This is a genomic window from Scytonema hofmannii PCC 7110, assembly GCF_000346485.2.
In the GTDB taxonomy this organism is placed as follows: domain Bacteria; phylum Cyanobacteriota; class Cyanobacteriia; order Cyanobacteriales; family Nostocaceae; genus Scytonema; species Scytonema hofmannii.
Genome location: NZ_KQ976354.1, coordinates 4,386,150 through 4,443,820 on the forward strand (window position 1 = coordinate 4,386,150; position 57,671 = coordinate 4,443,820).

General features: G+C 40.6%; 56 protein-coding genes (2 of these 56 cut by a window edge). 32 read left to right on the top strand and 24 right to left on the bottom strand.

The window, feature by feature from the left end:
- A protein-coding gene (locus WA1_RS17995; RefSeq protein WP_017746331.1) for a serine/threonine-protein kinase crosses the window boundary here: on the bottom strand, positions 1 to 531 show its start. 960 nt of this gene lie to the left of the window's left edge; only the first 531 of its 1,491 coding nucleotides appear in the window; it begins with the start codon at positions 529 to 531; the stop codon falls past the left edge of the window.
- 18 nt (positions 532 to 549) lie between these two features.
- Complete coding sequence (locus WA1_RS18000; protein ID WP_017746332.1) at positions 550 to 2,082, bottom strand: VanZ family protein; 1,533 nt, start codon at positions 2,080 to 2,082, stop codon at positions 550 to 552.
- A gap of 347 nt (positions 2,083 to 2,429) precedes the next feature.
- On the opposite strand from WA1_RS18000, the gene WA1_RS18005 reads away from it, so the two are divergent.
- From WA1_RS18005 to WA1_RS18015, 3 genes are all read left to right on the top strand, one after another.
- A complete protein-coding gene (locus WA1_RS18005) occupies positions 2,430 to 4,049 on the top strand; it encodes an adenylate/guanylate cyclase domain-containing protein (protein ID WP_017746333.1) in 1,620 nt (539 codons plus the stop codon).
- 183 nt (positions 4,050 to 4,232) lie between these two features.
- The gene (locus WA1_RS18010) at positions 4,233 to 5,600 is read left to right on the top strand and encodes an NAD-dependent succinate-semialdehyde dehydrogenase (protein ID WP_017746334.1); all 1,368 of its coding nucleotides are present in this window, start codon (positions 4,233 to 4,235) and stop codon (positions 5,598 to 5,600) included.
- Positions 5,601 to 5,785: 185 nt separating this feature from the next.
- A complete protein-coding gene (locus tag WA1_RS18015; protein WP_017746335.1) occupies positions 5,786 to 7,429 on the top strand; it encodes an acetolactate synthase large subunit in 1,644 nt (547 codons plus the stop codon).
- A 48-nt stretch (positions 7,430 to 7,477) separates the two neighbouring features.
- On the opposite strand, the gene WA1_RS18020 is transcribed toward WA1_RS18015, so the two are convergent.
- The gene (locus WA1_RS18020; protein WP_017746336.1) at positions 7,478 to 8,470 is read right to left on the bottom strand and encodes a M48 family metalloprotease; all 993 of its coding nucleotides are present in this window, start codon (positions 8,468 to 8,470) and stop codon (positions 7,478 to 7,480) included.
- Between the two features lie 589 nt (positions 8,471 to 9,059).
- Between WA1_RS18020 and WA1_RS18025 the strand changes: the two genes are divergently transcribed.
- Positions 9,060 to 9,380, top strand: coding sequence for a hypothetical protein (locus WA1_RS18025; protein WP_017746337.1), 321 nt, complete (start codon positions 9,060 to 9,062; stop codon positions 9,378 to 9,380).
- A 61-nt stretch (positions 9,381 to 9,441) separates the two neighbouring features.
- On the opposite strand, the gene WA1_RS18030 is transcribed toward WA1_RS18025, so the two are convergent.
- Positions 9,442 to 9,735: a DUF2103 domain-containing protein gene (locus tag WA1_RS18030; protein ID WP_017746338.1), complete on the bottom strand. Its 294-nt coding sequence runs from the start codon at positions 9,733 to 9,735 to the stop codon at positions 9,442 to 9,444.
- 10 nt (positions 9,736 to 9,745) lie between these two features.
- Positions 9,746 to 10,060 carry an ATP-dependent Clp protease adapter ClpS gene (gene clpS, locus WA1_RS18035; protein WP_017746339.1) on the bottom strand — a complete coding sequence of 105 codons (315 nt, stop codon included), beginning with the start codon at positions 10,058 to 10,060 and terminating at the stop codon, positions 9,746 to 9,748.
- A 266-nt stretch (positions 10,061 to 10,326) separates the two neighbouring features.
- Here clpS and WA1_RS18040 point away from each other — a divergent pair, with 266 nt between their 5' ends.
- A complete protein-coding gene (locus WA1_RS18040) occupies positions 10,327 to 11,070 on the top strand; it encodes a hypothetical protein (protein WP_017746340.1) in 744 nt (247 codons plus the stop codon).
- Between the two features lie 259 nt (positions 11,071 to 11,329).
- Here the strand turns inward: WA1_RS18040 and WA1_RS61715 are convergent, their stop codons facing one another.
- Together WA1_RS61715 and WA1_RS18045 are read right to left on the bottom strand one after the other, a co-directional pair.
- Positions 11,330 to 11,494, bottom strand: coding sequence for a glutathione S-transferase N-terminal domain-containing protein (locus tag WA1_RS61715; RefSeq protein ID WP_419183590.1), 165 nt, complete (start codon positions 11,492 to 11,494; stop codon positions 11,330 to 11,332).
- 67 nt (positions 11,495 to 11,561) lie between these two features.
- Entirely contained in the window at positions 11,562 to 16,082 is a 4,521-nt protein-coding gene (locus tag WA1_RS18045) for an AAA domain-containing protein (protein WP_017746341.1), read from the bottom strand.
- A gap of 220 nt (positions 16,083 to 16,302) precedes the next feature.
- Here WA1_RS18045 and WA1_RS18050 point away from each other — a divergent pair, with 220 nt between their 5' ends.
- Entirely contained in the window at positions 16,303 to 17,031 is a 729-nt protein-coding gene (locus WA1_RS18050; protein ID WP_026134988.1) for an HAD family hydrolase, read from the top strand.
- A 153-nt stretch (positions 17,032 to 17,184) separates the two neighbouring features.
- Here WA1_RS18050 and WA1_RS18055 read toward each other — a convergent pair whose 3' ends face one another.
- Positions 17,185 to 17,622: a DUF6918 family protein gene (locus tag WA1_RS18055; protein WP_017746343.1), complete on the bottom strand. Its 438-nt coding sequence runs from the start codon at positions 17,620 to 17,622 to the stop codon at positions 17,185 to 17,187.
- Between the two features lie 511 nt (positions 17,623 to 18,133).
- Between WA1_RS18055 and WA1_RS18060 the strand changes: the two genes are divergently transcribed.
- The 7 genes from WA1_RS18060 (at position 18,134) to WA1_RS18090 (ending at position 22,563) form a co-directional block, all read left to right on the top strand.
- Positions 18,134 to 18,925, top strand: coding sequence for a YdcF family protein (locus tag WA1_RS18060; protein ID WP_017746344.1), 792 nt, complete (start codon positions 18,134 to 18,136; stop codon positions 18,923 to 18,925).
- 328 nt (positions 18,926 to 19,253) lie between these two features.
- Positions 19,254 to 19,586 carry a hypothetical protein gene (locus WA1_RS18065; RefSeq protein ID WP_017746345.1) on the top strand — a complete coding sequence of 111 codons (333 nt, stop codon included), beginning with the start codon at positions 19,254 to 19,256 and terminating at the stop codon, positions 19,584 to 19,586.
- Positions 19,587 to 19,677: 91 nt separating this feature from the next.
- Entirely contained in the window at positions 19,678 to 19,995 is a 318-nt protein-coding gene (locus tag WA1_RS18070) for a hypothetical protein (RefSeq protein WP_017746346.1), read from the top strand.
- Positions 19,992 to 20,357 carry a hypothetical protein gene (locus tag WA1_RS18075; RefSeq protein WP_017746347.1) on the top strand — a complete coding sequence of 122 codons (366 nt, stop codon included), beginning with the start codon at positions 19,992 to 19,994 and terminating at the stop codon, positions 20,355 to 20,357. Before WA1_RS18070 ends, WA1_RS18075 begins: the two co-directional genes overlap by 4 nt.
- A 121-nt stretch (positions 20,358 to 20,478) precedes the next feature.
- On the top strand, positions 20,479 to 20,796 hold the full coding sequence (locus WA1_RS18080) for a hypothetical protein (RefSeq protein WP_017746348.1): 318 nt from the start codon (positions 20,479 to 20,481) through the stop codon (positions 20,794 to 20,796).
- Complete coding sequence (locus tag WA1_RS18085) at positions 20,793 to 21,161, top strand: hypothetical protein (protein ID WP_017746349.1); 369 nt, start codon at positions 20,793 to 20,795, stop codon at positions 21,159 to 21,161. The genes WA1_RS18080 and WA1_RS18085 overlap by 4 nt, the downstream gene beginning before the upstream one ends.
- Before the next feature lie 175 nt (positions 21,162 to 21,336).
- Positions 21,337 to 22,563, top strand: a complete 1,227-nt coding sequence (locus WA1_RS18090; protein WP_017746350.1) for an EAL domain-containing protein — start codon at positions 21,337 to 21,339, stop codon at positions 22,561 to 22,563.
- A 138-nt stretch (positions 22,564 to 22,701) separates the two neighbouring features.
- Here the strand turns inward: WA1_RS18090 and WA1_RS18095 are convergent, their stop codons facing one another.
- Entirely contained in the window at positions 22,702 to 23,043 is a 342-nt protein-coding gene (locus WA1_RS18095) for a hypothetical protein (protein ID WP_017746351.1), read from the bottom strand.
- 181 nt (positions 23,044 to 23,224) lie between these two features.
- On the opposite strand from WA1_RS18095, the gene WA1_RS18100 reads away from it, so the two are divergent.
- Positions 23,225 to 24,880, top strand: coding sequence for a GUN4 domain-containing protein (locus WA1_RS18100; protein WP_017746352.1), 1,656 nt, complete (start codon positions 23,225 to 23,227; stop codon positions 24,878 to 24,880).
- A gap of 197 nt (positions 24,881 to 25,077) precedes the next feature.
- On the opposite strand, the gene WA1_RS57010 is transcribed toward WA1_RS18100, so the two are convergent.
- Together WA1_RS57010 and WA1_RS18105 are read right to left on the bottom strand one after the other, a co-directional pair.
- Positions 25,078 to 25,254 (bottom strand): type II toxin-antitoxin system RelE/ParE family toxin, encoded by a 177-nt coding sequence (locus tag WA1_RS57010; protein WP_017746353.1) that lies wholly within the window; start codon positions 25,252 to 25,254, stop codon positions 25,078 to 25,080.
- Positions 25,251 to 25,496: a type II toxin-antitoxin system Phd/YefM family antitoxin gene (locus WA1_RS18105; RefSeq protein WP_272819167.1), complete on the bottom strand. Its 246-nt coding sequence runs from the start codon at positions 25,494 to 25,496 to the stop codon at positions 25,251 to 25,253. The genes WA1_RS57010 and WA1_RS18105 overlap by 4 nt, the downstream gene beginning before the upstream one ends.
- 203 nt (positions 25,497 to 25,699) lie before the next feature.
- On the opposite strand from WA1_RS18105, the gene WA1_RS18110 reads away from it, so the two are divergent.
- The 3 genes from WA1_RS18110 to WA1_RS18120 all read left to right on the top strand — a co-directional run bounded on the left by WA1_RS18110 (position 25,700) and on the right by WA1_RS18120 (position 27,540).
- On the top strand, positions 25,700 to 26,500 hold the full coding sequence (locus WA1_RS18110) for an isopentenyl phosphate kinase (protein WP_017746355.1): 801 nt from the start codon (positions 25,700 to 25,702) through the stop codon (positions 26,498 to 26,500).
- Between the two features lie 216 nt (positions 26,501 to 26,716).
- Positions 26,717 to 27,106 carry a hypothetical protein gene (locus tag WA1_RS18115; protein WP_017746356.1) on the top strand — a complete coding sequence of 130 codons (390 nt, stop codon included), beginning with the start codon at positions 26,717 to 26,719 and terminating at the stop codon, positions 27,104 to 27,106.
- On the top strand, positions 27,103 to 27,540 hold the full coding sequence (locus WA1_RS18120) for an HNH endonuclease (RefSeq protein ID WP_017746357.1): 438 nt from the start codon (positions 27,103 to 27,105) through the stop codon (positions 27,538 to 27,540). Before WA1_RS18115 ends, WA1_RS18120 begins: the two co-directional genes overlap by 4 nt.
- Here the strand turns inward: WA1_RS18120 and WA1_RS18125 are convergent.
- A complete protein-coding gene (locus WA1_RS18125) occupies positions 27,532 to 29,016 on the bottom strand; it encodes an SWIM zinc finger domain-containing protein (RefSeq protein WP_017746358.1) in 1,485 nt (494 codons plus the stop codon). The two genes, WA1_RS18120 and WA1_RS18125, sit on opposite strands and share 9 nt — an antisense overlap.
- Positions 29,017 to 29,225: 209 nt before the next feature.
- Here WA1_RS18125 and WA1_RS18130 point away from each other — a divergent pair, with 209 nt between their 5' ends.
- The 5 genes from WA1_RS18130 to WA1_RS18145 all read left to right on the top strand — a co-directional run bounded on the left by WA1_RS18130 (position 29,226) and on the right by WA1_RS18145 (position 32,939).
- The gene (locus WA1_RS18130; protein WP_017746359.1) at positions 29,226 to 29,855 is read left to right on the top strand and encodes a type I restriction enzyme HsdR N-terminal domain-containing protein; all 630 of its coding nucleotides are present in this window, start codon (positions 29,226 to 29,228) and stop codon (positions 29,853 to 29,855) included.
- A gap of 8 nt (positions 29,856 to 29,863) precedes the next feature.
- Entirely contained in the window at positions 29,864 to 30,016 is a 153-nt protein-coding gene (locus WA1_RS57015) for a hypothetical protein (RefSeq protein ID WP_158516648.1), read from the top strand.
- Positions 30,017 to 30,083: 67 nt separating this feature from the next.
- Positions 30,084 to 31,511 carry a dihydrolipoyl dehydrogenase gene (gene lpdA / locus WA1_RS18135; RefSeq protein WP_017746360.1) on the top strand — a complete coding sequence of 476 codons (1,428 nt, stop codon included), beginning with the start codon at positions 30,084 to 30,086 and terminating at the stop codon, positions 31,509 to 31,511.
- Positions 31,512 to 31,605: 94 nt separating this feature from the next.
- The gene (trpC, locus tag WA1_RS18140; RefSeq protein WP_017746361.1) at positions 31,606 to 32,517 is read left to right on the top strand and encodes an indole-3-glycerol phosphate synthase TrpC; all 912 of its coding nucleotides are present in this window, start codon (positions 31,606 to 31,608) and stop codon (positions 32,515 to 32,517) included.
- A 170-nt stretch (positions 32,518 to 32,687) separates the two neighbouring features.
- Entirely contained in the window at positions 32,688 to 32,939 is a 252-nt protein-coding gene (locus WA1_RS18145; RefSeq protein WP_017746362.1) for a DUF5340 domain-containing protein, read from the top strand.
- A gap of 633 nt (positions 32,940 to 33,572) precedes the next feature.
- Here the strand turns inward: WA1_RS18145 and WA1_RS18150 are convergent.
- From WA1_RS18150 to petM, 6 genes are all read right to left on the bottom strand, one after another.
- The gene (locus tag WA1_RS18150) at positions 33,573 to 33,764 is read right to left on the bottom strand and encodes a DUF2949 domain-containing protein (RefSeq protein ID WP_051077087.1); all 192 of its coding nucleotides are present in this window, start codon (positions 33,762 to 33,764) and stop codon (positions 33,573 to 33,575) included.
- A gap of 749 nt (positions 33,765 to 34,513) precedes the next feature.
- Complete coding sequence (locus WA1_RS18155) at positions 34,514 to 35,071, bottom strand: DUF192 domain-containing protein (RefSeq protein WP_026134991.1); 558 nt, start codon at positions 35,069 to 35,071, stop codon at positions 34,514 to 34,516.
- A gap of 55 nt (positions 35,072 to 35,126) precedes the next feature.
- Complete coding sequence (gene nblR, locus WA1_RS18160; RefSeq protein ID WP_017746365.1) at positions 35,127 to 35,813, bottom strand: response regulator transcription factor NblR; 687 nt, start codon at positions 35,811 to 35,813, stop codon at positions 35,127 to 35,129.
- A gap of 187 nt (positions 35,814 to 36,000) precedes the next feature.
- Positions 36,001 to 36,918 (bottom strand): NAD(+) kinase, encoded by a 918-nt coding sequence (locus WA1_RS18165; protein WP_017746366.1) that lies wholly within the window; start codon positions 36,916 to 36,918, stop codon positions 36,001 to 36,003.
- A 125-nt stretch (positions 36,919 to 37,043) separates the two neighbouring features.
- Positions 37,044 to 38,033, bottom strand: coding sequence for an SDR family oxidoreductase (locus WA1_RS18170; RefSeq protein WP_017746367.1), 990 nt, complete (start codon positions 38,031 to 38,033; stop codon positions 37,044 to 37,046).
- Positions 38,034 to 38,181: 148 nt separating this feature from the next.
- Complete coding sequence (gene petM, locus WA1_RS18175) at positions 38,182 to 38,289, bottom strand: cytochrome b6-f complex subunit PetM (protein ID WP_009459657.1); 108 nt, start codon at positions 38,287 to 38,289, stop codon at positions 38,182 to 38,184.
- Positions 38,290 to 38,473: 184 nt separating this feature from the next.
- Between petM and pdxA the strand changes: the two genes are divergently transcribed.
- From pdxA to WA1_RS18195, 4 genes are all read left to right on the top strand, one after another.
- Positions 38,474 to 39,514: a 4-hydroxythreonine-4-phosphate dehydrogenase PdxA gene (gene pdxA, locus WA1_RS18180; RefSeq protein WP_017746368.1), complete on the top strand. Its 1,041-nt coding sequence runs from the start codon at positions 38,474 to 38,476 to the stop codon at positions 39,512 to 39,514.
- Positions 39,515 to 39,687: 173 nt separating this feature from the next.
- Positions 39,688 to 40,218, top strand: a complete 531-nt coding sequence (locus WA1_RS18185; RefSeq protein ID WP_017746369.1) for a hypothetical protein — start codon at positions 39,688 to 39,690, stop codon at positions 40,216 to 40,218.
- A gap of 140 nt (positions 40,219 to 40,358) precedes the next feature.
- Positions 40,359 to 40,697, top strand: coding sequence for a type II toxin-antitoxin system RelE/ParE family toxin (locus WA1_RS18190; RefSeq protein ID WP_017746370.1), 339 nt, complete (start codon positions 40,359 to 40,361; stop codon positions 40,695 to 40,697).
- Positions 40,690 to 40,986 (top strand): helix-turn-helix domain-containing transcriptional regulator, encoded by a 297-nt coding sequence (locus WA1_RS18195; protein WP_017746371.1) that lies wholly within the window; start codon positions 40,690 to 40,692, stop codon positions 40,984 to 40,986. The genes WA1_RS18190 and WA1_RS18195 overlap by 8 nt, the downstream gene beginning before the upstream one ends.
- 5 nt (positions 40,987 to 40,991) lie before the next feature.
- On the opposite strand, the gene WA1_RS18200 is transcribed toward WA1_RS18195, so the two are convergent.
- Positions 40,992 to 43,268: a hypothetical protein gene (locus tag WA1_RS18200; protein WP_017746372.1), complete on the bottom strand. Its 2,277-nt coding sequence runs from the start codon at positions 43,266 to 43,268 to the stop codon at positions 40,992 to 40,994.
- A gap of 244 nt (positions 43,269 to 43,512) precedes the next feature.
- On the opposite strand from WA1_RS18200, the gene WA1_RS18205 reads away from it, so the two are divergent.
- Positions 43,513 to 43,962 (top strand): rhodanese-like domain-containing protein, encoded by a 450-nt coding sequence (locus tag WA1_RS18205; RefSeq protein WP_017746373.1) that lies wholly within the window; start codon positions 43,513 to 43,515, stop codon positions 43,960 to 43,962.
- Positions 43,963 to 44,211: 249 nt separating this feature from the next.
- On the opposite strand, the gene WA1_RS18210 is transcribed toward WA1_RS18205, so the two are convergent.
- The 3 genes from WA1_RS18210 to trpB form a co-directional block, all read right to left on the bottom strand.
- Positions 44,212 to 44,835, bottom strand: a complete 624-nt coding sequence (locus tag WA1_RS18210) for a ribonuclease H-like domain-containing protein (protein WP_017746374.1) — start codon at positions 44,833 to 44,835, stop codon at positions 44,212 to 44,214.
- A 95-nt stretch (positions 44,836 to 44,930) separates the two neighbouring features.
- Positions 44,931 to 45,473: a CAP domain-containing protein gene (locus WA1_RS18215; protein ID WP_017746375.1), complete on the bottom strand. Its 543-nt coding sequence runs from the start codon at positions 45,471 to 45,473 to the stop codon at positions 44,931 to 44,933.
- Positions 45,474 to 46,136: 663 nt separating this feature from the next.
- Positions 46,137 to 47,375 carry a tryptophan synthase subunit beta gene (trpB, locus tag WA1_RS18220; RefSeq protein WP_017746376.1) on the bottom strand — a complete coding sequence of 413 codons (1,239 nt, stop codon included), beginning with the start codon at positions 47,373 to 47,375 and terminating at the stop codon, positions 46,137 to 46,139.
- Between the two features lie 449 nt (positions 47,376 to 47,824).
- Between trpB and WA1_RS18225 the strand changes: the two genes are divergently transcribed.
- Complete coding sequence (locus WA1_RS18225; RefSeq protein WP_017746377.1) at positions 47,825 to 48,172, top strand: translation initiation factor; 348 nt, start codon at positions 47,825 to 47,827, stop codon at positions 48,170 to 48,172.
- A 169-nt stretch (positions 48,173 to 48,341) separates the two neighbouring features.
- Positions 48,342 to 48,506, top strand: a complete 165-nt coding sequence (locus tag WA1_RS18230; RefSeq protein ID WP_017746378.1) for a YqaE/Pmp3 family membrane protein — start codon at positions 48,342 to 48,344, stop codon at positions 48,504 to 48,506.
- A 277-nt stretch (positions 48,507 to 48,783) separates the two neighbouring features.
- On the opposite strand, the gene WA1_RS57020 is transcribed toward WA1_RS18230, so the two are convergent.
- Positions 48,784 to 48,945, bottom strand: a complete 162-nt coding sequence (locus tag WA1_RS57020) for a hypothetical protein (RefSeq protein WP_158516649.1) — start codon at positions 48,943 to 48,945, stop codon at positions 48,784 to 48,786.
- A 1,703-nt stretch (positions 48,946 to 50,648) separates the two neighbouring features.
- Between WA1_RS57020 and WA1_RS18240 the strand changes: the two genes are divergently transcribed.
- Positions 50,649 to 50,870: a helix-turn-helix domain-containing protein gene (locus tag WA1_RS18240; protein WP_017746379.1), complete on the top strand. Its 222-nt coding sequence runs from the start codon at positions 50,649 to 50,651 to the stop codon at positions 50,868 to 50,870.
- A gap of 35 nt (positions 50,871 to 50,905) precedes the next feature.
- Here WA1_RS18240 and nifJ read toward each other — a convergent pair whose 3' ends face one another.
- On the bottom strand, positions 50,906 to 54,553 hold the full coding sequence (nifJ, locus tag WA1_RS18245; RefSeq protein WP_017746380.1) for a pyruvate:ferredoxin (flavodoxin) oxidoreductase: 3,648 nt from the start codon (positions 54,551 to 54,553) through the stop codon (positions 50,906 to 50,908).
- Positions 54,554 to 55,565: 1,012 nt separating this feature from the next.
- Between nifJ and WA1_RS18250 the strand changes: the two genes are divergently transcribed.
- Both WA1_RS18250 and WA1_RS18255 read left to right on the top strand, forming a co-directional pair.
- On the top strand, positions 55,566 to 57,305 hold the full coding sequence (locus WA1_RS18250) for a hybrid sensor histidine kinase/response regulator (protein ID WP_017746381.1): 1,740 nt from the start codon (positions 55,566 to 55,568) through the stop codon (positions 57,303 to 57,305).
- Between the two features lie 113 nt (positions 57,306 to 57,418).
- Positions 57,419 to 57,671, top strand: partial view of an S-layer homology domain-containing protein gene (locus WA1_RS18255; RefSeq protein ID WP_017746382.1) — the 5' portion only. The gene runs 749 nt beyond the window's last position; the window shows 253 of its 1,002 coding nt (coding positions 1–253); the start codon lies at positions 57,419 to 57,421; the stop codon falls past the right edge of the window.

The window sequence follows — 57,671 nt, forward strand, 5'->3', positions numbered from 1 at the left end:
GTTGAGTTGATTTGGATTCATTAAGGAATACATCTGGATTTGCTTAACAGCACCAAAATCAACTAGCACCAGTTTATTGTCGGAGTGACGACGAATGAGATTCTGAGGTTTTATATCGCGATGGATGACTTCGTTATTATGAAGAAATTCTAGAATTGGCAGAACATCTTGCAGCAAATGAATGGTTTGACTTTCATCCCAACGCTGTCCCAATGGTAATTCCATTGCCAGCTGATGTCCCGCAATATACTCCTGTACGAGAAAAAATTCTTGCTGTTCTTCAAAGTAAGCCAACAGTCGCGGAATTTGGTCATGGTTGCCCAATTTTTCCAGAGTTTCGGCTTCTCTACGAAACAAGCGTCTTGCGATTTGCAAAAACTCAAGGTCATCAGTAGCAGGTTTGAGATGTTTAACGACGCATACAGGATTTCCAGGACGGCGAGTATCTTGTGCTGTGTACGTGTGACCAAATCCACCCATACCCAATAGCTCAACTACCAGGTAACGCTGGTCTAGTAATCTGCCAATCATCTAAAACCTTCCGGGAGTCTATACGGCTGTTTTTTTCAATACCATCAAAGCACGTAATCTTAATACTAGCATAGTACCCGTAGTAAAGAATATACCCAGTAACAAATTTCTGAGGCTGATACTCTTGCCATTTTCACTAACCAAAATACTTTCCAGTATCAAAGAAGGTAATAGTATTCCACTGAACAGCAAAAACCTATAAAGAAATATTTTTCTTTTGGCTAGAATAGTAATAATCGTCAAACAAATACCCAAAGGAATAAAAGTGATAGCGTAGTAAAAAAGTTGCTGATCTTTGGGCATTAACTCCAATAAATGGAAAGAAGAGAAATGACTTAATGTGTCAATGTAGACCTGAAGCATACCTTTAGAGTAAGTGAATACTATATGATGAGGATTAGTGTCTGTAAAAACATTGGAAACTCTCATCTTTAATTCTGACCCATTTTCTCCAGTAATAGAGGTTCTGAGTCGCAAGTCCAAAGCGGTTCCCTCCTGTCCCAAGGTGAAATTACGACGAAGAGTTCCGTTGGAAACTGAGATAATACGAGCTGGTCCAGTTTGACCTATGTTAGAACTGGTAACAGTTGTGCTGATAGTGAACTCAGAGGTTTCTCGAATTCTTTGATTTAAAGAAGTAACAGGAGTTTCTGTTTCCAACCAATGACCGGAACTTAAAAATACTCCTTGACCTTGCTGATTCTCTGATAACTGTTCCCACAAAAGTTTTTTCTCTAGTAACTTGGGACTTTTTGCAGTTTCTTCTAGCTGACAGCATCGATCGGTAAATTTGTAAGCAGCAAGTAAAGAATCTCCCAAGGTATTAAAATAGTTCTCATCAAAAAATACTTTTTCTACTTCGTTCTTTGAAATAGCTTTATCGGCAATATAAACTTTAGAAATATATCCTTGCCAAGGTCTAGTTCCTGTTTTTTCATTACCAAAGATTAACGGATAATTTAGATTCCACCCACTTAAACTTGTTGTCCCCAGCCAAAGAAACGAGATAGCAAATGTCAAGATTATATATCCGCAAAAAAACAAGGTTATTTTTTGTGTAGATCGTCCCAAAGTACTATTTTCTATGTTAGCGAAGACACTATTTAACTTTTGAGAATTACATAAATAAAAACATAGTAAACCGACTAATCCACTCATACTATTATTAAGTATATCGGCAGGAGTGGGTTCTCTAGACGGTAAAAATATCTGCCAAAGTTCAACTGTCAGAGATAAACCCAGACTCCCTAATAAAACTAGTAAAATATTTCCTATTAATGGTATTCTTATTTTTTGTAGATAACTGCTGAGACTGAACCCCAAAGGAATAAATAATAGAATGTTATTGACTTGGTCTATAAAATTGCTTGTACTTTCAAATTGACTAGAGATTTTTTGGATTGAAAAATTATTGGGTGAAGAAAAATTGAAGGGATAAAGTGTAGCTACTAGTATCACGAATATGCTACCAAAAATCATCAAAATATCTTTTGCAAAAATGCGTTTATCAAAAAGAGTACATTTTTGAAAATCTTTTTTGCCTTGTTTCATACGTTATCCTAATTTAATGTAGCGGGATCGCGAACTATCACCGAACATTTACTATTTCTTCAATTCTCTGCCTTCTCATTACGGAAATTAACTGACGTATTTTTACCTAGCTTGAAAAAGGGAGGGGGGAGTAGGGAGGGGCTGAGAATCATCAGTTTTAGGAGAATGCGCTAGCTATCTTGCTTTTACAGTTGTCGGATTGCCACAGACAGTGGCATAAAGATAAGAGTGAGGGGTTAAGCCCTCGCTCAGTCAGCCATGAAACAGCGATCGCGCTATAACTGGTAGTTGAGTAACTATTAAACAATTATATTAATCTCCGCACACCGGATGGATTTATAGAAGTCATGACAGAACTGAAACTGCGCCTGCAAGAAGGAACTTCTGAAAAAATGATAACGGTGCATCAAGATACATTTACAATAGGTCGATTACCCCAATGTGACCTTTGTATAGCGTCAGGAGGAGTTTCCCGTTTCCATGCACGATTGACGAAAACTCCTTCCGGTAAGTGGACTGTTGAAGATTTAGGCAGTAAAAATGGCACCCAATTAAACGAAAACCTTGTGAAATCTCCCGAACAGGTGCGTAGTGGCGATATTATTTGGTTGGGAGATGTAAGTCTAGTTGTTCTACTCACTCCGGTAGAACAGACAACGTTCAAGCCGGAAGTAGGAGCAACCGCTCAAGGAAGAACTATTCTTCGTAATGTTAAACAATTGCAAGAGCAATGGCTGCTAACGGATATCGACGACAGCGACATTGCCAATAAAGACAAAACCATTGCCCGCTTAAAAGACCTAGTAGACATAGCAAAGAATCTTTCTGCAGCAGCTTCCATACAAGAGATTTTCTCCCAAGTTCAGGAAGTTGTTTTTCGTTACCTTAATAGTATAGACCGTTTGGCACTCTTAATTGATGTCGGCGGGTGCGGTAAGCTAGAATTAATGAATGCGGCAACAAGAGATTTTTCCCAACCTGAGTATTTATTAACTGATGGTGATTGGATTAGTCGCAGTATCTGCCAAAAGGTGTTTGAGGAAAAAGTTGCTCTTCAAACTGCTGATGCTCAAAATGATGAACGATTTGCTGGAGAAAACAGTATTTTAGTGAAAGGTATTCGTAGCGCCATGGCAGTGCCTTTATGGGATGAGAATAAGGTTGTTGGCGTTCTCTACGCTGATGCCCATCTTTCATCACACCATTGGACACAAGAAGGTGAGGAAGAACTCAGGTTTTTTTCAGCTTTAGCAAATCTTGTTGCTTCTAGCGTACAGCGATGGTTGTTAGCTGAGAAACTTAAAAGCGAAGAGATGATTCGTCAAAAATTGGAACGGTATCATTCTCCATCTGTTGTCCAGCATCTGATATCTGTAGGAGTTCTACCTGGTGGTCGATTACCACCACAAGACAGTGAAATTAGTATTTTATTTGCGGATTTAGTAGGATTTACTGCGCTTTCAGAACGGTTATCGCCAACTAAGATTGCCGAATTACTGAATTATTTATTTGAAGAAATGCTACAAGAAGTGTTTGCCTTTGGCGGCACTTTGGATAAGTATATTGGTGATTGTATTATGGCATTTTTTGGTGCGCCCGAACCACAGCCAGATCATGCCAACCGCTCTGTGGCTGCTGCCATGGGAATGCTGACTCGTCTGGAAAATCTCAATACTCGAAATTTTTGGGAAGAACCACTTCAATTGCGGATAGCGATCAATAGTGGAAAAGCAGTAGTGGGGGATGTCGGTAGTTCTCAGAGAGTTGAATACACCGCATTAGGAGCAACTATTAATTTAGCAGCCCGAATGGAAGGAGTTTGCCCTCCTGGTGAATGTGTTCTCAGTGAAGCTACTTATAGTTTACTTTCAGACCCTTCTGATTTTCATGAAATGGGAGATTATCGCTTCAAAGGCATTAATCGATTGGTTAAAGTTTATCAGACCAAAATGCAGGCAAGGATGTGAATTCACTATATAAGCATAAATACATATTATTTATGTATGATTTGTTTCAAGTTTAATTGCAAAATTTTAATATAAGTAAAATGAGCATTCATTAAAAGACTAAAATTATTAAGTGAGACCGCAATTAAAATATTGTGACAATGCGGTGTTACCTCAAGTAACTTTTTAACGGGAGGTCAGGTTATGGCGATCGCCACCATTAATCCCGCAACAGGGGAATTGCTCAAAACTTTTGAGCCGTTAAACGATACCGAAATCGCTATAAAACTCGATTTGGCACAACAGGCTTTTGAGCAGTATCGAAAGACTGGTTTTCCAGAGCGAGCATCTTGGATGCAGAAAGCTGCTGATATTCTAGAGCAAGAAAAAGCAGAATATGCCAAGCTGATGACACTGGAGATGGGCAAGCCTTTGAAAGCAGCGATCGCAGAAGTAGAAAAATGTGCTGTTGTCTGTCGCTACTATGCCGAACACGCTTCCCAATTTCTTGGGGATGTGAGTGTTAAAACAGATGCCAGCCATAGTTTTGTCCGCTACCAACCATTAGGCATTATTCTTGCCGTCATGCCTTGGAATTTTCCCTTCTGGCAGGTCTTTCGATTCGCCGCACCTGCTTTGATGGCGGGAAATGTAGGATTGCTTAAACACGCTTCTAATGTTCCCCAGTGTGCGTTAGCTATAGAAGAAATTATACGACGAGCAGGTTTTCCCGAAGAAGTATTTCAAACCCTGTTGATCGGTGCTAGTAAGGTGTCTTCCTTAATGGCAGACGATCGCATCAAAGCCGCCACACTGACAGGAAGCGAACCCGCAGGAGCAAGTTTAGCAGCTGCATCAGGAACACAAATTAAAAAAACTGTTCTGGAATTAGGAGGTAGCGACCCTTTTATTGTTTTAGACAGTGCAGATCTAGAAGCAGCAGCAACCACAGCAACCACCGCACGAATGCTAAATAACGGGCAATCTTGTATTGCCGCCAAACGCTTTATAGTGGTTGAAACTGTCGCCGATAAGTTTGAAAAGTTGCTGCTAGAAAAATTCCAAGGCTTGAAAGTTGGCGACCCCATGGACCCAGAAACAGACTTGGGACCGCTAGCCACCCCCGATATTCTTAAGGATTTAGACCAGCAAGTGCATGCTTGTGTTAAGAATGGTGCAAAACTTCTCATAGGAGGGCATCCTGTATCAGATAGACCCGGTAATTACTATCCTGCAACGATTCTTACGGAGATTTCTCCAGAAAATCCAATGGCAAAGGAAGAATTTTTCGGTCCTGTAGCAATGCTATTTCGTGTTGCGGATATTGATGCCGCAATCAAACTAGCAAATTCCACACCCTTTGGCTTAGGAGCCAGTGCATGGACGACTAACGCCAAAGAACGCGATCGTCTTGCAGAGGAAATCGAAGCAGGTTCGGTATTTATCAACGGAATGGTAAAATCTGACCCTCGATTACCCTTTGGTGGAATTAAGCGTTCCGGATATGGCAGAGAACTGAGTATCCAAGGCATTCATGAGTTCGTCAATGTTAAAACTGTATGGGTTAAGTGATTTTGGATTTTGGATTTTGGATTTTGGATTTTGAATTGGGAAAAGTTAGTTGTTAGTTGTTAGTTGTTAGTTGTTAATCCACCAACCACTAACTACTAACCATCAACCACTAACCACCAACCACTAACCACTAACCACCAACCACTAACCACTAACCACTAACCACTAACTACTGAGGAAATTAAATGAACACGGCTGAACTACTGGTACAGTGCTTAGAAAATGAAGGTGTAGAATATGTTTTTGGACTTCCTGGAGAAGAAAACCTGCACGTTCTAGAAGCCTTGAAACACTCTTCAATTAAATTCATTACCACTCGTCACGAACAGGGTGCAGCTTTCATGGCAGATGTTTACGGACGTTTGACAGGAAAAGCTGGAGTGTGTCTTTCTACCCTCGGCCCTGGGGCAACAAATTTAATGACAGGAGTGGCAGATGCTAACCTTGATGGCGCACCATTGGTTGCTATCACCGGGCAAGTGGGAACAGATAGAATGCATATCGAATCCCATCAATACCTTGACTTGGTAGCAATGTTTGCCCCTGTTACAAAGTGGAACAAACAGATTGTCAGACCAAGCATCACGCCAGAACTTGTGCGAAAAGCCTTTAAGCGATCGCAAAGTGAAAAACCGGGCGCAGTACACATTGACTTGCCGGAAAATATAGCTGCCATGCCTGCAGACGGGAAACCATTGCAAAAAGATAAAATAGAAAAAACCTTTGCATCTTTTGCCAGTATTAGGGCAGCCGCAGCAGTAATTTCCCAAGCAGAGAATCCCATAATTTTAGTAGGAAATGGGGCTATTCGCGCTCAAGCTAGTGATGCCGTCACGCAGTTCGCCACCCAATTGAATATTCCCGTTGCCAATACATTCATGGGTAAAGGTATTATTCCTTACACCCATCCTCTAGCACTTTGGGCAGTAGGATTGCAACAGCGAGATTTCATCACCTGTGGTTTCTCCAATACTGACTTGGTAATTGCCATTGGCTACGATTTAATTGAATTCTCTCCGAAAAAATGGAACCCTGAAGGCAAGATTCCCATTGTTCATATTGCAACAACTCCTGCAGAAATTGATAGCAGTTATATTCCTAAAGTAGAAGTTGTAGGGGATGTTTCAGATTCACTTTTAGAGATATTAAAAGTTGCAGATAGGCAAGGCAAACCCAACCCCTATGCCATCAGCTTGCGAACAAATATTCGTGCTGATTACGAACAGTATGCCAATGATGATGCATTCCCCATCAAGCCACAAAAGCTCATTTACGATTTACGGCAAGTTATGGGACCAGAAGACATCGTCATTTCTGATGTAGGCGCACACAAAATGTGGATTGCCCGCCATTACCACTGCTACAGCCCCAATACCTGTATTATTTCCAATGGCTTTGCCGCAATGGGAATTGCCATTCCCGGTGCATTAGCAGCAAAACTCATCTATCCAGATCGCAAAGTTGTTGCAGCAACAGGAGATGGTGGTTTTATGATGAACTGCCAGGAATTAGAAACTGCTTTACGTGTCGGGACACCTTTTGTCACCCTAGTCTTTAACGATGGTGGCTATGGATTAATCGAGTGGAAGCAAGAAAACCACTTTGGTAAAGGACGTTCATCCTTTGTACATTTTGGCAATCCCGACTTTGTCAAATTTGCAGAAAGCATGGGACTAAAAGGCTACCGAGTTGAAACCGCTACAGATTTGGTTCCCATGCTCAAAGACGCCCTTAACCAAGACGTACCTGCTGTCATAGATTGTCGTGTAGACTATCGAGAAAACAGCCTCTTTTCCCAAAAAGCTGGTGAATTGAGTTGTTCTTTGTAAGGGTTAGTGGTTAACCAGTGACCAGTGACCAGTGACAACTAACCACTATCATTTCCCAAACTTTGCATCAATATCATCTGCAACTGAAGCACCGTGACGGGAGTTAATTTTGAGTGACTCCCCGTTTTTAGACAAGTCGTAGGTTAAAGGTTGTGTTGCAGAAATTCTTGCTTCTCCCTCCTGTGCTAGCGTCTGAGGAGGGTTTTTTGTGATGAAATCTTTCAAGGACTCTATTCTTATAGATGTGGGTGGAATAGTAGTCTCAAATCCCGGAGTTTTAGCAAGAATATTCAATGCTCGCAAACATCCTTCTGGCTCAAAACCCGCACGGATAGAGGTTAAATAGCCCATTCGATCCCCTTCTAATTCTTGCTCTTTGCTCTGTAATGCAAGGCGTTGGTCTAAATCTTCTGTCTTTTGAGCAACAATATCCTTTATGCGTTTCTCGGCTTGTTGTGCTCGATTTGTATTTCTTCTTTCTAGAACACCGTTCACTAAGTTACCAAGAAATCCGGGTAAGACATGGTTAGCGAGCGCACCTCCAACATAGTTCACTGTTGACTCTGTGGATGAAGTTTTTTTTATCCCCAAAACTTCCTGTTCGGTTTCCTCTTTAATTTTGACAAGCAATTCAGCCTTTTGAGTCTCACCAACAACTGTATGGCGTTTTACATGATGACCCATTTCGTGACCTACGAGACAAGCCAGGGCTGAGGAATCACTTACCAATTGGTTAAGAACACCGCTATGAACTGTTATTAGGTTCTCTTCGCTGGCAAAGCTATGGGTGTCATATTTTCGGACAATCTTGACTTGCCAAGGATGACTATCGATTTCATTAGCACGGGCAATGCGATCGACAATACGGTAAATAGCATACCAGTCAGAGGGCAGTTTTTCTCTTGCTTGTTGATAGACACCAGAAGCAGTGGAAGTTGGGGTATTTTCTACAGTTGCTTGTGCTAAAACAAGCAGGTTTGTGGGAAAAAAGAGCGAACAGAAAGAACAGATAGTTAAAAGTTTTGTTTTCCAAGCAAGCATAACAATCAACCTTAATGTCTTAGCGACATTTTTTTATAATAATTCTATGAGAACGTCATTGCGTAAATAATATTACAAACTTTTTTAGTTCTCCACCGAATTATTTCGTAAAATTCCCCAGGATGGTAAAAATATTTTGATTTTTAATAACTTTATCTAATTACGTATATTTGCTGAATTCCGTAAAATAATTTAACTACAATACTTTTCCAGTAAATACACAAAAGCATTTTCTTGTGGTACGGGCGTCCTCGCCCGTTCTAAATCAGGAGAGCGAGCATCTCCCCTGTTCCATAGGACGGGCTGCACCATCCTACAAGAAAAAGTTGGATATTTTTTAATTTGGAAGTCCTTAAGTAAGCGAGGCTTCGCCTAAAGTGAAGGCATTCCCAGACGGAGCCATCGGATCGAGAGTCAAGGCGTAAATAGAGATTGTTTTTCGTTTCTAAATTGGCAATTTTTATTTATTTATCTTTTTATTTGTTTACAAAAAGACCAGTAATCTATTTCAGTTTGTTACTATTTGCATATCCTAAAAGCCTATTCCTTTAGACTTATCTCCAATAGAAACTTTACGGGATATATACAAATGCAATCATTAAGTTTCATCTGTCACGATTCTGTAGTTGCCGTTTCCTTTGTAGCTTGTATTGTCGGGCTGCTATTACTGTGGGAACGCAAGCAAAATAACGATGAAGCAGAAGAAACAGAGAAAGTTTTGTTTAGAATGAGCTTTTCTTACTGGCTGGTTTACTGCGTTGCTTTTGCGATCGAGAAAGTCGTTTTACCTGATTGGGAAGCTGTACTGATGACTTTGAGAATCACAACAGCACTGTCATATTTCTTAACATTTTCTTGCGTTGTCTGTTTACCACTCCACAAACTGGCAATGCGTCATGTTCAGGAATAGTTATTGGTTAGTTGTGAGTTGTTAGTGGGACAACAAATAACCACTAACAACTAACGCATAATTATTTTCTCATTGCAACCGAAATCGCCTCTTCGAGTTGTTCTTTATCTAAGTTCGTTAGAATAAACACTTCTTGCACGGTTTTACCGTGACGTGTGATGACCTTAAAGCCACCTCTAATTGGTACAGATACCCGCAACTGTAAATGAGGGCAGTGACCTTTGACTCGCCCAATCTCCCCAGGTGTTACAGTTTGAATGCCATTCTGTTTGATCAGACGCTCTAGAATTGGGATGAGACCGCTGATATGGGTTGAGTGATTCCAGACAAGCCTGCCCTCAGTAGATTTAGTCATTGTTTTATTTTTACGCTGCTTCAAGAGGAGCCATTGTTAATCCAGCTCGACGCAGCTGTTGGTGATAAAGTTCAGCAGGTTCTTGCGGACCAACCCAAACAATGGCTTGACCTTCGTGATGCACTTGGTTAGTCAGTTCCCATGCGCGATCGCTAGTCATACCCGGAATATACTTCACCAAACAGTCGTGAACGTGCTGAAATGTATTAAAGTCATCATTCAAGACTATCACTTTATAATTTGGATATGGCTTGTAAGTGACTTGACTAGACCGTTCAGGAGCGATGGTTGGTACTGTTGCCGCTATTGAAAGTCTGGTAACCATAATTACCTTGTCCAAAAGCTTAACAAAACTACATTACGATTTACTAGTGTAATTCATTAAGCGAGCAGTATCTGTTTCTTAAAGGCAAAAAAATTGGTGGAGGATGAGGCAAGGCAGCTAATTTTCAATCACTTCATTAATTAATGCTCGCCTTTTGCGTAAATTTCTCAGGCTGCTCCGATAAATGATCGAGTCCAAATTATACTTGGATACTTGGAAGCACTTACACTTAGAGTGCGATCGTTGCCAATCACCCCCAATTAAAAATGAAACGAATCACAACAATCCTTGGAGCTACCCTAGCGATTTTTCTGTGCTTGAGCGAAGTTGCACAGGCGCGTACTATTACCAGCATCAGCCCACCCACCGGGCTTGGTCTTGGTGATGTCCTGTGTCCGCAGGTTCAAACTACTGTGGCGACTCCATACCCAAATAATGACAACAGCATAGCCCCAAGCCCGAATCAAATCGTCAAGTTTCCTGGGTTGTCTTGTACTCCCATAACCTTTAAAACGACAGACTCAGTTGATACTCCAGTATTCGTTGTACCGTCAGGAGGGACAACAGAGTATTTCTTCACTGAAACAGTTGTCAATAATACAAGCTCTTCTTGGGATAGTTTTACCTTTCAGATTGGATTTGGAGTGAATGATAATTTCGGATCGCCTGAGTTAATTCTTGTTCCACCTGGATTTGCAATTCCTAATTTCGACTTTAGCGTTTCGGGTGCTGACGAAAAGCCTACCTCTTCCAAATTTACGGAACTTAATCAGGATGGCTCTTTCAGTCTCAAGTGGTCTGGAGGTTCTGTGGCTCCGGGTGAATCTGTTGATTTCACGTTTTCAGTTGATATTCCCGACGATTTGGATGGCAAGAATTTATATCAGTCTTTTACGATTCGTCAAGTTCCGATTGCTCGGTCGGTTCCGGAACCCACTCCGACATCGGCTTTTTTAGGTTTACTGGTTGTTATGGGTGCGGGTTTTGCTTTCAAGCATAAACTTCTGTGAAAAATTACCATTAATTCCGCTTTTTTAAAGGTAGGATGGGCAACCTTTTAAAGGTAAGACGGGCAAGATGCCCATCCCACAAGGAATTTTCACGACTCTCTTCCCGCTTAAAGATTTATATTTAATGAACCGCAAAGACGCAAAGTGCGCGAAGAAAGAAGAGAAGAAGAGCGGTTCAATAATATGAGTAATTTTGTACCGGGAAGGGAGTTATTTATCGACTTTTGCTGATTGAACCTTTAACGCACTACGTCTGAAACTAAGATCTCGGTAGTCCTTTTTCCATCAGGGTAATCCAGACACGACGAGAATTTGGTGAAATTGGGTTATGATAAAGCTTCATTTCAATCCTATTTTTGACAAAGTCAGATCCACACATCAATATATTCCACATTACGAGCAATTGAAAGAGATACAAATTCATCTGCGTACATCAGCGTTCATCTGCGGTTCCTAAACTCTTAAACGTAATTTGACTTACGTACAAAAAACTACTCCTTCAAAGACAGAATATCTGAAACATCAACAAACCCTCCATAACGACGCACCACTTTAGAAACTTCCTGATACATATTTCCCACCTGACCGACTTTCTGAGTAAATAAATCGTGACACCCAACAATAACAAGCAATTCTTGTGCGCGAGAAAAAGCAACGTTAACCCGTTCGGGTTCTTTCGCAAATCCGATATCTTTCCTGCTATTATTACAAACTGTACTAACAATAATGACAGGTCGCTCCATACCTTGAAAGATATCAACAGTCCCAGTACGGATATTTAAAGACGGAAATTTATCTGTTTCAATTCTGTCTTTAATTGCTCTCAACTGAGCGCTATAGAAAGTAATAATTCCTACTTCTTTTTGAGGTTGACCATCAGCAATCTTTGAAAACCATGCTTTCTCCATTTGTTCGCACAGCTTTTCAATAATATCAACTTCTCGTGCATTAAACCGAGAAGTCCCCTCTCTTTGTTCTGCAAAACCTTGTTCTACTGGTGTTTTTACCCACAGAATATGATGGTTTTCTTGAATAATTGGACTTCCTAAATAATGGGCGCGTTTTGTCTCTGGTTCTGGAATACCGCAAGTTAATCGATGCTGGTAAAACTGATTGATAGCTCCCATAATTTGCGGATGCATACGATACTGAACTGTTAACATTTGCTTGATACTTGAATGGGCGGCTTCAAATTGCATTTTGAACAGGGATTCTTTCACAAAACTGAGTTCATCTTTTGTCATCTTCAGTTCTTCTGCTATATCTTCTATCGTCTCTTCATGGAGCAAAGGTGGTAACTGACGATGATCGCCTACCAAAACTATTTTTTCGCCTTTTAAAGCCGGAATTAATAATTCTGGAGGCGTGCATTTACTAACCTCATCAACAATGACAACATCAAAACTGGGAAATTCTTTAGAAAAATCTCCTCTTGCTGCTTGAACGCAAGTGATACCAATCACATTGGCGTTATTTATATAAATCTGCTTTAATTCATTGCGATCTTGAGGAGAGGGATGGCGGAGTTTACCTATCCAATCTTGCACAAAGTTTTGATAGCGTTTGAGGTAATTTTCTTCTTTGTCTAGTTCTCTTTGCCATGAATCAAACTGTGCTTTGACTTGATGTAAAAATTCTAAGCTAAACAAACTTGTAGATGTTAGAGCAGGTTTGTACTGCTGGGGTAAACTTTGCCATGCTTTCTCCCACCACTGGCGATCGCGAATCACGTCTTCTGGAATTTGCGATTGGGCTTTCTGCTCTAACTCATTCAGTTGTCTTTGCAGTTCTTCTATCTGGAGTCTTGCTGTTTCATATTCTGTTTCTGACTTAGCTTGATGTTCATCCAAACAAGTTTTGATAATTTGGAGGACAGCAAAAGGATCTAATGCAGCAATCAATGGTTTTAGCTCTTTTGTAGAAGGTTCCCAAGATTCTACTTGTGTTAAAAATTGTTTCGGATTTTCCCAAATAGATGATTGATTGACGAGATAATGCTCTGCAAGAATACGTAGATTTTCTGGTAGATTTTGATGATGGGTTAGTTTTTGTAAAAGATTTGTGACTTGGTTAAGTTTTAAATCTCCCTCTTGTTGAGCTATTTCTAACTGATATTGAGCGGCGGATATTTGTTGCTTTTGGGCTGCTGTGCTTTTCTGAATTTCCTTTAACTGTTGTTGCCAATATTGAAATTGTTTTTCCGTTTCTATTTTAATTGATAACACGCATTGACGGGCATTAACAAGGATATTTTCTAAGATTTCCTTCACAAGATAGTTGAGAGTTGCATCGATATTTTTAGATTCCCATGACGCTCCATACATCTGTTGCATTTCATTGAGAAAATGCCGTGTATTTTCAATCAAAGGAGGACGCCATTTTGAGGCGATATAACCATAATTTTTATATTTCTTAGCAAGTTCTTGCCACTCTTGATAATAACTTGCTGACAGCACCATGGGAATTTGACTTAAGGTTTGGTAAAAGAATTCGCTAAATCGATGTTGCTTACCGCGTCGGTCAACAAAACCTCCTTCTACCTCATAAGACAAGGCGTTTTTTAACTGCACCCAATTGGGAAGATAGTCGATTTTATTAACCTTATAATTTGGAGTAACAAGTGGTAAATTTAAGGTTCGAGCAATCATCCACAATCCTGCTGGTAGTTCAATCAGTTCATCCGTCAACAACGAACCTGTCTGACGACAATTTTTTAGGAGTCGATACAATCTAGTATTTGCCGTAGATTTCCATTCTTTTACTGCATTGACGACAAATTCTAATTCACTTTTTCGGCTTTCTAAAGTTTTAATTTTTGTTTCTATATTTTGCTGTTTGGTCAAACTTTGCTGGTAATCTCTTTGTAACTGTTGGAAATCCTCCGAATTTTTTTTAAAAACTTGCACTGACTCAGATACTGCTAACATACATTGTGCTGCATTTCGAGCATCACTAGAAACTTCCTCAAATTCCGAGATCGCAGTTGCGACTGTTTCTTGCAACCAAACTGCCAATCCAAAAGCACCACGGGTTGGACGAGTAAAACCTAGTTCAGTAACTTTAGTCAGGGCTGTGCGTACATTAGCAACGAAGTTTTCAACAGCTTGGTTTCCATTTGTATAAGGTTTCAAAAGTGGCAAAAAGTTGACAACTTCTGGGCTATCCCAATCGACATTAGGTGCAGTTTGGAGGAGATTGTCTAACTTTGTTTTGAAAGATTGAACCTCAGTTATGGTATCTGAGCTTTGTTTGTAAATCGTTTCAGATTTTTGATAATTCCCCTCTAAAGCTGTCTTTTCTGCTTGGAATTGTTTTTGTGTTTCCTGAAATTCCTCTTCGACTTTAAGATATGTTGCAAATCTTGACGCTGATTTTAACAGTTTCTGAAAAATCTGTACGTTTTCTTGACGTTTTGAGAGATTGTTTTCACAGTCATCAGCTGTATTTTGCAGCCAAGTTCCAATCACGTTATCTTCTAAAAATGGCTGTCCTTCTTCCTGCACTTTTTCGGCTTTTCCTTTCCGCAAAGCCCGGATAACAGGGCTATGAACTAAGCGACTGAGAGCATTATCGACTGCTAAATTAGCTTGGGAGGTGATAAGTGTCTTTCCACCCCGCAAAGCAACTTGATAGCAAATTTCGGCAATAACTGTAGTTTTACCCGTACCGGGGGGTCCCTGAATCAAAACCATATCCGGTGCGGAAAGTACCGCTTCAACTGCAGCAATTTGATCGGGATTGGCGTCTCGCTTTAATAAGTCTTGAGGTTGTAGTTTAATAATTTTTGATGGACGTTTGGCTTTGTCAGCATTGAATAAGAATTGCCCTAACAAAGAATTTTGCGATCGCCCTTGTCGTAAGTTGTCTAAAGCTTTTTTCTTTTGATTGATTTGGTGTATGTCACCTGCAGCTTCAAAATATAAAAATCCTTTATGAGAGAGTTTATAGCGTCCTCGATTCAAGCGTTCAATAAAATCGGAATCTAACCTAATACGGATTTTACTTTCTTCAAAGTCAACATCCGCGATTGTTCCCAACTTTTCTCCGTCACGTTTGTTGCTATATTGGGGAGAGGAGTCAAACAACATCACATCTTCATTGCGTGCTTTTTTGGCGCGTTGCCAAAAGTCATTTTCATCCAACTTATTGGCAGAAGAACCATCAAGAGTTGCTGCTACCGCATCAATTTCAAAAGTCACTCTTCTGGTATCTCCACCATAGTTATGATTTTGAAAAGGCACGCAAAATTGGCGGGATTGGGCTATGCGTTCTTCTATCTCTAAAAATGTGTGCCAAACTTGTAGCTGTTTTTTTGTTGGTATGACTCGTTCCCGAACAGCATCTTCTGAGTTGTTACTTCGTGTATATATAGGTTGTACATTTGTTGGCTGATTTGCTCTAATGAAAGCAGAAATTTGAACAACCCGATTGCCATCTGCTGCTTCAATAGACATATAACCTGAGAGCATTGTCCCAGTAGGAATATCTTGTGAATCCAGTATTAAGTACAAATCCTGCACTCCCGGAGATAAGTGAGTATCTTGCACTCTCAACCAACTAACATCAGATGAAATTTTACACGGTGTCCCTACTTGTACTATCCAAGAACGTTCAATTTGGCGATCGCTTTCTACCTCTCCAAAATCCAAAACGTCGGGAATATCCCAATTAGCATTTTCCCATGTTACATTCGGTGCTATCCCTGTTAATATCACCGATTGACAAATAGGAGCAGTTTCTTTTGTCGCAGACAGGGCTATCTCTCCCTTGTCACCGCCAACAGTGCGGGCGATCGCTAAATTCTCCAGTCGCACCCCAGGAACTTTGACAACCAATGCTGGCTCATCAACTGCAAAAATAACCGTCTCCGCACCTGTACCGCAAAGGGTTAGCGATTTTTCAATAGTAAAGGGTCCTTTATATTCCCCAGATTTCAAGCTGATTTCCGCACCATCACGGACAATTTGCAGCAATTCAAGAAAATTTTCTGGTTCAGCTTGAAATGATGGCATTATTACCTCGGAGAGTTGGGGATTGGAAATGGAGTTTCGTAAGGTACAGAATGATAAATTAACCGCAGCCTGTAGCAGATGGACGCTGATGAATTTGTATTTAGTAAGTTAGGTATGTATTATAGTTACCGAAATTTTGATATATTAGCAGACTGAGAAGTCCTGTTCTCACGATAGCAAGAAGAAAAATTTTAGTTGTGCGATCGCTTGGGGGTTTACTTTGGTAACAATACAATGTAAGAACGTCACGTTTTCCAATATCCAGGCGATTCTATTTGACAAAAACGGGACTCTAGAAGATTCAGATGCTTATTTACGCGTCCTTGCACAAAAAGGAGCAAGGATGATAGACGCACAAGTTCCCGGTATTGGAGAACCACTGTTAATGGCATTTGGTGTTAATGGCGATACTTTAGATCCAGCAGGTTTAATGGCGGTAGCCAGTCGTCGCGAAACAGAAACTGCTGCTGCGGCTTACATTGCAGAAACTGGGCGGGGATGGTTTGAGTCGTTAGCAATAGCCCGTAAAGCTCTGGATGAAGCGGAAAAGTACGCACGCCAAACACATTCTCCTCTGTTTGCAGGTACTTTGGAAGTGCTTCAGTCTTTATCGCAAGCAGGGTTGAAACTTGGTATTCTTTCAGCAGCTACAACTCATGAGGTGCGTAGTTTTGTACAACATCATCAATTAAGTGATCGCATTCAAGTGGAAATGGGAGTTGATGCGGGACCAAGTAAACCAGATCCCATTTTATTTTTACAAGCATGTCAAGTTTTGGGAGTTGAACCCAGTGCCACACTGATGGTAGGAGATTCTGTAGGTGATATGCAAATGGCACGTAATGCCAAAGCAGCAGGGTGCATTGGCATTACGTGGATTGGGAAGTCGGATAATGTCCGAGGTGCAGATGTGGTGATCGATCGACTCGATCGAATTCTAGTTGTATGACGGGCAAGATGCCCGTACCACAAGAAATTTTGGAATAATGAAAAGTATAGGACTCCTATTTGATTTTTGAACAATTACTGAGCCTTAGAAACCCGGTATTTGGGAGATATCGAGTTTCTTTATTTCAAGATTCAAGTAGGATTGCTATAGTACTTAGTTCTTAGTGTAGTTATCAATTACCTTAGCTAAGCCCGGTACTGCTTCCTCAACATGTTTCTTAGCTGAGTTGCGGAGTTTGCTATATACGCCCCGCACAGTTGTGTTGTCGCTTTTTTCGATCCTTCCGTCTGTAACGCTGAGCAACGCTTCTGCGGTACGAGAGCGATTTTGAACGAGGTGTCCGACTGGATCTCCTGTTTGTACGCCCTCATTCCAAATGGGATCGAGTGCTGTGAAGGATTGTGGTAGAAGCCTTTCAATGGCTTCTGTACAATAACTGGGTGCAATTCCTTTAACAGCAGCATAGCCAGCTTTCAAAGCCAGTCCAGAGAGTCCTCCCATTGAAGCGACTTGTTCGTCTAGCAACTTTGTGCAGTCAGCTACAACCATATCCTTTTTGTTTGGGTTTGAAAGACCATCAGAAAGTCCCATTTTGATTCTCCTTAAAATACTAAAGTACTTAATGTTTATTCAATTTCTACTTATTAGATCGGGAAGAAATGACAGATTCAAATTAGAAAGTTAGAGACTTTGTCTTAACTTTCTCATATGACTTGAATGGAAAAATGTCAGTAAAAGCAACTTGGAATAAATTTCCTTAACTGTTATAACTATAATTGCTTTTTCTGTCAACTAAGAACCAAAAAAACATAAAACCAAGAATATTAATACTTTATAAAGTAGGTTCATCAACTCTTTAATAATTAGCGAGCGGCGTCAGAATTTAGGTCGGTAGTGACAATTCAATTTTTTTTTGAGTAAAAATATTTTTATTTTTAGCTGAACCCAAAAGAACCCCGATTTCTTGAAGAAACCGGGGTTCTGACGCCTCAACGCTCGTATCCCTTGCAGTATTGGCTTGTGACTAACACATCACAGCGTAAAGTTTTCGCTAACATAACAAAAAGTAAAGAGTGTATTGACAATCTAATGGGTTAACTGCATGTTCAATTTAGCTATGTGCGATCGCTCTGTAGATCGGTGGATTGGTCTGAAGGTTACACTTTCTCAATGGCTGACAACGCCTGTTGTTATCGTATTGCCACTCTTGTTTCTCGTGTTATTACCTTGGATCTTTCCCCGACTGCGTTGGAAACGTATTTTTCGTACTTTAGGAGTGTTGTTACTGATTATATACTTTAGCGCTACTTTTCCACTGACCATTGCAGTTGCAAAAAAAGGATTAGTTGCTTTTATTCCCCCTGACTCTGGTACCACTGCAGATGCGATTGTTGTACTAGGGCGGGGGAAACCTTTTAGAAAGTCGCGAGTAGAAGTTGCGGCTGAGCTTTGGAGAGATCGTCGCGCACCTTTGATTTTTGCAAGCGGTGCTGGCGATGGTTCTGAAATCGTCCAACAACTCAAAGAAGAAGGTATTCCCGATTCCGCATTAAGCGAAGAGCATTGTTCTGAAACGACTAAAGAAAACGCACTCCTCACCGCATCAGAATTACAACCACGGGGAGTCAAGAGAATTCTGTTAGTAACCGATCCCCCTCATATGTTGCGATCGCTACTCACTTTTCAGAGTATGGGGTTTGAAGTGACTCCACACACTAGCCCTGTACCCAGTGGGTTATCTTCGAGTAAAACAGCAGTACTTTTGTTTTATGAGTATATGGGCTTAGTTAGCTATGGTTTGCAGGGGCGGTTTTTACCTCAAAATGGAGCTGCTCAAGAAATCACTCCACCAGTTGCAAAGGTGAAAAACTTACAAACTTTGGGGAATTTGTAATCAGTAAAAGTTGGAAATTGACTCGTTTCATCTCTTAGGGTGGGCAGAGATGCTCGCCCTATAATTAAAAGAGTTTAATAGAAAGCGATCGCACTTTTAAATTGCATAATATGGGCGGGCAGGATGCCCACCCCACAAGAGCTACATCTTAATGCAATATGCAAGTTAAATGTTTGACAACTTACTATGAAAAGTCAACAGACGTAGCATTACATAGATATACAATAAAATGAGGGTTTTTAATAAAAAGATAAACACAGTATGATTTAGCTATCTAGTAACCGCATTATGATTTCAGGCGAGTTTAACACTCAAAGATAAACACAGTATGACTCAGCTATCTAATAACCGTACTCCACGGCGGGGGAGAGTATTTCCAGAACGTCGATTATCTCCAGAAGAGATAGCAAGACGTAAAGTTGAAGGTAAAGCATTTGTTAAGCGGTGTCGTCTAGTTTTTGATAGGATTCAACCAGAACTAATCAAAAACAACTACGACTGGTTTATTATCATAGAGCCAAAAAATGGGGACTATATTATCGCTCCAAATGAAACAGTTGCAAGACAAAAAGCTCGCGAGCAATTTGGTTCTAAAATGAGGATCATGATGCGAATAAATCTTGTAGCAGATTTTCCAGCAGGAGTTTTGACACTTGGGTAAGTGCGATCGCTTCGGCGCAAGCTGTACCTGGCTTATCGCACAAAAATGCTAATCTAAAATTATAGTCTGTTCATAAAAAGATAAACACAGTATGACTCAGCTATCTAATAACCACACTCCACGTCGCGGAAGGGTATTTCCAGAACGTCGATTATCTCCTGAAGAAATAGCAAGACGTAAAGTAGAAGATGAAGCATTTTTTAAGCAGTGTCGTCTAGTTTTTGATAGAGTTCAACCTGAGTTAATGAAAGATCATTACGATTGGTTTATCATCATAGAGCCAGAAAATGGCGACTATATCATCGCTTCAGATGAAACAGTTGCAAGACAAAAAGCCCGCGAGCAATTTGGTTCAAAAATTAGGCTCATGATGCGAATAAATGAGACTGGAGCCTGCGGCACAATATGATTTCAGGCGAGTTTAATAGTAAAAGAGAGTTAATTTTTGAAATTGGATTAATTGCTGCTGATAGTGATATAGTTCCAGTCAAGGCAATTTTAGATACAGGTTTTACAGGTTGGTTAGCAATTGACAATCAAGATGCTGACAGTCTTGGTTGGTTGCTTGAGTCTCAAAAAGAACAGATGCGGACAGCAAGAGGAGAAGCACGATTTAATCTATATCAAGGAACCATACTGTTAGATGGCCAGGAGTATATAATTCCAGTTTTGGGTGGAGATGAACTTCCAGATATTCTGTTGGGTGTGAATTGGTTGCAACTAAAGCGACTTGTAGCAGATTTTCCAGCAGGAGTTTTGACACTTGGGTAAGTGCGATCGCTTCGGCGCAAGCCGTACTCGGCTTATCGCTCTTAGCGCAAGCCGTACCTGGCTTATCGCACAAAAATGCTAATCTAAAGTTATGGTTTTTTAAGAAAAAGATAAACACGGCATGACTCAGCTATCTAGTAACCGCATTCCACGTCGCGGAAGGGTATTTCCAGAACGTCAATTATCTCCAGAAGAAAAAGCAAGACATCAGGCAGAAGATGAAGTTTTTGCTCAACGCTGTCGGCAGATTTACGATCGAGTTGCCAGCAAAGTTATGAAAGAACACTATGATTGGTTCGTAGTTATAGAACCTGATAGTGGCGATTATTTCATCGATCCGGATGAAACTGTTGCTAGAAAAAAAGCTTGTGAAAAACATCCTAACAAACTGCGCTTGATTATGCGTCTTAATGAGACGGGAACCTGCGGCAGAATATGATTTTAGGAGAATTTAGTAGTAGAGGAGAGTTAATTTTTGAAATTGGTTTGATTGCTGCTGACGGTGATATTATTCCAGTCAATGCAATTTTAGATACAGGATTTACTGGTTGGCTAGCAATTGATAACCAAGATGCTTTAAGTCTTGGGTGGAACCTGAATATTAATGAAAGACGAGATATGCAAACAGCATGGGGAGAAGCTCGCTTTAATCTTTATCAAGGGATTGTGCTTCTTGATGAACAGCAGTTCACAATTGAAGTGTTAGGTGGCTCTCAACTTCCGGATATTCTGTTGGGTGTGAATTGGTTGCAACTAAAGCGACTTGTAGCAGATGTTCAAGTAGGGGTGTTGACACTTGGGTAAATGCGATCGCTTTGGCGCAAGCCGAAAGAGTGCTTATCGCGCACAAATCTATTCTTCTGTGTGAGCAGCATCACATATATAATGATACATTGGAAATCGTATCCTTGAAATAGTTCGACAAACATCCAAAGCAGAATTTGTCTTTATACTTCATAACAACAGTCAGGATAGTTGGTTGGTTAAATTACAAAGTTATTTTCCGGAAAATGTAGAAAAAAATACTTATATTGAAATCATCAAGTCAAGCATATTACCAAATATCTCGACAAATATAGTTTTCAATCGCGCTCATCATGGTATTTATCAAATTCACGAAGTTAGAAAGGGGGAAGCCCATGCATTCGTTGTCATACCGTTGATACCGCCACCAGAAGCCGAATTCATGATTATTTGTAGGCGACAGCAAGATTCCAATCTTTTAGGCGATGTGTACGGCAGGATTGTATCTAGCTTTTATAAGGCTAGTGAAAAAATGATATTACAACCAGAACTGGTTGAAGCATCGATTCTTGATGATTTGAAGAAAGATTTTGGCTTTGTTTCTCTATCTCTTTACGAAAGAAGGTTTGAATTATTCTGCGAACGCCTTAAAAGAATGGTTGTTCACTTTGAGCCAATTCTTCACTTATATCCAGAAGAGCTATATATCAGTGGATGGGAAGCCCTTGCTAGAAACCCAGATAACTGGAAAGCGCCTTCAGATTTATTTCAATCTGCAGAATTATGGGTTTCCCGGTTTATTATTGAACTAGATCAACATTTTTTGATAGTTGCTGCTCGAAGTTATAGTGAGGCGTGTAGAACCGCAAAGCAAAGTAGACAGTATGAAGTTCTACCATTATCAGTAAATGTCTACCCAGAGTCTTTGATGCGAAGAGCTTACTTCCAATCAATGCGTCAGCTTTTGCAAGAAAGGCTTATTTCACCAAGAAAATTAATATTAGAAATTTCTGAAAAAACTGAATTACCAAAATTTGATGGAGATATTCTTTTAGATTCTCCTTTAGATGTCTTCAAAGAAAAATTATTACAATATGTACGCGATCTTAAAATTAGATTTGCAATAGATGATTTTGGAGTTGGTTACGCGTCAGTTTCTCGATTAGCCGGTCTGAATCCACCTTATGTCAAAATTGATCGTGAGATTCTTTATCAAGAATCAACAGAAGTGATTATTCAATTTGTTCACAAACTTGTTCAAGCAGATAATTTAAGAAGCACAACAGATGTGATTTTAGAAGGTATTGATGAAAATACTCCTATTAGTTTACACAGACTTAAACAGATAGGTGTGAGCTACATTCAAGGACATATTGTTGGCAAAGCAGGAGCGGAAATTTATCGTTTGACTCCAGAAAAAAGTGAGTTTTTGAGAAAAAAGCTTTTAGAACCGACAGATTGAAATGCCACCAGCTGACAGAGGAATAATATGCTCAAATTCAAACGTAGTGACAGTTAGAGATTCCGCAGTACGGCAGTAAGCAACAATTTACAAAGCGATCGCGAATGCGTCTTTGTAACTCAACAGGAATGTAAACGCTCACGCCACCCTCAATTTTTTTTCAAGATAGTTTAATGTGTATCTAGCTCTAGTTTTAAGAATGTTTAGCTGGTCAACTTGTGATAACAAACTGTCTAGAGTAGCAAGTTCATCACGTGATAGTTGATTTTCCCTATTCCGAGCTAGTAAATCATTTAATTGGTCTTGGGCTTTTAGAGACAACATTCCGTTTGCCAAGGCTTGCAGTTCATCATGACTTAAGCCATTTAAAATTTCACTATCTGCTAATAGGTTGGTCAATTGATGATACGTTTCCAAATTTAGGAGTACGCCAACTCGCTCTCCTTGTTCATTAGTGATGTACCGAACTGATTCAGACATAAGAGACTTTAGGAATATGCTTGAATTTATCGTAACCTATCCAAAGACTACATCGCATTCCGCTGAGCGCATACCCGATTTTTGAGATGATTATACTGATACTCTGCAAAATCCGGAATCCTTAAGCTTGAGATTGAGTATTAGAATAAGAGTAGAAAAATATAGCAAAGAGAAATGCAAAATGGGGAAATTTGCATTGCTGATTGGTGTGAGTCAGTATGAGTCCAGTTTATTCAACCCTTTACCTGGGGTTGTCAGAGATATTGAGGCAATGCAACGTGTTTTGAAGCATCCAGAGATGGGCGACTTTGATAATGTCGAACAGTTGATTGACGGTGATGCATTGGTCATAAACCAGAAAATAGAGCAATTATTTATTGAAAATCGTCAGCGAAACGACCTGACGCTGCTCTATTTATCAGGACATGGCTTTTTAGATAAAAACGGGTATCTATATTATGTCAGCCGTAACACCCACGTCACTTCTCAAAACAAAATATATACTAGCAATGCTGTAGCTGCTCGGTTTATCCAAGAGCAGTGTATGAACCTCAGCCAATCAAAGCGACAGGTGTTGATTCTTGACTGTTGCTTTAGCGGAGCATTTGTTGAGGGTATGGGAGCAAAACAAGCAATTCCGATTATTGACGATAAAATTCTGGCTCAATTAGGTGGTGAAGGCAGAGTTGTGTTAACCTCTTCTACTGCTACACAACTCTCTTATGAAGATCGCGAAGGAGGATTTTATACCCGTTATTTAATCGAGGGAATTGAAAAGGGCGCTGCTGATGCTGATAACGATGGTGTGATTTCAGTAGCGGAACTGCATGACTATGCCAAGCGCAAAGTGCAAGAAGCACAACCAGCAATGAAGCCGGAAATCTTTGCATTTTGGGAAGGTTACACAATCCATTTAGCCAAAGCTCCCTTAGGGGACTCTAGATTAGAGTATCGCAAAACGGTTGAGCAATGTGTCAAGGATAGCGGCTTCTTGGTACAAAAGAATTGTTTTAAAAAAGTTGCTCGCCGGATTCTCACTAACAAGCAAAAGCAATTGAGGATAGAAACTGAAATCGCTACAGCTATAGAAGAAGAAGTTCTTCAACCATTTCGTGATTATCAAGAAAGCTTACGAGAATATGAAGAAGCTTTAGCTGAGGCATTAGAAGAGGAGAATATTCTCAGTGATGTGAGTTGGCAGTTGTTGAAACAATTACAGCAGATGCTCAAACTTCAAGATGAGGACGTAACACCCATACATGAACGCTTGATACCATCGCAACAACCAATTTCATCCACACCCCAACCAACCTTACCTCCTACAAAAGCTATTACAACGGCGGAGGAAGATGACCTTAAATCTGAAAAAGGAGTAGACTATACAAAACTGCAAAACCTGCTGATGGCAGGAAAGTGGAAAGAAGCTGACCAAGAGACTTATTTGGTGATGCTTCAAGCTGTAGGTCGTCAAGAAGGTGATTGGATTAGAGAAGAAGAACTTTTGAACTTTCCCTGTACAGACCTCCGCACCATAGACCAACTATGGGTAAAATATAGCAATGGACGCTTTGGTTTCAGCGTTCAGAAGCGCATTTATCTTGATATTGGTGGAATACTCAATGGAAGGTATTATGATGAAAGATCTTGGAATAAGTATTGCAATCTCGTAGGATGGAAAGTGAAGGGAAAATGGATCGCTGAGTCTGAAGTGATTTATAATACCTCAGCCCCTGATGGACACCTCCCTCTTTGGTTTTTTTGGGTGTTATTCGTTGATGATTGGGATGTTATATTGGTTTCTTTTCTTGCGTTGAGACTTGTAAAGTGCAAAATTTAAGTGTCTCAGTATTTTGTAAATCTTTGTTTCAACTCCTCTTCTTACGATGCAATCAGAACATCAAGAGTAAGTAGCGCTCACTTAAATAGTTGGTGGATGTTCTCCCATCTTCACCCACATTTTACGAACACGAGTGACTTGAAAACGATTCATTTTCAAAGCAGAAATCGTTGCTCGACTAACAGGTGTAAGTCCAATTATTTCCGCACCATCAGCGCTCCAAACAAAATGGTCTTTTCATAAGGCGGAGGATTTTGAAAAGGATTTTCTTCAAGGGCTGCGAGTAATTCCTCCGCTTTCTCCTTCAAATTACTAGACGCTAACTTCTTCGCGTCTTTTTGCGCTTGTTTTGTATAAACCAACTTCAAACTCACCAATCCAACTCCCTATCGCATTCTTCTATAGGAGTTGCTAATCCTTCTTTTATAGATTCTCGCATTCCAGGGACAGATAATAAGTAAAGAGTTTCCTGAATAGCAGACCAGTCTTTTTCGGCAAGCAGAATTGCATTACCACGCTCACCCTGAATAATAACGGGTTTACCCTGCTCTGAAACTTGGTCAATTAGCTTTTGTAAATTATTTTGAGCATCGTTGACGGGAAGCAAAGACATCATGCTTTTTTTAACTCACGGTAACTTTACTCTAGCAGATCTATGAACTACAGATTTTTGTCAAGTTCATTATTGACAAATTTTAATGCGTTTGCCCTAGGTGTTCGCTGAAGGAATATTAAGCGCAAGTTTACAGAGAAGGATTTGGATTATTTTTATGGTAGGCTCTATCAAGCTGATTATTTCGCTTTTACCAAAATTTCATTATGGAGCTAGCATTAATAAAGCTAGGAGGGTCTCTCATTACAGATAAGGATAAACCTTACACTGCTCGACCCGAAGTGATGCAACGATTGGCTAGAGAAATAAATTATATACGGAATCAAAATCCTAATCTCAAATTAATTATTGGCAATGGAGCAGGTTCTTTTGGTCATCAGTCAGCAAAGAAGTACAACACTATCGAGGGTTTTATCTCTCCTTATGAAAAGTTAGGATTTTGCCTGGTACATCAAGATGTTTTAGACCTCAATCTGCTACTAGCTAAGATTTTATTGCAAACAGGTTTACCAGTGGTTAGCCTACCTCCTTTAACAATGGCGATCGCTAAGAATAAGAAGCTATTGGAAAGCAACTTTTCATCTGTAGAGAATAGTCTAGCTGCAGATTTGATTCCTTTAGTTTTTGGTGATGTTGTTTTGGATAAGGCAATTGGCGGTACTATCCTCTCTACAGATACTTTGTTAGCAGAATTGGCTAAATATTTCTTATTCCAAAATAAATACAAAATTATTTTAATTAATGCTGGAGATTATCCAGGAGTACGCGATCGCAATGGAAAAGTCATTTCTCTTATTACCAAAAGTAACTATTCTGAAGTCGAAGCAGCTTTAGGTTTAAGCCATTCAGTAGATGTCACTGGTGGAATGAAAAAGAAAGTAGAGGAGTTTTTAGCTATTTCTAGTCTAGGAATTGATTGCTGGATTATTGATGGAAATATTTCAGACAATCTAGTTCAGGCTGTTTTAGGAAAACCAACTTCAGGAACACTCATTCGAGAATTTTAGTGATTGAAAGAATATATCTGCTTCTTCCTTGGTTTTCTTTGCATTTGGTAGTGTTCACAAAAAGAAGTTAATGGAGTAGCTACAGTAGCGACCGCACGAACAACATCACGCCTTATAATTCTTTACAAAATTAATATAAAGTGATTTGCTATTAAGCAAATAAATGTAATTTATTCTAATTTATGATAGAATATAAAAAATCAATGAAAGTAAAAAATGAGCAATCAAATAACTATTACTTTGCCAGATGAAGTTTACAAACGAGCCGAACATTTTGCACGACTTGCCAACCGGGATATAGCTAGTATCATAGCTGATACTATCCAATTTGGAATTCCATCAATTAGTATGATAGCAGCAGCTTTTGAACCTATATCCGCACTCTCTAATGAGCAGGTTATGGCTTTGACGGAATTGCAGATGGAATCTGAACAAGATGCTCGTTTAAGTGAGTTGCTAGATCGACAGCAGGCAGGTATCATGACTGAGGTAGAATATTCAGAATTGCAAGCCTTAATGCAAATTTATCAAGAATTACTACTACGAAAAGCGACTGCATTAAGCGAAGCCGTGAAACGTGGGTTGATGGAACCTTTAAACTCATGAGTTCTAGCAAAATAGCTAAAGAAGTTCGAGAAAGAGTACGAGCACAGGCTAATAATCAATGTGGTTATTGCCGAAGTCTACAAAAATCTGTGTTGGGAATTCTGGAAATTGAACACATAATTCCAAAGGCTTTAGGTGGTAGCGATGATGAAGAAAACCTATGGCTTTCCTGTAGATTATGCAATGGATTTAAAGGTACTCAAATTTATGCACAAGACCCTGTAACAAACTGTAAGGTTAGGCTGTTTAATCCACGGTATCAAAAATGGTCTGAACATTTTAGTTGGACAAACAACGGTACACATATCATGGGTCTGACTCCAGGCGGTCGTGCAACTATTTTAGCATTACAACTTAACAATACTTATGCATTAAGTGTTAGGCAAGCATGGGTTTCTGCAGGTTGGCATCCACCCCAAGATGATTTAGACTAATTGCTGAAATAACCCCATCAATTTACGTTTGCGAGCGTGAATTTCCATGAGATGAGCTTTATAAGCCAACCACTCTACTTGCCTTCCAGACTCTAAATAAGCAATACGTGCTTTTTTAAGCCATGCTACTGCAGCATCGTAATGTTCAGCCTTACCTGCATCCATAATTGATTCAGCGTAACGACACGCATTTGTAATTACCCATTGAGGATTGTGAGTTGTAGCAGCTTGCATAACTCTATGAACTAACTCTAAATCGTACATATTACGTTCAGAGACAGTAGCGATCGCATCATCAATCAATCCTTCATACAAAAATATATCAACTTTTGCCTTTTCTAATCCCCAACGTTTATGAGTATCAAGTATTTGTAACAACTCCGTTTTTACACCTTCCCATTTTTCTCCAGCCAAGTCCTCCATTATCCTGTAATCAGCAAAAGTAGGTATAGCTTGAAAAGCACTCTTTCTGGCAAATAAAGCAACTTGCTTATCTCTCAACCCCTCAGCTAAATCGCTTGTCCAGATTCCCAAGTCATACTGACAATTCCCCGGTAATTTCAATCCCTCTTGAGCAATATGTAATGCTTGTTGCAGTGATTCCTGTTCCTTCAGGGTTTTCGCTAAGGCAAAAGCTTCTTCCATTGAAGACATTTGAGTTTGGGCTGCATCCATTGCTTCTTCAATTCGACCTAATCGACCAAGCATTGTTAAATAACGTTCGGTTTGTCCTTCTGCTTGTGCCAAATACAAGTACTCTTCGTAACGTTCCTCACGCTCAAGAATTTTCAACCGAATCAATGCCAAATCATCAGCACAATCTGGTGGTTCTCCTTCCCAAACCCCATTTGCAGTAATCTTACCCTGAAGAACCTCTATCAGAAGCGGGTCATTCCAACCTTGACGCAAAGCCTCTAAAGCAAGTTCAAAATCAGCATCCCACTCATTCTGCCAAGTTTCTAAATTGACCTGGATATCCACTTTTTCCTCTGGTATCAGTTCAGTAGTGAGAATTGCTTCACACCACGCATCATTCAATACTGATACTATTTCTTCATTTTCAGCGCCATATTCTTCTACGTCAATCCAGTTATCCACACAAGTCGAAGTAATTGCTTCTAGAATAACAAGAGCATTGTTACTATCTCCCCGTTCGCACAAATCCACAGCAGATTGTACTACACTATACAACTCTTCACTAATGGGGTCTTCTTCATAACCATCTTCCATATAGCGTGCTGCATCCCGAAGAATTTGGCGCACTTGTTGTCGATAAGGTTTCGGATCGACAGTGGTAATGTGACGTTTCAGTTCTGAAGGTGTTTTATTGACAACAGGATGAGTCATCAAACTAACATGATGCTTAATTTCTGCCATCAATTCGGGATGCTTTGCCACCAGTTCTTGTACCAACCGTTGCGTTTGCACGTGGTCAAGACAATCTAGCAGTTTTTCTAAGGAGGAATGCTGTTCCATAGACATCGAAATTCATCTTGAGAGTAGCTTACTGACTAACATAGGACTTACGCACGCTCTACGAAATCTTGGCGCTCTTGGCGTCTTGGCGGTTCAATAAATTAGGGTTTCTGGCAATTTTTGCGTAAGTCCTGTAACAATATCACCTTTTATAATTCACTAATTGTTTACACTAGCAATATGGTAACAAATTACATCCCCATTCCTCTATGACTCAAGTTATCCAAGCCAGTGAACTAACATTGAGTGATGTTGAAAATCAATTTAACCTCCGCCAAGTTATCAACGACTCCACCTTTTTTTATGAATGGCAGAATGATTTACCAGAATTGAGTCAGTCAGAAAGAGATGCCTTGGAGCGAGTGAAAACTGAGTTTCTCTATTTGAATAAATACTCCATGTTAGAGGACTTAGTCAAAATGGTGGTACTTTCACCTCTACTATCCCTAGCAGGATTTTATCGTCCTCCAATTCGTCCGGTTCTGGAAAAACGAGTAGATGTTGCATTACAAGATGAGAACAAAACAGCTTGGGGACGAATTGATATTTTAGTGTTACAGCAGCAAGTTTGGGTAACAGTTATTGAGTCAAAACAAGCAGGGTTCTCTCTTAAGGATGCAACAGCCCAAGCATTATTCTATATGATGGCAAATCCCAATCCCGAACAACCAACCTTTGGTTTAGTAACGAATGGAAGTCATTTTACGTTTATTAAACTCATACGTAATACAGTATCTCAATATGCATTTTCACCTGAATTTTCCTTGTTTCGACCTGATAATGAGCTATGTTGTGTTCTTAGGATTTTAAAACGCTTTACTGATTTGAAATACACGTAGGTAGGGCTATGCCGCACACAAGCTTTATGTGGTGGGCAATGCCCACCCTACATTACACATTACTTTGGTTTTTTGGTAATGTATGTTACACTTTGGAAAATACTATTAATTTTGCCCCTAGTATCTTAAGTCATAATCTCGATCGCGCAACGGCACAATAATGAATACTTGCGCTGATCGTTTGGTCAGTTAAAAATAAAGTTGGTGAATGCACGCGGGGAGATTAACGTGAGTGAAGGGTTCGATTACGATTTAGTGATTTTAGGCGCTGGAGTGGGCGGACATGGCGCTGCTCTACATGCCGTTAGCTGTGGTCTTAAAACAGCGATTGTCGAAGCGGCGGACATGGGAGGAACTTGTGTTAACCGAGGCTGCATTCCATCCAAGGCTCTGTTAGCAGCATCTGGGCGAGTGCGGGAATTACGTAATGCTCATCACCTCAAGTCCCTGGGTATTCAATTGGGAAACGTTGAGTTTGATAGACGCTTAATTGCCGATCATGCCAACAATCTTGTGGCGAAAATTCAAGGTGATTTAACTAATAGCCTGAAGCGCCTGAGTGTCGATATTATTCGTGGGTGGGGTAAAGTCGCAGGGACACAAAAAGTCACTGTCACAACAGATAGCGGTGAAAAAACTATTACGGCAAAAGATATTATTCTTTCCTCCGGCTCTGTACCCTTTGTTCCTCCCGGTATTCAAGTAGATGGCAAAACTGTTTTCACAAGCGACCAAGCGGTAAAACTAGAATCATTACCAGACTGGGTAGCAATTATTGGCAGTGGTTACATCGGATTGGAATTTTCTGATGTTTACTCGGCATTGGGCAGTGAAATCACCATGGTAGAAGCTTTAGACCAACTTATGCCGGGATTTGACCGCGATATTGCCAAACTTGCGGAACGGGTTCTCATTACGAATCGCGACATTGAAACCTATGTAGGAATATACGCCAAAAAAGTGATTCCCGGTTCACCTGTCATTATTGAGTTAGCTAATTTCAAAACCAAAGAAGATGTGGGTGTATTGGAAGTCGATGCTTGCTTGGTAGCAACCGGACGCATTCCAGCTACGCAAAACTTGGGTTTAGAATCTGTAGGCGTGGAACTTGACCGCCGGAATTATATTCCAGTTAACAATAATATGGCTGTGCTATCTACTGGTGAACCAGTACCAAATTTGTGGGCTATCGGGGACGCTACTGGTAAGATGATGCTTGCCCATGCTGCTTCGGCTCAAGGGATTGTAGCTGTAGAAAATATTTGCGGGCGTCATAAAGAAATAGACTATCCCAGCATTCCCGCCGCAGCGTTTACTCACCCAGAAATTAGTTACGTTGGCATGACTGAAACGGCTGCTAAAGAAAAGGGTAGCGCAGAAGGATGGGCAGTAGGAACAACCAAGAGTTACTTCAAAGGCAATTCCAAAGCCCTAGCTGAAGGTGAAGCAGACGGTATGGCAAAGGTGATCTATCGCAAAGACACGGGCGAGGTTTTAGGCGTCCATATTTTTGGAATGCACGCTTCGGATATTATCCATGAAGCCTCAGCAGCGATCGCCAACCGTCAATCCGTCCACACCCTTGCTTATCTGGTTCACGCCCACCCAACACTTTCTGAAGTGTTAGACGAAGCATACAAACGAGCAGTAGCTTAATTTGTCATTGGTCATTTGTCCTTTGTCCTTTGTACGGGATAAATGACCAATGACCAATGACCAATGACCAATGACCAATGACCAATGACCAATTATGCAAATCCGTCGCCGTCGTCCTAATCCATCTGTGGCTGTTTCCATAATGCGGTATCAGGTTGCTGTGCCTGATGCTCAGCCAAACAATATCCTAGAGGAAATTGTTTGGCATAAAGAAGAAGAAGTTGATTTAATGCGGGAAAGGCTACCGCTACAAGAGTTACAGCGTCAAGTACTGGATGCGCCTCCAACTCGTGATTTTATCGCTGCACTGCGTCAAGCAAAAACACAGCCAGCACTGATTGCTGAGGTAAAAAAAGCTTCTCCCAGTAAAGGGGTTTTAAGGGAGAATTTTGATCCAGTGGAAATTGCTCTAAAGTATCAACAAAGCGGTGCGATCTGTATTTCGGTACTGACTGATGAAAAGTTTTTCTCTGGTAGCTTTGAGAACTTAATCAAGGTTCGTGCTAAAGTAAATATACCGTTGCTGTGCAAGGAGTTTATTATATACCCTTACCAAATGTACAGAGCGCGTGTTGCGGGTGCAGATGCAGTCTTGTTGATTGCAGCAATACTGAGCGATCGCGATTTACAATACTTCATCAAAATTGCCAAAACCCTAAAAATGGCAGCTTTGATTGAAGTTCATACTCTAGCAGAACTCGATCGCGTCTTAGCTCTTGATGGTGTGACCTTAGTAGGTATTAACAATCGCAATTTAGAAGATTTCTCCGTTAATTTGCAAACCACCTGCGAACTTATAGCCGCAAGGAGCAACTTATTACAAGAGCGTAATATTCTAGTTGTGAGTGAGTCAGGATTCCACACCCCAGAAGATTTAGCAATAGTAGAATGTGCAGGAGTCTCTGGTGTCCTGATTGGAGAGTCTCTCGTAAAACATCCAGATCCAGGGGAAGCCATTACCAATCTCTTCGCTAAATCTTCATCGCCTGCCAAATTAGGGCTTTAACCAAATCATTTTGGCTTATGTAACAATTTATTTAATGGCAAATCACCAAAAGGATAAAGAATAAAGGATACAGTAAGAAAGGTTTATGCCTCCCTATTCCTTCATCCTTTACACTTTATACTTTCTACTTCAGTAGACTTATCCAAAAATTGCAATCAAAAATTAACTACATGGAGCAAATTCCTCTGCCTTCACCTGTCCACTACGAACTTATACTGCAACTGCTAGAAAGGCAAACTCTCACAGCAGTCAGCAGCAACCCAACCCTAAGGAATCAGGTGAACCAGCTTATTATTAGTCTCAGAAAAGCCGTTGCACAACAAAAGCAATTAGAAGAAGCTTGTCAATCGTCCTTTATGGAAGTAGATCATCGTTGGTCGCTCAATCATCTTAAAACCGAACAAGTTGTTACCCCTGATTGATGAAAAACTTCCATAAATGGTTCTTACAGGGCGATTAACTTCGCCTTCACTAAAACAATTCGCAATTCGCAATTGATTTTTCTTATTGATTGCAATTTGCGAATTTGTAAATATTAACAGTGACCAGTGACCAGTGACCAGTGACCAGTGAGCGATTATTAATAAATAAAATCAATTTATTTTTCTTTATAAATAAATTTTGCATATTGTATCGTATATTTACAGCAGTTTTCATCTAAATGAACCACGCCGTTTGTAAGGGGCGCAATGCCTTGCACCCCTACGATTGTGGTCTATTTACCTGAAAATGGCTGTAGCTTGTCATTTGTTAAAATTTGACGATTTCTTACATTTCTTCATATAATAGTTTTTACCGCTGTATACTACTTACGCATCTTTGTTAACTAAAGAAATTTGTAATTATTTTTTGTTTTTTAATAATCTACTAACTACCAACTACCCACGACTAACTACCAACTAAACGAGAAAGCGGGCTGAATCATTCGCCCGCTTCTCAGATTTATTCTGTTTGACAAAGTGATAAAGTCCGCAATTTATCACATTATGAATCAGCCTTTGTAAAAGGCAGGGCAAATCCCGCATAGTAGATTATCCTCAACGACCTCATCATCACTATGCTGTTTCTAACCAGTCATATATTTGTTCTAACTGGTCGATGGTAATTAAGCCATACTGCCAAAGAATCATGGGTAAAGGACCCGGATCTTGCTCTCGATGACGAAGAGCAACTGCCATGCAGGCTGTTGAGATTGCTAAATCTTCCTGCAGAAAATGAATAAACCTAGAATATGTTGATGGTGACACCCTTATTGACCCCCTAAAATTTGCAATTGAAGTGTACTTAAGTATATCAAGTAAAAATTTTTCCGACACCGATGTGTTCTTAAATGCTAAATACGCATCGATAAACACTTGTATCGGTTTTCTGATGTTCTTGAAAAAGGCGGCTTATATTGACTCAAACTTTTGTGCCATTAGCTTTTGAGTTTTAAATAGCACAAATTCTTGTTCAATTTAGCTTTATCCTTTCTACCTCAGTACCCCAGTTCGCTACAACTGCACTAAGAAAGATTCCTTAGATAATACTCCCTTAGTGACTACACTTTACACTTACGTCAAAAGAAATATCTTTTATAGTATTAATTCCAAATAACTGAAAATTGGAGTGATTCTACGAACTTGTAAAATTATGTACTAAGTCATGGTGTAGCCAGTAAACCGAATTTCTTCGATTTATTACGGATTACTCCGTTTCATCGCTACTTGGCGAGCCAAACCCGTCATCTGAATTTAAGGACAGCATCGCTTACTGAAAAGTATTGTATCAAATACTAGTCCTATAAAAATTTTCTTTACATATACGTAATAGTTTTTTTACAAATGCTTCACAGAGAAATTCTAATACTACTCGGATAAGAGGAAATTAGAACCCCAGTCAATAAGTGCAAAAGCGGAGTTCTGACACCTCAATTATCGTAATCCCTTGCAGTACTGGGGACGCATTGCCTTGCGCCTCTACAAAATCCTTGTTTGGAAATCCCCGAGCAAAAAAATCATTTCATCGAAGCACCGGACTTAAGAAAGTCAATTTTGACACGAGATCCTTCTTTCAAACCAAGTTCTGATGCTCGCCCAGAACGTAGTTCAATAACTTGGTTAACTGGTGTTTCAGGACCGTAGGTAGGACAAGGAATGGTGTTACAGGGAGGAACAGAAACAGCAACGTATTTTACAACACCATCAAGTATAAAGACCATATCGAGAGGAACAGGTACATTCTTCATCCAAAAACTAGCTTGAAAAGCTGACGGAAATTGAAAGAGCATTCCGCGATCGTCAGGTAAAGCAGGTCGAAACATCAATCCCATTGCCTGCTCTTGGGGTGTCTGTGCTACTTCCAAATGAATCTTTGCACCATCAGGAACAATTGCAACAGCTGAAATTGGTAACTGTTGACCTGCATTGGTTGTAAGTGGTACTTTCTCCTGATTCATTGGTGCTTGAGTTTGAGAACTAGGAGTAGCTGTAGGAGAAACTGCTGATGTCTGAGTCGAACAACTCATCAGCAATACACTCAAAACTATTGATAGCACGCATAACCAATTTATCATAACAGCTTTTTTTAGTTGTTAGTTGTTAGTTGTTAGTGGTCACTGGTCACTGTTTCTACGATTCTCTCAACACGTAACCTACGCCCCTCACGGTTTGAATAAGTCGCTTTTGACCTTCATCTTCTATTTTCAACCGTAAGTAGCGAATATAAACTTCAATAACATTTGATTCGCCCATAAAGTCGTAACCCCAAACGTTTTCTAAAATTTGTTCGCGAGTTAATACTTCACGAGGATGTTCCATCATATACTTAAGAAGTTCAAATTCCTTCATCGTCAAGTCAATTGCTTTGCTGTTTAGCACGACACGACGAGTTGCTATATCTAAAACTAAATCTCCAAAACGCAATTGCTCGGTTGTATCGATATCTGGTTTTAAGTACAAGCGCACTAAGTTCAAAAAATCTTCCGATCTGTATGGCTTGAGAAAATAGTCATCTGCGCCTGCTTCCAAACATGCTACACGGTCGTCAACAGTATCCCGCGCCATCAATACTAACACAGGCGATCGAGCTCCAGTACTTCTAAAACTTTTACATAATGACAACCCAGACTCTCCTGCTAGCATTCTGTCAATCACAATCAAAGCAGGTTGACGTTCCCGACTATGTTGTATACCACTTATCCCATCATGAGCCACAAGCGGCTCATAACCTGCTTCTTTTAAATCAAAAGCAAGCTGATTGGCGAGGCTTTCGTCGCTTTCAATAACTAAAACACAAGGGTTATGAGCAACTGTCATATAGATTCTATACTTTATATTTTAGATTCAGTGAGAGGTGCAATTGTTTCTTAAAAATAAAAAATCCTGATTTAACAAGCTTTCTACCCTGTTGTAACACGTACAAGTATCAGCTATATAAATCAAGATCGTCAGTAAACTTAACGACTAATTTAAAATTTTACCCATAGGCCGTGACCAGTGACCATTACGGCAATTCTACAGACGTAGGTTTTGCTATGTGTGGTAAACCCCAACCTAATTTTTCTCGCAAAATTCTAAAAAATTCTGGGGACTGCAAGCGGATAAATCGGGCGCTGTATTGCGATCGCTCCAAATACACCCTATCCTCTGGAAGAACATAGCATCCACCATTCCCATCTACCACCATAACCAACCGAGGAGTATTGACTGGGTAGATATTAACAGGGTCGCTATCTGGAAAAACCAGCGATCTAGAGGCTAGAGAATGGGGACAAATGGGTACAAGTTGTAATACTGGTACACCAGGAGCTACTACAGGACCACCAGCACTTAAAGAATATGCTGTAGAACCAGTTGGTGTAGATATAATCACACCATCAGCTGCTATGTCAACTGGTGCGTGACGACCTATGGCGATTTCAAAATGGCACATAGAGGTCAATGGTTCTCTATGTAACACCATTTCATTTAAACACAGAGCTTCCCAGAGAGTAGCATCTCCGCGAAACACTTTGACGCTGAGCATTGCTCTCTCTTCAACTTCATATTGACCCGCCAAAAGTTGCTCTATCGCTTGGGGTAGCTGGTTGAGGTAAGCCTCTGTCAAAAACCCCATGTGACCCGTGTTTACCGTTAGTATCGGAATACCACAAGGAGCCACGAGACGGGACGCTGCTAGAACTGTACCATCACCACCCAACACCACGGCAAATCTCATTTCTGAGTCAAAGCCAGGAGGTGTTAGACCTTCAATCGGGGTGTGACATACGGGGCTTTCAGGGGTTGAATAGCCCAATATCCCACCGACACCACGTGTGATGCAAACATCCCAGCCTGCAGTGGTGAACTTTTCTTTTAATTCGACAGCGATTCGAACCGCTACCGGTTTAACATCATTGTATATAATGCCTGCTTTGGGCACACTCAAACATCCAATTCTTAGCGACTCGCTTTCTTTCAATCATCGTTACACATTTTGGACTATTTTGTCCTTATGTCATTTGTCCTTTGCCGTCAGTCAATCGTAGTTACACGATTGAACGAGGACTACTGACTGTTAACTTTTTTAAAGGGTGATTTTTTGGGTTTTTGTTTTTTAGTGTTGGTTTGTTCGTAATCTAATTCTTTAAGTTTTTTCATTATACGGCTGAAGTACTCTTGTAAGTAAGTTTCTAAAGTTGTGATTTCGTTTCGATCTAATCCAAAGATTGTGTAAACTTCATCCATAGGCGCAGTCAACGGCTTACCGCTTGCCAAAACCTCTGTAAAAGCTAGTCGATCTGCTACATTCCATCCCCACTGGAAGAACCGCAATGCACGGCGCATGGCGCGGAGTAAGTTAATTGGCATCCTCGTTATCCTAGCTTCTTTTCCAGCTAGACGTTCGCAAAGACTGATAATTTCCTCTGCACTCCAAGCACGAGTTCCGACGACAGGAAAAGCTTTTTTCTCTGTTTCTGGCACTTTCAAAGCTCGAACAGCAAATTTGGCAATATCCTGAGTATCCATGTAGGCAATGGGAGAAGATTCACCTGTCACCCAAACAGGTTGTCCTTCCAAGACAGGGATTCCATACTGACCGATTAAGCCTTGCATAAAACCAGCAAGGCGCAATATGGTGTAGTTCAAACCGGACTCAGCCAAAAACAGTTCCGTACACCGCTTAATTTCCATTAATGGCACTTCTGGGTACTTGTCAGCATTTAGTATGGAGAAAAAGATAAAACGCTCTACACCAGCAGCGCGGGAAGCTTGGATTAGAGAGACTTTACCTTCCCAATCTACCTGTTTGATACTGAGCGAATCTGTAGGACGAGATGTAGACGCATCAATCACTGCGGTTACACCCTCAAGTGCTGGTTTCAGCGTTTCAGGGTAAGACAGGGAACCAGGTACTAGCTCTGCTCCCCACTCTTTAAGAAATGCGGCTTTCTTAGCACTCCGGACAAGACAACGGACTTTATAACCCTCGTCGATCGCACGACGAGCAACTTGCCTTCCCAAGGTGCCAGTGGCACCAACTATTAATAATGTCATGAGAGTTTGTAACAAAAATTATTATAGAATATTATCAGAATAACTCATGTCTACAAAAATTTACACAAGAAAGCATTAAGGATAAAAAGTCAGTACTTTAAACAACGAAGCTGCGTTTCATCCTTAATACTTTATACTTTTGAGGCGGTTACTCTTCTTCTGCCCCTTGGATTTTTAGCAACAATGTACCTAAAGCCCAGCCTACAAAGATCAAACCGAAAGACAGTAGAGCTGCATTAAACATTTCGCCGCCCATAATCTCAAATCTCCTTTGCAAAGTATTTCATTAAGTTAAGTCTACCAGATGCTTGAAAGCACTCCTGTAGTATTAGACTTAGGTTAATAATTGTGAAGGGGAATGAGGAATAGGGAATAGGGAATGGGTAAGAAACAGCCCCCACTCCCCACTCCCCACCCCCCACTCCCTACTCCCCTACATTATGCGTAAATTACGTTTGGCAGTAACATTAGGAGATCCAGCCGGAATCGGTCCGGAAGTTATTCTAAAAGCTTTAGCAGACCCAGCTGTCAGGGAAAATTGCGATGTCACGGTGGTTGGTAGTCAAGAATTAATAGTAAAATTTTATACTATTTTTAACAAAACGGCTAATTCAGAACCATTGGTAAATCCAGAAAAACTTTCCGTTCTTGATGTAGCAGCAGCTTTGCCTTTTCAAGATAATATCGTTATCGGTCAGGGTAATGCAGCGAGTGGCTCGGCAAGTTTTGCTTACATGGAGGCAGCTATTAATTATACACTTGCAGGTCAATTTGATGCGATCGTGACAGGTCCAATAGCAAAATCAGCATGGAAAGCAGCAGGATACAATTACCCAGGTCAAACAGAACTTTTGGCAGAAAAGTCAGGTGCAAAACGTGTGGGTATGTTATTCGTAGCGCGATCGCCTCATACAAGCTGGTTACTTCGCACATTGCTAGTAACAACACATATCCCCCTCAGTCAAGTCCCTCAGGTGCTGACACCACAACTCATGACAGAAAAACTGGACTTGTTGGTAGAGTGTTTGGAAAAAGACTTTGGGTTAAAAAAAGCGAGAATTGCGATCGCAGGTTTAAACCCTCACAGTGGCGAACAGGGACAATTAGGACGGGAAGAACAAGAATGGTTAATACCTTGGATAGAACAAGAGCGTAAAAATCGCCCAAATTTACAAATAGACGGTCCGATTCCACCAGATACAATGTGGGTCAAACCCGGTCAAGCCTGGTACGGAAATAGCACAATCCAAAATCCTGCTGATGCTTACCTTGCTTTGTACCACGATCAAGGTTTAATTCCAGTAAAACTCATGGCATTCGATCGAGCCGTCAATACATCCATTGGTTTGCCTTTCATTCGGACATCCCCCGATCACGGTACTGCATTTGATATTGCAGGTAAAGGCATAGCTGATGCTACAAGTATGAAAGCAGCAATAGAACTTGCAGCGTTTCTCGTTAGTGAGCGACTAAAAGCTTAAGAACAAAGGGACTAATACTAAGTTTATAAAAGAATGCGACAGACCGTAGCGTGATATTTAGTCCAAGCAAAGCTTTCTCAATCCAAAATCCAAAATCTAAAATCAAAATCATAGCAACGAGAACCAGTAATGATACGATTGTCCACGGTGTCTTCTAGCCAAAAGGGGCAACGATGAGTAACAGAAGTAACCTCCTTCGTAACGTACTGATTGGTGCAGGTGTTGCAGCAGTTGGTGCCATTGGAACCAAAGCAGCAGTTGATTATTTTAAAAATCGCGGACAAGAAGAAGTTGTTGGTACGCGAGGTGGTGATGAAACTGATGCTGAACCAACCTCTCCAGAAGAAGTTGCTTTTGCAACAGTAGAACCAAGTTCGGTTCAAGATTTTCTGGATAAAAGCTTCGGCGACCCTGGTCGTTATGTTCCCACTCGCCCGCCAAAGATATTTGATTATCAGGGCAAACAATACATGGTGATTTGGGCGCGTGACAACAACCAAAACAAAAATCAGATGCTGGCTTTTGCTTACGTAGACCAAAATCGTAAAATGATTGCCAGTGTTGGGTATACCAATGACAAGACAGACTACAACCTTAATCTGGATGGTACACCTTTTGCAGTTGAAGTCAATGGTCAGCAACTGACATCGGGGCAATCAGAGACTGGCGGAACCGACGAAGTTGATTTTGTTCTGGCTGCTTAGTTAATAAAAATTAATATTCTCCCCGACTAATCTTGCGGTCTAGTCGGGGCTTCCAAAGATTGCTCTTCAAGCTTCTTCATTTCTGCGACGTGTATTAAAAACCAAAAGTTTACGAATTATATTCAAAGACTTAGTCAAGTATGGAAGTACAGCCAAGGGAGATTAGGACTTACCTTACAGAAGATGGGAGAAATCTATTTGATAACTGGTTAGATGCTTTACGAGACAGAAGAGCAAAAGCTAAAATTAGAGCAAGGCTTGACCGAGTTGAAGAAGGAAACTTAGGAGATTGTAAACCCGTAGGTGAAGGAGTTTTTGAACTGAGAATAGATTATGCTTCTGGGTATCGAATATATTTTGGGCAGGAAGAAACAACAATTATTATCCTCTTATGTGGTGGTGATAAAAGTACCCAGGTAAAAGATATTGAAAAAGCTCAAAAATACTGGAAAAACTATAGGAGTAGGAATGATGCCTAGAAGTACAAGCTATCATAAAAAACTAATTGAAGACCTTAAAAATTCATTAGAAGCTGCATCTTATATTGAAGTTGTTTTGGAAGAAGGCGATCCAAAAATGTTAAGAAAAGCTCTAAAAAATGTTATTGAAGCACAAGGTGGAATTCATAGACTGTCAGAACAAGCTCAGGAATGTTATGAGAAACTAGAGCGGACTTTATTGGAAAAAGAAGAAGTTGAATTTTACTGTTTCAACGCTTTATTAGATGCACTTGGTTTGCACTTAGCAGTTACAGTTAAATCAATATGAAACCATCATCGCTCTATGGTTGTTACATAATAAACATGGTGTTTAATAGCCTGTAGGCGATGAGTTTGCCAACTTTTACCCGTAGTTTCATCACGCACTACTGAACTACCAGGAAGCTTGAAATTAAAATTGTGGAAAGCCCAAAGAACTTGCTGACGAGCAGTACGGTACACAACACCCTGTTCATTAGGTAAAATCTCGCGGTTAATCATCAAGTCGTTAACTTTGTTAAATACCTTAAATAGTGAAATATGCCAAGTGTTCGGTTTATCGAAATCACCACGCACGCTGCCGTAATTAAAGCTGATTTGCTCGGTCTTGATATCCCAAAATACGTACCACATCATCCGGTAAGCCAAACCACGGAAAAATATGTCATTGGGATCGACTCCTGCTTTCTGTAAAGTTAGCGTATCGAAATCAGTCAGACAATCCATCCACAATGGCAAATAATTCAGCTTAGCTAGAAGACTAGGACCAGTGCGATGGACTCCGAATACGCCGATGTCTTCTCCACAGTAGCGGTAGCCAATTGTTTGCATTTCCGTCATCAATTTTAAGTGGGCATGGTACTGTGACAGAATTGTTGAGGGTGAATTTTTTGCTGGGCGATAAGTAAATAATTGTTGAGCATTACTTGTAGCATTTCTCAAACTAGTATCTGCAAGTTGGATAAAGTGGAATTTATCACTAGAGAGATTGGTTGAACTATCTAAGAAAATAGCTTCAAGCCCTATTTCATCATGTGCCTGCTTCCAACGCTTAAGCCAGTATTCGCGTATAACTGGATCTCGTAAATTGAGTACGGCGAAAACAGGCGTGTAGTGATCGGCTTCAATAGCATTGGAAGGGTTACGAACAAAAGGGTCTTGCGATCGCTCTATCGCTTCCATTATCGATCCTTCTTTCGGTAAATAGTCAAGGCGATTTTTTGCACCATTGCGCTCCCATTGCTTGAGACCAAAAGTTGATAAAGCTGTATTGCCCCACATCTGAACTATGGCACCACCAGCTTTTGTTTTATGACAAAAATTCCGCAAATTTTCTTCACCAACTGAATCTGCAACCTTCAGGTCAATAGTGCATGCCATATTACCGACCCCAAAGGTATTCATATTATTTTGGAAATGGTTTGCCAATGCAACCATTTTTACACCAGATTCTAGCAGTTTTGGCAATGCCACTTCGGTATATTGTTTGAAATTCGCATTATCCCATTGTTCAATCAGCCCATAGGTCGTTATTCGTTCGCGACGCATACCTATGTCAGTGTGTAGCGTTTCGTGTACTAATTCTCGTACTGCTTCATAAGCATTAGTTTGTCCAACACGGTCTAGTTCACCGGGTGCCCATAGTACCTCCATCGGTGAGGTAACCAATTCTTGACCCAAATCAGCGCAGTGTTGGTGCCAGTGAATAATTTCATCCACACCGTGCGGTTTTTCAAACAACGAACGGATATGACTGACTTTTGTTGCCCAAGTTACTAATGTATCGGATCGTCCTGATGTAAAGGTAAAGCCTTGTAAAGCTGTTTGCAGTGGTATAAATTGAAAGACGTTGGGATTTTTAGCAGACGGTAGATACCATTCGGTCGAGTAAAATTCCTCTACTGAATTAATCGGCGCAATAGAAGGTGCAAAAGAGTTACGCATCCAAAACTCATTACCCACTGCACGACCATCTAGTTCCCAAGTACCGCGATCGAGTATTTTATAAATAGGAATGCTTTGGCTTTGATAGCGATATTGATAACTTAAGCCTACGTATTTGCGATCGCCAATACTACGCGTGACCGGACGAATTTCCAACCATAAAACAGTATCAGTAGCTTTTTGAGGTTCAGCAGTCCAATCGGATGTGTTGTAACGGTTCCGAACAGTATGGAGCATCCACTCCATTAGACCACCTTCACGGTAATGCATGGACAATTTCAGCTGAACTAAAATACTTGTAATATTCTGTTGTGCGATCGTGTAATTGCAAAGAGTCACTGCGCTAGGATTACAAATTTCAACAAACATTGGTCTTCGTCCACTACGCAATAGGTTGTTTCCAGCCTTGATTTGACCGATGCCAAGAAATTCATCATTATGTGTGACTAGTTCTAGCGAAATACCATTGGCAAATGTAATAACTTGTCTAAATAAATTTGGTGTTTCTGGTGAGGACTTTGCAGGCGCAGCCACTGTCTGCCTTCCCCGATTCAAGATTCCTATTACACCGCCAAAAAATCCTGAAAGCGTTCCCAGCAAAAACTTACGGCGGTTAGCATCCTTCATTATTCCAACCTCTACTTTTAAGTATGAAGATTAACTGGTCACTGGTCACTGGTCACTGGTCACTGGTCACTGGTCGCTGTCTACCATTAGGCATAAATTTAGAATCTTCATTCTCAAGAAAGAGCAATTCAATCCATTTTATTGGATACATTTCTTGCAGTGCCTAAAATTCTTTGCAATTTCTTTTGTCAATTTACGCCTAAAGTCTTTTGCAAGGTAGTTCAAGACGTTACAGAGGATACTCATGACTAACAAACTAGTAGACAACATCATTCCACAACAGCCTCCTATCGACTCACAGTCTGATGTTCACGTTGTTAAGTCTCGCTTGGAATGGGGCGAACCTGCTTTTACAATTTTAGATGTGCGCGACCGCAATGCCTTCAATCAAGGACACATTATGGGTGCAATGCCCTTTCCACAAGATGAATTGGTAGATCGTGCAGGCTCCATAGCGAAAACTCGTGATATTTACGTTTACGGTGAAAACGACGAACAAACTGCTCAAGCGGCACAACAATTGAGAAGTGCTGGCTTTGTACATGTATCTGAACTCAAAGGCGGTTTGGCTGCATGGAAAGCAGTTGGTGGTCCTACTGAAGGAATTATCGAATCAAGAACTCCTGCTGGTGCAGATGACTACAACGTTGTAGCTCGTTTGAAAAATCACGCAGAAACCCAGCAAAAAGGTTAGTCATAAAAGTGACCGCTGACCAGTGACCGATGACCAGTGACCAGTGACCAGTGACCAGTGTTCCTTATGGGTTTGCTAGAAGATACATACCTGAAGGATGTTGGTTTTGTTTTAGGTAAACTTTGGGTATTTATACTATACACTTGGTCATTGGTTATTAGTCACCAGTCATTTTCAGAAGTCACTTAACTATACAGAAATAATTATGGTATTGAATGGTCACTGATTACTGGTCGCTGGTCACTGTATTCAGTGTTCAAACACATCCTTAAATTGCAATAAATCTAAGGAAACTATAGTGGGCAAACACTCAAAACACTCTAGAGCGACTTCATAACGCTCTTCACGTTTGAGCATATTAACTAGCTTTTGTCGCGCACTAATCAAGTAACGTACATCATTGGCAGCATAACTCAGTTGCGCTTGTGATAAATTGGCAGCATTTCCCCAATCAGAACTTTGAGCGCTTTTATCTAATTCCACTTGTTCCAACTCTTGCACCAAGTCCTTCAGACCGTGGCGTTGAGTATAAGTACGTGCTAACTTACTGGCTATCTTGGTACAAAAAATAGGTTGAATATAAATGCCTAAGTTGTAACGTATCGCCGCAAGATCGAAACGTGCAAAGTGGAATATTTTAACGACATTTGTCGCTTCCAACAATTGTTTTAAGTTCGGAGCCTCCGTTTGTCCTTTGGCAATACGGATTGCAGTGACTTTGCCCTCTTTGTTGCATAATTGGACAAGACACAAGCGATCGCGTTGTGGAAGTAGCCCCATGGTTTCAGTATCTACAGCAATTTCATCATTTTGTAGATAATGGGATAAAGTAACCTCAGTAAGGTCGCGATCGCAAACCTGAAAATCTTCCATGAATCAGAGCAGTTAGGTAAAATGATTATATATATGTTAGTAGTTAGTATGTCTTTTTTTAATTAACAACTAACAACTAACCACCAACAATTTACCTACTGCCGAACAAAAATCTGTGTCAGATATACTTCACCATCACTGTTAGTAGCGACACCAATGCCAGTCAAATTGTAATGTCCCTTAATGTTCTTCAGATGTGCGGGGCTTTTAAGCCAACTCGTCACAGCTTCTTTGACCGGATCGCTATATCCTTGGTTAAAAGCGAGATTTTCTGATGCGCTTCTGTAGCGAAGGGGAATAGCATCAACTCTTCTTTTAAACCCTTGGTGACTAAATGGGGCTTTGTGTCTAGCCATATTTTGACTGTGAATCCTAGCTTGTCGAATAATTCTTGAATTTAAAGTCAGCTTTCGCAAACCCTTAGAAACCCGATACCGATTAATTTGGTCAAAAACCGATTTTTCCAAATCAGTCGTTTTAAAGGTAGAGAATGATTTAACCTGGCGTAATGGAATTGATACCGACTTATTTTGGGTTGCTTTTTGTTTAGAAGAGTAACCCGCAAATAAACTCGTTGGTAATCCACTGGCAAGGACAAGCGTACTTAAAGCAATGCCAAAAGCAGTTTGTCGGAACATGGAGTGTTAAATAACGTATAAGTTTAAGAGACACAACCCTTGATTTTTGTTTCTTGCGATACCCGTATGGTTTCGGGTAATCGGCAAGTTAGGAAATATTTACATATTCAAAAAACTTCGTCAAGAGCAGCTTAATATAATTCAAGCTAACTTCCAAGATAAATATATCTAAAATCTTATCCGTCAATTATTGACAAAAAATATTTTTAATGGATTTGATAGTGCGATCGGCTATTACTAAGTAGCAGCTTTTTTGTTCAAAATTCTCCAAATATTACTAAAGTTGTTTAATTGTGTGTTAAAATTGAATATATTAAGTATCGATGCTTGCACCATCCCTACCCTGAAAAACCAGAGGATTGATTAGGGTCGAGACGTACAGGTTCGGTCACCAGGCTAATACTGGTCAAAAAGAGGCACAGACTAACTGTCTGTTATAGGGCAAGAAGACAGCAAACACCATCTTTTAAGAGGATTGGGAAGACCTTATAGTACCTAAGTACCCTAATATCAATCTAAAAACTAGCGTTAGAGTTAACCTACCTATTTATTCTCTTATGGATAAGTTTGATAAGGTTTTGTACATCGCCACAAATTACTGCTGCTGATTTGGTAAAGACTAGCCATGCTAGTCTCTACAGAATATTTCTATACCGATGCTCTTTATGCAGGATTGAAGTACTTAGCCACTGCTTGTACATCCTTATCACCGCGTCCCGAAGAGTTAATCACTATCTTGGGGCTACCCCTAAGCTGGGGACATAGGGTTTCTAAATAAGCAAAAGCATGGGCCGTTTCTAAAGCGGGAATAATTCCTTCCAAGCGCGAAAGTCTTTGGAAAGCGGCCAAAGCTTCTTCGTCAGTCACGCTGTAATATTCAGCACGCCCTAAATCCTTCAAGTAGCTGTGTTCCGGACCTACACCCGGATAATCTAATCCAGCACTAATCGAATGAGCCTCAACAACTTGCCCGTCGTCACTTTGTAAAAGGTAGCTCATAGCCCCGTGCAATACACCAATTCGTCCCTTTGTCAAGGTTGCTGCGTGTTTGTCAGTGTTAACTCCTTCTCCAGCGGCTTCTACACCAATTAACCGCACGGATGGCTCATCTACAAACTCGTGGAAGAGTCCCATTGCATTAGAACCACCTCCTACACAAGCGATCGCAATATCGGGCAAACCACCCCATTTTTCTAGTGCTTGAGCGCGAGTTTCTTGTCCAATCACCTTATGAAAATCACGTACAATCATGGGGTATGGATGAGGTCCTGCAACTGAACCCAAAATGTAGTGGGTTGTTTCCACATTTGTGACCCAATCGCGGATTGCTTCAGAAGTGGCATCTTTTAAGGTACCAGTTCCCGCAGACACGGGGCGAACTTCTGCTCCCATTAATCGCATTCTAAAAACATTCAAAGCTTGACGTTCCATGTCGTGAACGCCCATATAAATAATGCATTGTAACCCAAAACGAGCGCACACAGTAGCCGTTGCTACTCCGTGTTGTCCGGCACCCGTTTCAGCAATAATTCTCTGTTTGCCCATACGCTTTGCCAGCAAGGCCTGACCCAAAGCATTATTAATTTTGTGAGCACCAGTATGATTTAAATCCTCACGCTTTAAATAAATTTGGGGTCCAGTGCCATCTGGTTTTGCGTAATGTGCGGTCAGGCGTTCGGCAAAATATAATGGTGTTGCACGCCCTACATAATCTTGCAGCAACTGTTGCAACTCTGTCTGAAAAGTTGGGTCATTACGATACTGCTGATAAGCTGCTTCCAACTCAGAAAGAGCTGGCATCAACGTTTCAGGAACATACTTACCACCAAAGCGACCAAAGCGACCTAGTGCATCAGGCAGTTGAGTAGATGATTGAGAACCCGAAGGTAGGGAAGTAGTCATGTAACTAAATAGCCAAAAAGAAGGATTATTGTGAGTAATTTGGGGTGAATCGGACTAACCCGAACCCCAAATTACATTGCTCATTTGAGCGATCCCAAAAGGGGTATTGTTTGCCTCGACACAGCTTAAAGGCAAGGCAGATGGATTCCGGTGTTGCACTGTGTGACGCAGCCATGTTCCTTGTCCGACGCTTGAGACACAGCTTACTCATTAAGTCTTGACCTTTAAGCGGACTAAAACCCTTGCGGGTAACTTTGAAACTGGTTCACTCGTTGAGTCATGGCGGAGTCAGTAAGACGAATTACTCCGTTTTACTTTGGATTACTCCAGTTCACGTACTCCTCACGAACAAGCTAGAATTACGGAACGACCATAATTATACTAAGACTGCCGATCCAGTTTCTCTGAATACTCATTGCTGTTAGTGGTTCTTTACTAAAGTTAATCTTATGTCTTCATCAAATCGTAACAACCCTGAAAACCGCTTCGTCTATCAAGAGTTTGGCAATGGCAACTCTGCTACCTTTGAAAGAGCAACTCCCGACCTTCCACCAGAGAAGCAAAATGTGCGCGTACAAGCGACTCGGGCTGGACGTAAAGGGAAAACTGTGACTGTGATTACTGGCTTTCAAACAAATCAAGAAACTTTACAAGCTTTACTCAAGCAGTTAAAAACCCAGTGTGGTACGGGTGGCACTATGAAAGAAAATGAAATTGAAATTCAGGGCGACCACAAGCAGAAAATTCTTGAGCTTTTAATTAAGCTTGGTTACAAAGCCAAGATAAGTGGTGGCTAATTTGCTATGGGTATGTTAAACACAAAGGAATGTACGATAAGCACTAGCCATATCGCTGATTGAGTAAAGACGGTTTACCGCACTAGCTCGACCTGGTGGTTTTAGAAATAAATGCTATTGTTGATGAGTATACAAATCCTGCTCATTTTAATACTTACAGGAGGGAGCGATGGATTTAGTAAGAATACTTTGCGCTGTTTTTCTACCGCCTCTTGGAGTGTTCCTACAAGTGGGCATTGGTAAAGATTTTTGGATCAACTTGCTGCTTACTATTTTTGGATTTTATATTCTTGGACTTATTCATGCAATCTGGGTCATTGCTAGAAAAGATTAATTGACATTTTGACTTGTTCTAAATCACCTATTAGCCCGAACTGTATTTCAGGGCTAATTTTTTATTTTAGCGATCACTGGTCACTGGTCACTGGTCACTGGTCACTGGTCACTGGTCACTGGTCACTGGTCACTGTTTATTTTTTTTGTAAATTGTTACTGCAAATACTTTTTTTAAAAGCCTTTGATTACAGAATACTTCTATCTTCAGGGTTCGCTTGAACAATAAGCCAAGTATAACCTGCATCATATCGTCTAAACACTGAGTACGGCATGACTCAGGTAGAGCGATCAGGAAAAATTCTTCCAAAGCCGATATTAGCAACTTTTGTGCCTTCTGCCTTCTGCCGACCTGTATTAGTCAATACCGTCGATCGCTTGTTCCCCATTCGCGAAAGTTTTGCATTATACCACAATTTTGTCTTTTTGCATGTAGCCAATTTTTTAATTACGCAGGTTTTATTGTAGTCAGTTTTCCTATGACAGAAACTACGAAAGAAGCTTGTAATATCAGTGCAAATAGTCATATGCTGGTATAGGCTTGCAAAGTCACAAGACCACACAATTCTGACGCGTCGAAGGTCTTACGCCAAGTAAGTTAAGCAGTGCTAGCAATTAGGCTCTGTTTATTCCCAGTTGATGAAGTTATCAGAATATCTAGGTGGCTACCATCACTTTTTTCTCGCTCAACTGAATAATCGATGACCGACAATTAAATATACACTCCTTCAAGATCTGAAATTGCCAGACTTGAGGAATGAATTTGCCCACAAAGTGGCACTTTCCTTAGAGTTACCACGCATAGCAAAAGGAAATGTGATTATGTCAATGGTGAATAGTTCCATAATTCCTTTTAAAACTGTAAGTTTTGAAAAACCTGTAATTCCTAGTAGTAGCTTGAGTTTTAAACCTCTCACTGGTTGAACTATATACAATTTAAATAGTCATGTAACTAAATAGCCAAAAATGAGGATTATTTTGAGTAATTTGGGGTGAATCGGACTTAACCGCACCCCAAACTACACAATTCGCTCATTTGAGCGCTCCCTAAAGGGGTATTGTTTGCCTCGACACAGCTTAAAGGCTTGTCAATAGATTCCGGTGTTGCACTGTGTGACGCGGCCATGTTCCTTGTCCGACGCTTGAGACTGGCTAATCTCATTAAGTCTTCACCTTTAAGCCGACTGAAACCCAGAACGGTGAGACCAGCGCGCATGAGGCGGGGTTCCCGCGCACAAGCAACTGGCTATCCCGTTGGGGTAACCTTGAAACTAGTTCAAGGTTGAGTCATGGTGGAGTCAGTAAGTCGAATTACTGCGATTTACTCTGGATTACTCCAGTTCACTTACTCCTCTTGTGCCTGTCAACTCAACAGTTGAAGCTTTAATATTAGCGTCTAATCGTGGCTCAAGCTATAATCGCAACAAAATTATAGATTCTGGAAATTCTACCAATTAACATCTTGCACGTAGGGAGTGGGGAGTGGGGAGTGGGGGTATGAAATGTTCCTAACGTTGTTATGGGCGTAATTACCTCTGGCACTCTATGTGTAAAGCACACGCTTCCCAAACGCCCGTGGGGGTCTAGCTTGGAATGGGACAGAACCTCATGAGCGTTGTTACATAGCTCTATAGTGCCTGCAAAAAACCTTGCGATCGCAAGCTATCAGGGAATATCGATCCTTTTTCCTCACTCACATCTCCCTATTCAGAGATGATCGGTGAAGAGTCTGCATGGCTCAACGTCAGAGTGAAACGTCAAGTCAAGTAACTATGTCGTTTGAAGTTTGGCTCTTAAAGCTTTAAACTCCGGTTGCTCTACACAATTCCAGGTACAACTGTTACTAAGTCATAAGGATTGAGAACAACAAATTTCATCCATACTATGTATAATCTAGTACTCTTTTTTTGGAACGAATTTTTGTACTGCTTTTTCATCAACACTTTCACAATCAGCTTGAAGTCTATCCTTACAGCAAAAATTTGTTGTTAAAGATTCATGTTGGTATGAAAGCTTGATGTATCGTTATGCACGCAAAAAAAGGCAGTATCTCCCACCAACGAAAGTACTATTTATACTAATAAAATGGCTTAGTACTGAACATTGAAAGGACTGTAGTATTTTTTTGTTGCAGGTGATGAAAATGCTTTTACAAACAAACAAAAAACAGCCTATTGTTCCCACAGAGTCTAAGTCGCCTCTGCTCACACTTTCACAGGCTCAAGCGCTCTGTGGGCTTTCTCTACAAGCCCTACATGATGCAATTTTCGAGGGAAGACTACGAGCTAGGATGATTGGTGAAGATTGGAAAATTAGAAGTAGCGATTTAAAAGAATATATCTCTACCTTTAATAGAAATCGGTGACCAAGAATCAGTGACCAGTGACCAGTGGCTTTCATCTAGTCCTGATTTTTGCGTACTGCTAAATACTCGTACATTTGCCAGCGTGCATTTACCTCAGCTTGAGCCTCTTCTAGCAAGCGTTTGGCAAGAGCTGGTTTGTTTTTGGTGAGCATTTTGAAACGATTTTCTTGATACATCGACCCTTCCACCGACTGTTTAGGCGATCGCATATCCAATTGCAAGGGATTTTGACCCTGTTTTTGCAAATCGGGATTGTATCGATAAAGCAGCCAACGTCCTGATTCCACCAAGGCTTTTTGGTGATTCATGGCTGTTGCCATATCTATCCCGTGGGCTATGCAGTGGCTGTACGCAATAATCAATGATGGACCGTCATAAGCTTCTGCTTCTAAAAATGCTTTTAGGGTGTGTTCATCTTTCGCGCCAATCGCTACACTTGCTACGTAAACATTTCCATATGTCATAGCAATCAGCCCCAAGTCTTTTTTAGCCACAGGCTTACCACTAGAGGCAAACTTAGCAACTGCACCCTTTGGAGTGGCTTTAGAAGATTGTCCGCCCGTGTTTGAATAGACTTCCGTATCCATGACCAAGATATTGACATTGCGACCACTAGCAAGTACGTGATCGAGTCCGCCAAAGTCAATATCATATGCCCATCCATCACCGCCAACAATCCAAACACTTTTCTTTACTAAGTAATCAACTAGTGTTAAAAGCTGTTTGGCTTCGGCAATAGGGAAATCGGAGATGGAAGGATGTGTTTTAATTAATTGATGTAGCAAAGATTTGAGACGCTCGACTTGCTGCCGTTGTTGATAAATATTTGCTTCTGACTTTTGCTGTGCAGTTAAAAGAGATTGAACCAAATCATTAGGAATTAATGGTTCAACTTCTCCATTGCCGATCTCCCGTTTTGTATTTGCTAATTTTTTCAGCAGTTCGGTAGCAAATTCAGTCTGCTTATCCAAAGACAAACGAAAGCCAAAACCAAATTCAGCATTATCTTCAAATAAGCTATTCGACCAAGCGGGTCCTCTGCCTTCATTATTTGTTGTCCAAGGAGTTGTAGGTAAGTTCCCACCGTAGATTGAAGAACAACCCGTAGCGTTAGCGATCGCAGCTCGATCTCCAAACAATTGTGTTAGCAATTTTAAATACGGTGTTTCACCACAACCAGCACAGGCACCAGAAAATTCAAATAGCGGTTGTTGTAGTTGTTGTTGGCGAATTTGTGTGAGTTTAAGCTGTCGGCGATCAGGATTTGGCAAACTTAAAAAGAAGTGCCAGTTTTCCCGTTCTTGCTCCCGCAGAGGCAATTGTGGCTCCATGTTAATTGCCTTGCGTTCCGGTTGAAATTTATTTTTTGCAGGGCAAATATCTACACAAATCTGACACCCCGTACAATCTTCTGGAGCGACTTGAATTGTAAACTTTTGTTCGGCAAAATCTTTATCCTTAGCATTGGCAGATTTAAAATTCGTTGGAGCTTCATCCAATGCGTTTGCTTGGTAGATTTTACTCCGAATCGCTCCATGAGGGCAAACAATAACGCACTTACTACACTGCACGCAGATGCTGGAGTCCCAAACAGGAATTTCTTGTGCAACATTGCGCTTTTCCCACTTGGCAGTACCCGTGGGATAAGTACCATCAGGAGGAAGGGCGCTTACAGGCAGTTCATCACCCTGCCATAACATAATTTTACCTAAAACTTCCCGCACGAATTCGGGAGCAGCAATGGGGATTTTGGATTTTGGATTTTGGATTTTGGATTGGGAAAAATTTTCTTGTGTCTCTTGTCTCCCAGTCCCTACTTTGTGCAAGTTTTCTAAAGTCCGATCCACAGCCTCTAGGTTCGTCCGGACAACTTCCGCGCCTTTCTTCCCATAAGTCTTTTCGATCGCTTGCTTAATTTTGGCGATCGCTTCTTCTTGTGGCAAAACACCTGCTAGTGCAAAGAAACAGACTTGCATGATGGTGTTAATCCTTCCACCCATGCCACTTTCACGAGCTACCTTGTTCGCATTAATAACGTAAAACTTTAACTGCTTGCTAATAATTTGCTCTTGTATTTTTACTGGGAGATGTTCCCAAACAGTATAAGGATCGTGAGGGCTGTTAAGCAAAAATATTGCTCCTGGGGCAGCATTTTTTAGAATATCAATACGTTCTAAAAAAAACCATTGATGGCAACCAATAAAGTTGGCTTTGTCAATGAGGTAAGTTGAACGAATGGGTTGGGAACCGAAACGTAAATGTGAAACGGTGATAGACCCAGATTTCTTTGAGTCGTAGACAAAATACCCCTGAGCGTAGTTATCGGTCTCCTCACCAATAATCTTAATTGAGTTTTTATTTGCTCCTACCGTCCCATCAGACCCTAACCCGTAAAACATTGCTCGAACTACACTGTCTGGCTCAATAGAGAAGTTGGGGTCATGGGTGAGGGAGGTATGACTGATATCGTCATTAATACCTACAGTAAAGTGGTTTTTCGATGTAGTTTGGGCAAGATTCTCAAAAATTGCCCTCACCATTGCTGGAGTAAATTCTTTGGAAGAAAGACCGTAACGACCACTAATGACTTTAGGTAGGGGTGAAATCCTTCCACTACCTCTGGCGTCCCACATTTCGTGGAGGGCGGTCACTATATCTAAATATAAGGGTTCACCAACACTACCTGGTTCTTTTGTACGGTCAAGAACTGCGATCGCTTTCACAGTCGTAGGTAATACTTCTACAAACCGTTTGACATCAAAAGGACGATACAGTCTAACTTTAACAACACCAACTTTTTCACCACGAGCGTTAAGATAATCGACTGTCTCATGCACTGTTTCACAGCCAGAACCCATGAGGACGATAATCTGTTCGGCATTGGATACACCGTAGTATTCAAAAATTTGATAGTAGCGTCCCGTCAGTTCTCCAAATCGATCCATCACTCGTTGGACAATATCGGGACAGGCGCTGTAATAAGGGTTAATACTTTCGCGGGATTGGAAATAGATATCAGGGTTTTGAGCAGTTCCCCGTAATACGGGACGATCAGGAGTCAAAGCACGATAGCGATGGGCAAAGATTGATTCAATATCGATGAGGGCTTTTAAGTCGTTATCATTCAATAGCTGCACTTTTTGAATTTCATGCGAAGTCCGGAAGCCGTCAAAAAAGTGCATAAATGGGACTCGCGTCTGAAGGGTAGCAGCTTGTGCAATTAAAGCAAAGTCATGGCTTTCTTGTACTGACGCCGAGCATAGAAGGGCAAAACCAGTTGCACGAGCTGCCATGACATCACTATGATCGCCAAAAATTGACAGGGCGTGAGTTGCTAAAGAACGAGCAGCAACGTGAATTACTGCACTCGTTAATTCTCCTGCAATTTTATAAAGGTTGGGAATCATCAATAGCAATCCCTGCGATGATGTGAAAGTCGTTGTCAGGGAGCCTGTTTGTAATGCTCCATGAACAGCCGCCGCCGCACCACCTTCGCTTTGCATCTCAATCACGCTGGGAACAGTACCCCATAAGTTGGGGCGTCCTTCAGATGACCATGTATCAGCCCATTCTCCCATTGCAGAGGAGGGAGTAATGGGATAGATAGCAATCACTTCATTGATGCGGTAAGCAACACGGGCAACAGCTTCATTCCCGTCTATTGTTGCAAAGTTTGTGTTCATACTCCTCCTGTGAGATTGCTACCTTCTAAAATCTCCACATTTTTAGTATGCTAGTAACTAATAATTAATTACATAAAATTATTAGTTACTAGCACTTTGCAAATGTGATATGTATTAAACTAATGCTCTAATTCATACATTCATGAATTCATGAGAATTAACATTTTGTATGATTATGTTTAGGCACTAGGTAAGGCTTAGCATAACTCTCAATTAATCTTTTATATCACTCATTATCTCACCCTATGAAGAGGATTTCTTTGTTAGAATTACTTATGTACTCAGGGGGAGAAAGTACTATTTGGTAAGGGTTTCAGATAATTTTATTTTTTTTAAGGGGCATGGGTACGGGATTTAATCATGGGTTGTAGCCATCCTAAAATTCTTGAACTTGCTCAACTTCAAAAAAATACCGCTTTTTTCTTCTCATTTCTGTTGATTACCGAGTGTGCCAAATTTTAGCAATTCTCAAGCCCTAGAGCGCCGATACAATAATCAAAAAGGAGGCTAAAAAGCTGGTTTCTTTCTCTCTGTGGTCAAGCTTGATATGTCGTAGGCTCAACTCGAAGGAACTGGGTTTTTGGTATTACTGTACTGGTACTCTAGATGATAGGAAGTGAATGCTATTTCTTCTAAAAATATTTTTTAATGTACATTTGATTTTTTTTATGTTATATGATGTTTGTGGGACTTGCATTAAGTTTTACTTAATGCTGTACGAAATCAAAATCTCATAAAGTTTTCCAAAAAATCTTACTTACGACGTATGACTTATTGAAGAAACAGTAAATTCTACGATCAGATAAAATATACTACTAGTTTCAAAGGTAAAGATTGACTATTTTTTAATAAAGCACTATTTAAAAATTTCTCTATAATTTAGGAGATATTGTTACTAATGAGGAGATGGGCATTGAGCATTGAAAAACATTAAGAGCATATTTAATCTAAATCTAATAAAAGAGAGTAAAACAGACTTTTTGACTAAAAACTTGCCCAACAAGGAGCAGGGATGGTGAACCAAAAACAAGCAAAATCCCTTGAAGATACATTTGCTGGTAATAGCAACATGACAGAAATCATGCGAACTCATTCTAAACTAGCAGAATTGCGTCAGAAGAAAGTAGCTCGCAAGCATGAGTTATATGTGGAGACAGAAACAGTATGTGTAGATATTGGGAGTATTTTTGAGAGTATTACTGATGCCTTGGTTGCTGTAGATTCTCAGTGGTGCTACATTTATGTCAATTCCGAAGCAGCAAGGCTGATGCAAAAAAATTCAGAAGATTTGCTTGGAAAGGAAATGTGGGAAGTGTTTCCAGATACAATAGGGACGAAATTTGAAAAAGAATATAAGCGATCGCTCATCGAACAAGTGGTTGTAAATTTTGAGGAATTTTTCCCGTCCTATAGTATGTGGTTGGAAGTTCGGGCGAATCCTTTTGAGCAAGGTCTGGCGATTTATTTTCGAGACATCTCTCAGCGAAAAAAAGACGAGCAAGAGTACAGACAACTTTTACAACGAGAAAGGGCTGCACGGGCTGAAGCTGAATCGGCTAACAGAATTAAAGATGAGTTTTTAGCAGTACTATCCCACGAATTGCGATCGCCTCTCAACCCAATACTAGGTTGGGCAAAAATGCTGAGAACTGGTAAGTACGATCAAGTAGCAACTCACCGTGCCTTGGAAACAATAGAGCGTAATGCTAAGTTACAAGCACAACTGATTGAAGACTTGTTAGATGTATCTCGCATTTTACGTGGCAAGTTAGTCTTAAATATCTATCCGGTTAATTTAGTAACAACAATAGAAGCTGCGATCGAAACAGTACAGTTAGCAGCACAAGCAAAAGCCATCCAAGTTCATACCTTCTTAGATTCTAATGTAGGGTTAATATCAGGAGATACAAATCGCCTGCAACAAATCTTGTGGAATTTGCTTTCAAATGCTATTAAATTTACACCCAATGGGGGACGGGTAGAAGTCCGATTAGAACGAGTAGAAGAAGACAAGGGAGAAATATTAAACGGGTCTTCTCTGTCGAGTGGCTACGCGCAAATCACGATTACAGATAATGGCAAGGGGATTAATGCGGAATTTTTACCCCATGTATTTGAGTATTTCCGACAAGAGAACAGCAGTACAACCCGTAAATTTGGTGGACTGGGCTTAGGGCTAGCCATTGTTAGATACCTGACAGAAATGCATGGTGGTTCGGTAACAGCCCACAGTCAAGGAGAGGGGCTGGGGGCCACATTTACTGTTAAATTGCCACTTGTGAGCGATTCTCAATACCAACCTGTAGATTCTGAAGATTTCCACTCCCTACACGCCACTCTCCACTCTCCGCTTGAAGGATTGCGAATTTTGGTAGTAGATGATGAAGCTGATATTCGAGAATTAGTTGCTTTTATTTTAGAAGAGTTTGGAGCCGAAGTCTGTATTACAAAATCAGCCAGCGAAGCACTCACAGTCATAGAACAATCAGTGCCAGATCTTTTGGTTTGTGATATTGGTATGCCAGATGTAGATGGTTATATGCTGATGCGTCAGATCCGGGCTTTGCCATCAGAAAAGGGAGGTCAAATGCTAGCAGTTGCGCTGACAGCTTATGCAGGAGAATACAATCAAAAACAAGCTCTAGCTTCAGGATTTCAGATGCATCTTTCCAAACCTGTAGAGCCAGATAAATTAGTTAGGGAAATCTCCCGCATATGCTGTCCGGCCAACACGACTGAAAAATTTTCATAAATAATTTATAATTTCCATATACAATACTTAATAATCATCAAAGTTCTAGCATTAGAGGCAAAAGAGGTTTTATATTAATCCCTATCAGGGATTGAACTTCCTAATAACAAAATATGTCTCCCGATCCGAAGTCATCGCAATCGAATCCTCTTGGCTTTGATGAACTCATTGGCATTTTAGTTGCCTTTGCTACTATTGGAGCAATTCTCTTCTGGTCATTTTCCCGCAGAGGAGACTCTGGCTGGAATATGACTGGGCTACAGTTTCCATTACCAACAACCTCTACGTCTCCAACCTTAAGCATTCCACCAGAACAACTCGTTCCACGTGGCAATGAACCTGCCAAAACTCCATTACCACCTCAGG

Coding starts and splice junctions, on each gene's coding strand:
- WA1_RS18000 (WP_017746332.1), bottom strand. CDS start 2,082: ATGAAACAAGGCAAAAAAGATTTTCAAAAATGTACTCTTTTTGATAAA.
- WA1_RS18005 (WP_017746333.1), top strand. CDS start 2,430: ATGACAGAACTGAAACTGCGCCTGCAAGAAGGAACTTCTGAAAAAATG.
- WA1_RS18010 (WP_017746334.1), top strand. CDS start 4,233: ATGGCGATCGCCACCATTAATCCCGCAACAGGGGAATTGCTCAAAACT.
- WA1_RS18015 (WP_017746335.1), top strand. CDS start 5,786: ATGAACACGGCTGAACTACTGGTACAGTGCTTAGAAAATGAAGGTGTA.
- WA1_RS18020 (WP_017746336.1), bottom strand. CDS start 8,470: ATGCTTGCTTGGAAAACAAAACTTTTAACTATCTGTTCTTTCTGTTCG.
- WA1_RS18025 (WP_017746337.1), top strand. CDS start 9,060: ATGCAATCATTAAGTTTCATCTGTCACGATTCTGTAGTTGCCGTTTCC.
- WA1_RS18030 (WP_017746338.1), bottom strand. CDS start 9,735: ATGACTAAATCTACTGAGGGCAGGCTTGTCTGGAATCACTCAACCCAT.
- clpS (WP_017746339.1), bottom strand. CDS start 10,060: ATGGTTACCAGACTTTCAATAGCGGCAACAGTACCAACCATCGCTCCT.
- WA1_RS18040 (WP_017746340.1), top strand. CDS start 10,327: ATGAAACGAATCACAACAATCCTTGGAGCTACCCTAGCGATTTTTCTG.
- WA1_RS61715 (WP_419183590.1), bottom strand. CDS start 11,494: ATGAATTTGTATCTCTTTCAATTGCTCGTAATGTGGAATATATTGATG.
- WA1_RS18045 (WP_017746341.1), bottom strand. CDS start 16,082: ATGCCATCATTTCAAGCTGAACCAGAAAATTTTCTTGAATTGCTGCAA.
- WA1_RS18055 (WP_017746343.1), bottom strand. CDS start 17,622: ATGGGACTTTCTGATGGTCTTTCAAACCCAAACAAAAAGGATATGGTT.
- WA1_RS18060 (WP_017746344.1), top strand. CDS start 18,134: ATGTTCAATTTAGCTATGTGCGATCGCTCTGTAGATCGGTGGATTGGT.
- WA1_RS18065 (WP_017746345.1), top strand. CDS start 19,254: ATGACTCAGCTATCTAATAACCGTACTCCACGGCGGGGGAGAGTATTT.
- WA1_RS18070 (WP_017746346.1), top strand. CDS start 19,678: ATGACTCAGCTATCTAATAACCACACTCCACGTCGCGGAAGGGTATTT.
- WA1_RS18075 (WP_017746347.1), top strand. CDS start 19,992: ATGATTTCAGGCGAGTTTAATAGTAAAAGAGAGTTAATTTTTGAAATT.
- WA1_RS18080 (WP_017746348.1), top strand. CDS start 20,479: ATGACTCAGCTATCTAGTAACCGCATTCCACGTCGCGGAAGGGTATTT.
- WA1_RS18085 (WP_017746349.1), top strand. CDS start 20,793: ATGATTTTAGGAGAATTTAGTAGTAGAGGAGAGTTAATTTTTGAAATT.
- WA1_RS18095 (WP_017746351.1), bottom strand. CDS start 23,043: ATGTCTGAATCAGTTCGGTACATCACTAATGAACAAGGAGAGCGAGTT.
- WA1_RS18100 (WP_017746352.1), top strand. CDS start 23,225: ATGGGGAAATTTGCATTGCTGATTGGTGTGAGTCAGTATGAGTCCAGT.
- WA1_RS18105 (WP_272819167.1), bottom strand. CDS start 25,496: ATGATGTCTTTGCTTCCCGTCAACGATGCTCAAAATAATTTACAAAAG.
- WA1_RS18110 (WP_017746355.1), top strand. CDS start 25,700: ATGGAGCTAGCATTAATAAAGCTAGGAGGGTCTCTCATTACAGATAAG.
- WA1_RS18115 (WP_017746356.1), top strand. CDS start 26,717: ATGAGCAATCAAATAACTATTACTTTGCCAGATGAAGTTTACAAACGA.
- WA1_RS18120 (WP_017746357.1), top strand. CDS start 27,103: ATGAGTTCTAGCAAAATAGCTAAAGAAGTTCGAGAAAGAGTACGAGCA.
- WA1_RS18125 (WP_017746358.1), bottom strand. CDS start 29,016: ATGGAACAGCATTCCTCCTTAGAAAAACTGCTAGATTGTCTTGACCAC.
- WA1_RS18130 (WP_017746359.1), top strand. CDS start 29,226: ATGACTCAAGTTATCCAAGCCAGTGAACTAACATTGAGTGATGTTGAA.
- WA1_RS57015 (WP_158516648.1), top strand. CDS start 29,864: ATGCCGCACACAAGCTTTATGTGGTGGGCAATGCCCACCCTACATTAC.
- trpC (WP_017746361.1), top strand. CDS start 31,606: ATGCAAATCCGTCGCCGTCGTCCTAATCCATCTGTGGCTGTTTCCATA.
- WA1_RS18145 (WP_017746362.1), top strand. CDS start 32,688: ATGGAGCAAATTCCTCTGCCTTCACCTGTCCACTACGAACTTATACTG.
- WA1_RS18155 (WP_026134991.1), bottom strand. CDS start 35,071: ATGATAAATTGGTTATGCGTGCTATCAATAGTTTTGAGTGTATTGCTG.
- nblR (WP_017746365.1), bottom strand. CDS start 35,813: ATGACAGTTGCTCATAACCCTTGTGTTTTAGTTATTGAAAGCGACGAA.
- WA1_RS18170 (WP_017746367.1), bottom strand. CDS start 38,033: ATGACATTATTAATAGTTGGTGCCACTGGCACCTTGGGAAGGCAAGTT.
- petM (WP_009459657.1), bottom strand. CDS start 38,289: ATGGGCGGCGAAATGTTTAATGCAGCTCTACTGTCTTTCGGTTTGATC.
- pdxA (WP_017746368.1), top strand. CDS start 38,474: ATGCGTAAATTACGTTTGGCAGTAACATTAGGAGATCCAGCCGGAATC.
- WA1_RS18185 (WP_017746369.1), top strand. CDS start 39,688: ATGAGTAACAGAAGTAACCTCCTTCGTAACGTACTGATTGGTGCAGGT.
- WA1_RS18190 (WP_017746370.1), top strand. CDS start 40,359: ATGGAAGTACAGCCAAGGGAGATTAGGACTTACCTTACAGAAGATGGG.
- WA1_RS18195 (WP_017746371.1), top strand. CDS start 40,690: ATGCCTAGAAGTACAAGCTATCATAAAAAACTAATTGAAGACCTTAAA.
- WA1_RS18200 (WP_017746372.1), bottom strand. CDS start 43,268: ATGAAGGATGCTAACCGCCGTAAGTTTTTGCTGGGAACGCTTTCAGGA.
- WA1_RS18205 (WP_017746373.1), top strand. CDS start 43,513: ATGACTAACAAACTAGTAGACAACATCATTCCACAACAGCCTCCTATC.
- WA1_RS18210 (WP_017746374.1), bottom strand. CDS start 44,835: ATGGAAGATTTTCAGGTTTGCGATCGCGACCTTACTGAGGTTACTTTA.
- WA1_RS18215 (WP_017746375.1), bottom strand. CDS start 45,473: ATGTTCCGACAAACTGCTTTTGGCATTGCTTTAAGTACGCTTGTCCTT.
- trpB (WP_017746376.1), bottom strand. CDS start 47,375: ATGACTACTTCCCTACCTTCGGGTTCTCAATCATCTACTCAACTGCCT.
- WA1_RS18225 (WP_017746377.1), top strand. CDS start 47,825: ATGTCTTCATCAAATCGTAACAACCCTGAAAACCGCTTCGTCTATCAA.
- WA1_RS18230 (WP_017746378.1), top strand. CDS start 48,342: ATGGATTTAGTAAGAATACTTTGCGCTGTTTTTCTACCGCCTCTTGGA.
- WA1_RS18240 (WP_017746379.1), top strand. CDS start 50,649: ATGCTTTTACAAACAAACAAAAAACAGCCTATTGTTCCCACAGAGTCT.
- nifJ (WP_017746380.1), bottom strand. CDS start 54,553: ATGAACACAAACTTTGCAACAATAGACGGGAATGAAGCTGTTGCCCGT.
- WA1_RS18250 (WP_017746381.1), top strand. CDS start 55,566: ATGGTGAACCAAAAACAAGCAAAATCCCTTGAAGATACATTTGCTGGT.